Raw genomic sequence first — 57671 nt, forward strand, 5'->3', positions numbered from 1 at the left:
GGTTATTTACATGTCTAACAAGCGCGCCGAGCAGCAACTGCATAGCGGTAATGTGGATATACTGCTTAATTACGCAGGAAAGCGCGGCGCAGGTATTTACCCTAGTCAGCCAGTATTGAGTTATAAAAATGTGGCGGTATCTCTTAAAAAGCGCAACTTTACTATTGAGACGATAAATGAACTAAACAATAAAAGTGTATTAGGATTTCAAAATGCAACAGCTTATTTACCACCCCCATTTGCAAAAAGGGTTGCACAGTTTGCAAGTTATGAAGAAGTAGTCAATCAGCGTGCGCAAGTCGATAGGCTAATGAAAGACTGGGTGGATGTAATTATCCTCGATGAGCGCATATTTCATTACTATAACAATGACTATACGCACTCATTACCCGTTAATATTCACCCAATTTTTCCAAAAGCCCCACGCCCTGCTTATTTTAACAACGCAGTGCTGCAAAAAACATTTGATAAAGGCCTGCTAACTATAAAAGCAAAGGGAAAATATCAACAAATAATGAGTGGTTACCACTAAGCTCATTAGTAAGCTAAGCGGTACTTAATCGAACAAAGCAACGGTTTGACGTGTCAAAGCAATTAGCTCCCCCGATTGCGACCAAATACAGCCATCTTCTAAGCCATAACCCCCTTTAGCATGATGTGTAATTGCTTCAAAGCCTAACCATTCACCGGGTGTAAGCGTTGGCTCTTGCACAAATTCTAAATACCACGACATGCTACTTGCAGGAGCTGGCTGTTTAAACATTTGTAATAATGTAGGAGGCCACGCATCGGTAAGGGCTATTATATGTGCTTCGGTAATTGCCTCTGGGGTATGTTTAAAGCGCATCCAGCCGCCTAAATGCGAGGTCTGTGCAGCGCTAAAAGGCATAGCGCCTTGCTGCGGACATAAATCAACATGCTGAAAAAACTCAGGCATTTGCCCTTCAATAAACGGCAATGTATGACGTGCATCCACAGGCTTTAATCTCATTTCTTTACTAACCGGTACATTAACACCCGATTGCCTATCAATAGCAAAGCACGCTTGGACAATAACGCACACTTGTTCACTCTGAATCACTTTAGCTAATACCTGAGTACTGCTTTTACCTTGGCGTAAAATTTCAACTGACAATGAAAAAGGTGTGTCGGCAAGCAGCGGCCCAACAAAATTAGTGCTCAAAGACAGTAATCGTCTACTTGGGTCAATGTGTTTTCTGATTGCTTGATAAAGTAGTGCAGCAGAAAGGCCACCAAAAGCGGTTCTACCTTGGCACCAATTAGCAGGAAACTCCATTGTATTGCTGTTATTGGCAAGCGAAGCCGAAGAAGAGTTTGAAATAGCAGAGGCTTGTTTTAATAAGTCATCAAAATGCATCGTTAATATCCTTGAAATTATCATTATCAGACATATATAGCACATAACAACTGGTCAGACTAGTTGTGTTGAATAGGTGTATTTGGCGTAAAAAACATCAAACCCTACTTTTATTAAGGTTTTTTGTTAAATAAATTACAAAAAATGAATTTTTTTTCATTTTTACAGTTGAATTAACTTTGTGGCATCCCTATTTACTAGTCATCGAACGTATTAACGAATTTGAAGTTGGAGAAGATTCATGGGTAAAATTATTGGAATCGATTTAGGTACTACAAACTCTTGTGTTGCAGTACTTGATGGTGATAAAGCACGTGTTATTGAAAATGCGGAAGGCGATCGCACAACCCCGTCTATTATTGCTTACACGCAAGACGGTGAGACTCTAGTAGGTCAACCTGCTAAGCGTCAAGCGGTTACTAACCCAACTAACACGTTATTTGCAATTAAGCGTTTAATTGGTCGTCGTTTTGAAGACGAAGAAGTACAACGCGATATCGGTATTATGCCGTTCAAAATCATCAAAGCTGATAACGGCGATGCATGGGTTGAAGCGGGCGGTGAAAAACGCGCTGCACCACAAATTTCTGCAGAAGTACTTAAAAAAATGAAGAAAACGGCAGAAGACTTCTTAGGTGAAGAAGTAACTGAAGCTGTAATCACAGTACCTGCATACTTTAACGATTCACAACGTCAAGCAACAAAAGATGCTGGTCGTATTGCGGGTCTTGAAGTTAAACGTATCATCAATGAGCCAACAGCTGCTGCCCTTGCTTACGGCATGGACAAAAACAAAGGTGAAAACGTTGTTGCAGTATACGACTTAGGTGGTGGTACTTTCGATTTATCAATCATTGAAATTGATGAAGTTGAAGGCGAGCACACATTTGAAGTACTTGCTACAAACGGTGACACTCACTTAGGTGGTGAAGATTTCGATAACCGCGTAATTAACTACTTAGTAGCTGAGTTCAAGAAAGACCAAGGTATCGATTTACAAAACGATCCGCTTGCTATGCAACGTGTTAAAGAAGCGGCTGAAAAAGCGAAAATCGAACTATCATCTGCACAATCTACAGAAGTTAACCTTCCGTACGTAACTGCCGATGCATCAGGTCCTAAGCACATGAACGTTAAACTAACGCGTGCTAAACTTGAGTCATTAGTTGAAGACTTAGTAACTAAGTCAATTGAGCCACTTAAACGTGCTCTAGCGGATGCTGATTTATCTGTAAATGATATTAACGATATCATTTTAGTAGGTGGTCAAACACGTATGCCACTAGTACAAAAAACAGTTGCTGAGTTCTTTGGTAAAGAGCCACGTAAAGATGTTAACCCTGATGAAGCTGTAGCAGTAGGCGCGGCAATTCAAGGTGGTGTATTAGCAGGTGACGTTAAAGACGTACTATTACTAGACGTGTCTCCATTATCGCTAGGTATTGAGACAATGGGCTCAGTAATGACCGCGCTAATTGAGAAAAATACAACGATTCCTACTAAGAAATCGCAAACGTTCTCTACAGCAGAAGATAACCAATCTGCCGTTACGATTCACGTACTACAAGGTGAGCGTAAGCGTGCTAGCGACAACAAATCTCTAGGTCAATTTAACCTAGAAGGTATTCGTCCAGCACAACGTGGTACTCCACAAATCGAAGTAACTTTCGATGTAGATGCGGATGGTATCTTACATGTATCAGCGAAAGATAAAGATACAGGTAAAGAGCAAAAAATCACGATTCAAGCGTCTTCAGGCTTAAGCGATGAAGAAGTAGAAAAAATGGTTCGTGATGCAGAAGCTAACGCTGAAGAAGATAAAAAGTTTGAAGAGCTAGTAGCAACTCGTAACCAAGCTGATGCAATGGTACACGGTACTCGCAAGCAAATTGAAGAAGCTGGCGATGCGCTACCAAGCGAAGACAAAGATGCAATTGAAGCAGCTGTTGTTGACCTTGAAGCTGCTATTAAGAGCGATGACAAAGCAGAAATTGAAGCTAAAACGCAAGCACTTGCTGAAAAGTCTCAAAAGCTAATGGAAATCGCTCAAGCTAAAGCGCAACAAGGTGGCGCAGATGCAGGCGAGCAACCACAACAGTCTGCTAAGCAAGACGACGATGTAGTTGATGCTGAGTTTGAAGAAGTAAAAGACGACAAGTAATTGTCAGCTAAGCTTCTAACTAGCCTAAACAACATGATTTGCTCAAGTTTTTAGGGTAGGATGAACTTTTGAGGCGCGCAGGCTACAGCTTGTCGCGCCTTTTGTATGTATTTAAGGTTTAAAATTTTCATGATAAATCGATGTGATTTATCGGTTTATCCCGCAGCCTAGCTGCAAATAGAAAAGAGTAGTGTGATAGATATGTCAAAACGCGATTATTACGAAGTTCTCGGCGTAAGCAAAGATGCAAGCGAGAGAGACATAAAAAAAGCGTATAAACGCTTAGCGATGAAATATCACCCAGATCGTACCGCCGGTGATAAAGATCTCGAAACTAAATTTAAAGAAGTAAAAGAAGCTTACGAGATTTTAACCGACGATCAAAAACGTCAAATGTATGACCAATACGGCCATGCTGCCTTTGAACAAGGCGGTGGCGGCGGTCACGGTGGCTTTGGCGGTGGTGGTCAAGGCGATTTTGGTGATATTTTTGGTGATGTGTTCGGTGACATTTTTGGTGGCGGTGGTGGCCGTCGTCAATCGCGTCAACAACGTGGATCAGATTTACGTTACAACATGGACCTAAGCTTAGAAGAAGCGGTTCGTGGTAAAGAAGTAGAAATAAAAGTACCTACATGGGTTAGCTGTAAGCCATGTGATGGCAGTGGTGCAAAAGCGGGCTCTAAGCCTAAAACATGTACTACGTGTCATGGTGCTGGCCAAGTGCAGATGCGCCAAGGTTTCTTTGCTGTTCAACAAACGTGTCCAACGTGTCAGGGCCAAGGTCAGATTATTTCAGACCCATGTGATAAGTGTCACGGACAAGGGCGCGTTGAGAAAACGAAAACGTTGTCAGTTAAAATTCCAGCAGGCGTAGATACAGGCGATCGTATTCGTTTAACCGGTGAAGGCGAAGCGGGTATGCACGGAGCGCCAGCTGGCGACTTATACGTGCAAGTATCTGTACGCGAACACCCAATTTTTGTACGCGATGCGAATAACTTGTACTGCGAAGTGCCAATTAGCTTTACTACCGCAGGTTTAGGTGGCGAAATTGAAGTGCCTACGCTTGATGGCCGTGCAAAACTTAAAATACCGTCTGAAACACAAACGGGCAAAATGTTCCGTATGCGTGGCAAAGGTGTTAAATCGGTTCGTAGTGGTGCTCAAGGCGACTTAATTTGTAAAGTAGTGATTGAAACGCCAGTTAACTTAAACGAGCGTCAACGCGAGTTACTTAAAGAGTTAGACGAGAGCATGGGCAAAGATAGCTCAAAAAACCGTCCTAAAGAGCAAGGCTTTTTTGACGGCGTTAAAAAGTTTTTTGACGATTTAACTAAGTAATTAGTTATCGTAAAAACTAAAAAAACGGTGCTTGATGCACCGTTTTTTTTGGCTCAAATTCATGTGATTTAACCATTTTACTGGGCACGACTTAGCAATATTATAAATTGCGTATACTCAATCGATTAATTCACAGAGCTATTTTGTTGCCTTAGGCAATTGCCCCCACACTGCTTTACCCTTTGTACCTATACCCTCGTCAATAAAAGGCTTTTTACGTATTTGCTATTAAATTACTCTTCAAAAGGATTAACCCTTATTGTAGATTAATAAAGCGCTTAAAATAATCTGGCTAAATTGTATGACCCCTGCAATAGAATTACTGAAAAAACAAAATGTGCCTCACGATGTACTCAGTTATCAACACGATGCTAATACAACACGTTATGGTCAAGAAGCCGTTGAAAAGTTAAACCTTAACAGTGAGCAGGTATTTAAAACCCTCGTGCTTGAAACCAGTGAAGGGCAGTTAATTGTTGCCGTTACACCGGTATCCCAGCAAGTAAATTTAAAGCAATTAGCCAAACTCAGTCACGCTAAAAAGGTCGCAATGGCAAGCGCGCCAAAGGTACAAGCCGCCACGGGATACATTTTAGGAGGGGTTAGCCCACTTGGGCAAAAAAAGCGACTAACCACTTTTATTCATTCAAGCGCTAGGGCCTTTAAAACAGTGTATGTAAGTGCAGGTAAGCGAGGGCTTGAGGTGGCGCTATCGCCAACCGATTTAAAGGCACAAACGCGTGCCACCTATGGCGATTTTTAAAAGCCTCCACAAAAACCAACGCACCCTATACCATATATTTTAAAGGCGATAATTTGCTGCTTAGGGTATTTTTAACTACAGTCAAAATACCCTTGTACACTATGCATTATGGCAGTATGTATGAATTTTACTGATGTTAATTTTTTTGCCGTGCTTGTGGCGGCGCTTTCCTCTTTTATGCTTGGCGGTATTTGGTATTCAAACGCTTTTTTTAAAAATGCCTGGTTAGAGTGTACAGGCCTTACGGAGCTTGATTTACAAACAGCAAAACCGGCGTTAATTTTTGGCGGCAGTATGGTACTTGCACTTTTGTCGGCAGTGGTGCTTTCATTATTTTTAGGTAAAGAGGCCGGAATGGGAGAGGGTGCTTTTACAGGTTTTGCCATCGGTTTGTTTTGGGTAGGTAGCTCGCTGGGCCTCAGTTACATTTATGAGCAGCGGCCAATCAAGTTATTTATAATTAATGCAGGGTATTACACATTACAATTTACATTAATGGGTTTTATTATAGGTGTATGGCCCTAAGTACGCTAGATAAGGCGCCAACTTTAAGCTAAGCGCTAAAATACAATAAAGATAATTATGAAAATATTAGTCGTTGATGATATGCCACTTATGCGCCACGTATTAATTAATATGTTAAGGCAGCTTGATTACAAAAATGTTGTGGAGGCAACTGACGGCCAACAAGCGTTAAAAATACTGCGTCAGCAAAAATTTGATTTAGTAATAACCGACCTACATATGCCTAAAGTAGACGGTGTAAACTTGCTCGATAACATACGCCACGACCAAGCCTTAGTCGATTTACCTGTTATTATGGTCACCTGCGAAGATAACGCTGAAACAGTAAAACAAGTTATCAAAGCAAAAGTGTCGGGGTTTATTATTAAACCATTTAATATGAATGTGTTATCAGCGCAATTAAACCGCCTGTTTTTTAGAGATTAGCGAAACGCTTTTATGGCGTTTTATATCGTACCTCTTATTTAATCCCTTGCGTTTTTCTCCACCGCTTATTAGGCAGTTTACCTAGCTTCTGTAACGTTTTTATTTATTAACTGCTAAAATGTCTGCTTTGTATTAACGTAGGTATGTTAAGGAGTGTATGGCTAAACCAAATAAAAAAGGGCCGACTAAAACAGTCGATATTTTTTGCTCTGCTTGCAAAGCGGCGCTGTTTAAATATAGGAAAGGTGGCAAAGGCGCTTTAGTAAAGTGTTTTATAGAGCGAATAACCCAAGATTACACAACTACACCGTGTATTTGCCCTCAATGCGAGCGCCCATTTGCGCGCCCAGCAATCATACGCGGTACGCCAGCTTATAAAATAATTGGCGGTAAGGTTACCTTTAAATAACCCAATACGATTAAAATGTAATAACTACAAAAGCTTAGGGTTGCTGCTTAGTAAGGCGGACAATTGACCTTGTACCAATAAACAAGCCTGATATAATCGCCCGGTTTTGCTGTTTCAATGATTGAAAAACACCCTCCCCAAGGATAGGGCCAGTTAGTTGGGTTTTTTAAGCAAAGGATAAACGTGTGATAGCACTGTTATTTGATATTGTAGGTATGGCGGGTACTTTCTTAGTTGTTGGTGCATTCTTTTTATTACAACTTAATAAAGCATCCCCAACGGGGTTATTGTACAACATAATGAATTTAACAGGGGCAATTTTGCTGTTAATCAGTTTGTGTTACAACTTTAACCTTGCAAGCTTTGTAATTGAGATTTTCTGGATTGCAGCTTCACTGATCGGCTTATACAAGTACGCTAAAAATAAGCCTCAATTAGCCACTAACTCGTAATTTTAGTACCGCTAATGATGTTTACTGTTGCGAGTCAGTACAGACTTGCAGCAGTTTATAAATAAATTAAGATTTATTGTATTTGTTAACACAAAGTTTCTGTTGTTAGCGCCCATAACCCGTTAAACTAGCGCCCTTAAATTTTATAGCTATTTTGTTGTGAGCTAGGGCATGTTCTCCTTTTCTAAAAAACTTCTTTTATCTTTTGTTGTACTGATAGTGCTATTGTCGGTCGTGTTTTGCTATGGCCGAACTCATTATTATAATCAGGCCGAGCAAAAAGCAGCCCAGCAAGCAACTCAGTTAAAGCATTATATTGATGCTGAGCTTGCGCGTTTTTCAAAAATTCCTCAGCTTCTTACTTATAACAATGAGGTTATTGATTTTTTAGGTGCGGCGCAAAATAACGAAAAAAAAATTAATAACTACTTAGCTGATATACAACAAGCCAGTGGTGCCTCAGATATTTATATTCTTGATGAACAAGGCGCTGTGATTGCAAGCAGTAACTGGCAGGCCGATCATAACTTTTTAGGCAGCGATCTGTCGTTTAGACCGTATTTTAAGCGCGCATTTGCAGGTGAAAAAGTAGCGTATTTTGCCCTAGGCATGCGTACAAAAGAGCGAGGCATCTATTTTTCACAAGCCATTTATAACAATAATCAAGCGGTAGGGGTCGTTGTTTTAAAAGTCAATGTGAACAAATTTGAGAGTGACCGTGAGCTTTTAAATACAGCCAAAGGCAGCCACTTTTATGTGCAGCTAGAAGATAGCGTGATTGCTATTTCAGATATGGAAAATTGGCGCCTGAATACGTTTTCTACACTCGATATTACTCATCGTCGAGACATCGCTCAGCGTCGTGCGTATTTAGATTATCAACCTAAGCTGATTGCCCATTCAAATTACACATCACAAAGGTTACTGTTTAGCACAATTGATGAGCAAAACTATTTATCGGTAGAGCAAAAATTACGTTTTTTGAACGCATCGGTTACCGTATTAGTAAATGTATCTAATGCTAATATTGCCCAATTACCGGCGTTATTTGGCTTTGTGGTAATTTATGCGCTTATTATTTCCCTAGGGTATGTTGTTTTAAGGCGCTTTGTTGGCGTTAAAAAGCTGGTTTATTCCCATCACAGTGTCAGTCAGGAAATTAGTGCACGTACTAATGCTTTTAAAGCACAGCAAGATGCGCTTGTACAATCAACTAAGCTTGCAACAATTGGCCAGCTTAGCATGGGCTTTAACCACGAAATTAACCACCCGCTTAATACCATTAATACTTACTTAGCCAGTGCTAAACGCTTGCTAGCTAAAGGAAAGTTTGAAGCCCTAAACGAAAATTTACAGTTTGTTGAAGCCTTAGTAGCAAGAGTGCATAAGATAGTTGCACAGCTAAATTATTTTTCTGATTCTGCAAAAACGATTATTAGCGAAGTGCCATTAAGTGAATCAGTAGCCAAGGCACTTGAGATTAATAAAAACCAGCTAAAGCAGGACAATATAAGTGTTTTACCGCCTAAAATTGACAGCCAATTAAACGTGTTAGCAGATAAAGCGGCCCTTGAAGAAGTGTTAGTTAACTTAATATCGAATGCCAGCCAAGCAATGCAAGGGTGTATTACTCGCGAGCTGAGTATTAGGGCCAATTATCTAAATAATAGTGTGCAACTGTGTATTGAAGATACCGGTCCGGGTATAGAAGTGCACGATATAGAGACTATTTTTGAGCCTTTTTACAGTACTAAATCGGTTGATGGGCTAGGGCTTGGGTTGTGTATTTCTAAGCAAATTATTAGCGCGCTTAATGGCACGCTAAGCGCACAGAACCGCGAGCAAGGCGGCGCTAAATTTATTATTACGCTTCCTTGTGAGCCGCTAACGAGCTAAATAAAAGTAATTTAAGGGCTAAATTATTGAGCGAGTAGTGGTTAATTGTGGCTATTTGTTCCTACAAAAACGGTAATTTTTAGATAGTTAGTGTTATTGCTCGAAAATCAGAACGGCGTTATAGTCGTAGCAAAATGATACACGAGTAGCACCTTTGGATACTGATAGCACACACACACCGTCACTCAGCGATACGTTTAATGAGCTGCAAAATAGCTTTTTAGCCCAGTCGTACCTCCCGATAGATAAGCGTATTGTATTATTAAAAACGCTGCACAAACGCATTGTTAGCAATGAGCAAGCGTTTATCGATGCAGCATCAAAAGACTTTGGCTACAGAACCGCGTTCGATACGTTACTTGGCGATATTCTGCCAACGGTTCAGGGCTTAGCGCACATTATTAAAAAATTGCCAAAATGGGCAAAACCCAGTAAGCGCTCAACTAGCTTAAGTTTGTGGCCATCAAAAGTGAGTGTGACTTACCAGCCACTTGGTGTAGTTGGCGTGATTGCACCCTGGAATTACCCCATACAATTGGCATTAGTGCCTGTTATTACCGCCATTGCTGCGGGTAATAGAGTTATGCTTAAGCTCAGCGAATTTACCCCGCATACTAATGCAGTCATCGAAAAAATATTTGCAGACGAGCTACAAGCGCACTGTAAAGTGGTGTTAGGGGCAAGCGATGTAGCGAGTGAGTTTTCTGCACTGCCATTTGCACATCTGCTGTTTACTGGCTCAACGTCAGTGGGCAAGCTGGTTATGAAAGCGGCCAGCGAAAATTTAACCCCTGTTACCTTAGAGCTTGGTGGTAAGTCGCCGGTGATCATTACTGAACAAGCTAATATTAAAAAAGCAGCGCAAACATTATTGTTTGGTAAAATGGCTAATGCGGGGCAAATTTGTGTAGCCCCAGATTATGTATTTGTACCTAAGGCCCTTGAACATCAGCTGGTGCAGCAATTGTGCGAGCTTTATAAAAAGCACTTTAAAGACGGGGTTGAAGGCAAAAACTTAACGTCAATTATTAGCGATGCGCATTACACTCGCTTAGAAGGGTATTTAACACAAGCACAACAGTTAGGTGCGCAAGTTATTAAGCCGCTAGATCAAAACCAGCAAGACAAACAAAAGCATAGAATGGGTTTGCATATTGTTACCGCACCTAGCGATGATATGACGCTAATGCAAGATGAGTTATTTGGCCCCATTTTGCCTATTAAAACCTACGAAAAGCTCGATGAGGCAATTAGCTACATAAAAGCGCATAATCACCCTTTAGCGCTATATATTTTAGGCCAAGATAAGCACGCTCAAGATTACATAATGGAGCAAACATTAAGTGGTACAGTTGCTGTAAACGATGCCTTAGTGCAGGTGACAGCAGACGATGTGCCATTTGGTGGAGTTGGGCATTCAGGAATGGGGCATTATCATGGTAAAGAAGGGTTTTTAACCTTTAGTCATGCAAAAAACACCTTGGTGTCTAGCTCGTTTAACCCGCGTACCGCGCTTTTACTCAAACAGAGCAACCTTATTATTAAGCTGCTTAAATTTTTATATATTAAGCTGCTTAAATTTTTATATATTAAGTAAATTGGTATAAAAAAGGGCTAATGCGAGATGCATTTGCCCTTGTGAAACGCTTAGGTTTAGCTAGGCGCAAATTAAAATAAGCGACCTTCACCGGCGTACGTGCCTGCGAGTATTTTTTCGTAGATTTTGTCAGCTTTTTCTTTTGCTTCTTCTATTTCTTTGGGTAGCATTTTACGCTCATCTAGCTTACGGCTATGGCTTGCTTGCATGTTGCCGTTGTATTCTGCAATGGTGTTCCACACATACGACTTCTCTAAGTCTTTTGGCATGCCTAGGCCTTCAAAATACATGAGCGCCAGATTAAATTGCGCCAGTGAGTAGTTATTAGCCGCGGCTTTTTCGTACCACGTTCTGGCTTGTTTATAATCGCGCGTTACGCCCTCGCCATTTGCATACATAACACCTAAATTAAATTGTGCGGCGGGGAGGTTTTTTTTCGCTGCTTTTTCAAATAACGTAACCGCCATTTGCTTATCAAGCTTTACGCCTTTGCCTTCATCGTATAAAACCGCTAGCGCAAACATTGAGTCAGCGTGATTTTTTTTAACGCCTTCTTTATAAAGCTCTGCCGCTTTAAAGTAATCGCGTGTAACCCCATAGCCGCCCTCGTAAAGTTTACCTAGTTCGTAAATACCAGGGGCAAAGCCTTTATCAGCTAAATATTCAAATTCTTTTAGTGCCGTCGCAAACTCGCCTTCGTTGGCAGCTCTTATACCGTCTTCAAGAGTTGCATGTGCAAATGGGCTTGAAAGCAAAAAGCCAGTGAGTATTAATGCTTTTAAATTAAACTGTGACATAGCCATGTCTCCAATAGGTAATAGTTGCAATGTGTATGTATAAAAACCTGTTTTATTGCAACACTTTGTACTTACTATTTAATAGCCACGTATAAAATGGTGCAAGTGCTTGGGGTTAAGTGAAATACTAACGCTTTGGTGATTATATGCTCGTTTAACACTTAGCCAAGCTGTTGTGGTAATTATAGCTTAAATAAGCAATTATATTGCTAATAATGCGCTGTTTATAAGCGTAAGATACAGATATTACAGAAAATTTGAAGCAGTAAAAAAGCGCAAGCCAAAGCCTGCGCTTTTAATGTCATATTAACCGTCACTAATATGAGCAATGTAGCAAGTAGAGATGAACTTTTATGCTATTACTTGGGTCGAGTAAATAATAGCCATTAAGCAGTCACGCGCTTAAAACAAAGTGTCAGCATCCATGCTGTATTTCTTCCTTGGGCACTGAGGTCGTTACACTTTATTTATGCGATTAATTATTATTTAGATTTGACGGAGTGTCAACAGTAAATAATAATTATTATCAATTAAAGTAAATTAACATCTGTGCGTATTTATGTGAAAGTTTGAGAGAAAGCGTTAGTTGAGGATTTCATGTTTAAAATAAAAAATATAAAAGTTTCGCGCGTAGCCATTGCGCTCAGTCTGCTATTTTTGTGTAGTTGTTCGGCTTCGTTTACTTATAATAACTTAACGTGGCTTTCATCGTTTTGGGTAGATGACTACATTGACCTAAATAAGCAGCAAAACAAGCAACTCAAAAGTATTATTAACACAACCCAGCAGTGGCACCGCACCACGCAATTACCCGCCTACAAGCAAGATATACTAAATCTAAAAGGGTTATTTAATCAGCAGTTAGACTATCAGCAATTAAAGTCGCAAGTGGTATTGGCCAGAGCTCATTTTCAAAACATTCTTGAACATGCGCATATACCGCTCGCGCAGTTAGGGCTTACGCTTTCTTATGCGCAGCGCGAAGAGCTTATTGCTAATATCCAAACGCAAATTAACGAAGAATACGAAGAGTTTACTGAATTAACAGCGCAGGAGCGCAAAAGCGAACGCCTAGAAAGGCAGCTCGATTACTACAAACAATGGCTAGGAAAGTTAACCCCTGTGCAAACGCAGCTTATTACCCAAGCTAACAATGCTCATTATGACTCTTCATTACTTTGGCATCAGTACAAGCAAACGCGTTTAAATGCAGCGCAGCAAGTACTTTTAAATAAAGCGCTCAGTGAGGCTGAATTTGTAAAACAATTAAGCTATGTAATTACACAGCGAGAAGCGTATATGAGCGAAGAGTTATTAGCCAGTAATGATGCAAACTTAGCGCTCTATGTAAACCTACTTATTGAGCTAAATACCACATTGAGTGAGCAGCAACACGAGAGTGTAAATAATGAGTTTGATGAGCTAATTAATACGCTCACCGATTTAATTGAAGATTAATGCTTATTTAAGCTAAGGCTCACATTAGCCAAAAAGCTAACGTATTGTTTGCTAATTAAGCATGTGTAACTTTTTATAAATTTTACGCTTATTAAGGAAGTTAGCGCGAGGCGTACTGCGGTGGATGAATTTACAACAGGGCGTTTGGTTTTTAGTCAGGGCAAAGCCTTTGAAGGCGATTTAATTGCACCTAGAGTGAAAAATTTCAAACCACACAGGTCACCTCGCCCTCGATAAATGCTAAGATAATATTTCATATTTAATAACGTCCTATCTGATCGATTTTAAAATATATCACGTACGCTTCTCACTTATTTGTTGCTTGATTATCCTCGTTATATCTAACAAATGAAGCAAAGCGACACCATGGTGATAATTAAAACGCGCGCATATTAAGGTTTGTAATGGCTGCAGTTTATGGTTACTGATTTAAAAGGAATGCTCAATACGTGGTATCCGCTTCGTGATGAACAACAATGGGTGCTAGCAACCTTGTACCAAATTGAAGGGTCTAGCTATCGAAAATTGGGCGCGATGATGCTTATTTCGAGCCTTGGCCAGCGCTTAGGCATGCTTTCGGGTGGCTGTTTAGAGGCTGATATTCAGCGCCACGCCAAACAGGTTATGACCTCATTACATTCTAAAACTATTACCTACGATGCAACCGATGAAGACGACTTAACATTTCAGCTAGGAATTGGTTGTGGTGGTGTAGTGCATATTATTTTGCAAAGCGTTAATAGTGAAAACGAATACTTACAATTAGATAGCATGTTTAATGCGCTTAAAAATAAGCAATCGGGGCACTACACACAGCAAATTAAACCTTTGGTGGCAAAGGGGTCAGGCGTTTTTAAAACCGCGGCGCAGCAGCACAACTTATCTTTAAACCGCAAAGCAGCGCTTTTAGAGCAAGATAAAGTCCAACGTTTAGAAGTGGCTATTTACCCCAGCGCACATTTATTAATTGTCGGTGGTGGCGCTGATGCGATACCAGTATACGCGTTTGCTAAACAACTCGGGTGGATGGTAAGTGTATGGGATAGCCGAGCTGCAAATGCTAAAAGAGACTACTTTAAGCATGCCGATAATATTTTGCGTTGCCCAGCTACGCAGCTTAAACAATTTTGCGAACAGCACAAAGTGGATGCCGCTGTTTTAATGGCCCACAGTGTAGAGCTTGACTCACAGGCGTTAGCCGCACTTGAGCTAAGCCAACTAAAGTACATGGGATTACTGGGGCCTGCACATCGCCGAGCGCAAGTGTTTGAACATGCAAATACAACGGTAAACAAGGTAGTAGCGCCTGTATTTGGTCCTGTTGGGCTTAATTTGGGAGGCGACTCGCCAGAGAGCATAGCTTTGTCGCTCATTAGCGAAATTCATGCGGTATTTGCTAATAAAGATGCTACATCGTTAAGTAATTGGGGCAACTAAGGTGCGCGTAGCAAAGGTTATTTTGGCCGCTGGGCAATCGTCGCGCTTTAACGGCTGTAAGCTTATAGCCGATGTAGGTAATAAACCAATGATTTGCCGCGCCGTAGATACCTTACAAGGTGATGACACATTACCCATATACGTGATTAGCGGTGCTTGGCATGCGCAAATTGAACACGCGTTACGTGGCTATAACAATGTTGAAATACTGCATAACCCACACTGGCAAATAGGCTTAGGAAAATCCATTGCGCTGGCAACACACACTATAAGTAAGGCGCACTCATTAGAGGGGATTTTATTTATGCTGGCGGATCAGGTTGAGCTTAGTGCTACACACATAAATACTTTAATTACTCATTTTAACAACAACCCCTCGCGCTGGTGCGCTGATTATGGCGAGCGCCTTGGCGTACCTGCTGTATTTCCTGCCTGTGATTTTAATACACTCGCAGCGCTAAATTGCGATAAAGGCGCTCAACATTTGCTGCGCGATACACAGGTTGACGTTAATACTATTTTACTTAAGCAGGCAAGCACAGATATCGACACTCAACAGCAATTAAAGCAGTTTATTAATAATAACAACAACCTAAGTGTAAGCGAATAAACTAAAAAATATAGCCTAAACTTTAGGTTAAACGTTCAAAACGAGATTAAATTTTTAACAGTTATGCCAGTGCGCATTTTAAATGTGCGCTGCAATGCAAAGCGTAATAGTTTCAACGTACGGTGGTATAAAAAGTAACGTGTATGGGTCATGCGTTACTTTAATTTTATTTAGGCTTAATGAAGGGGCAAGCTATGGTGACGTTTACAGTTAATGGCAAAGAGGTTAAATCGCAAGCAAGTGCAGATACACCTTTGCTGTGGGTTATTCGCGATGAAATAGGGTTAAAAGGAACTAAGTTTGGTTGTGGTATTGCTATGTGCGGTGCATGTACAGTGCATTTAGATGGGCAAGCAACGCGCTCGTGTGTATTACCCGTGGGCGCAGTGGCAGGAAAAAACATTACGACCATTGAAGGACTTAACAACGCGCACCCGCTGCAAAAAGCGTGGGTCGATGAGCAAGTACCTCAGTGTGGTTACTGTCAATCGGGGCAAATTATGCAAGCTGCTACGTTATTAGCAGACAATCCAAATCCAACAGATCAAGAAATAGTAAATCATATGAATGGCAACTACTGCCGCTGTATGGCGTACAAGCGTATTAAATCGGCTATACAACGTGCAGCTGATGAATCGCAAAGTGCAGTACAAATGTTTAACCCCAAAGAGCTAGACGTGTAACTGGAGCCGACAATGAAAAAACTATTTCAAAAAAATACCGAAACCGTAGACTTAAACCGTCGCTCTTTTATGATTAGTACAGCAACTGCTGGCCTGGTTATGGCATTTGCTCCGGCTTTATTTTCAGGTGAACTTAGCGCCAAAGAGTCGATTGCACAACAATTGTTTTCACCGACAATTTGGTGGACTATGAACCAGCAAGGTGAAGTAGTCGTTAGTATTGCCAAAGCTGAAATGGGCCAACACGTAGGCACCGCCTTAGCGCGTATTGTGGCAGATGAGCTTGAGTGCGACTGGGATAAAGTGTCAATCACGTATGTAGATACGCACGAAAAGTGGGGCTACATGGTTACAGGTGGCTCGTGGTCGGTGTTTCAAAGCTTTAAGCCGCTTTCACAAGCTGGCGCCGCGGGGCGTATAGCCCTTATAGATGCAGGGGCTAATATGCTTGGGGTTAAACCGGAGCAGTGCCACGCTAGTAAAGGGCGCATAATTGCAGGCGATAAATCGCTCAGTTATGCCGATATTGTTAAAAATGGTGAGTTTAACCGTACCTTTAGCAGTGAAGAAGTTGCAAAACTGCCGTTAAAGCCTGCCAATAAACGCCACTTAACGGGTTTAAAACAAGACTTTAAAGCGCTTGATATTCCGGAAAAAACAAATGGTACTGCCGTATACGGCATAGATGTAGAGCTTGAAGGCATGGTGTATGCGCGTCCTGTGATCCCACCAACACGTTATGGTAGTGAAGTGACACAGGTGGACGATAGCGCTGCAAAAGCAATAAAAGGATATAAAGGGTTTGAGATTTTAAACGACCCGAGTAATACCGTACAAGGCTGGGTGGTGGTTTTAGCTGACAATTACCCCAGTGCTATTAAAGCGGTAGATGCGCTAAAAGTAACCTATAAAAAAGGGCAAACAGCTAATGTTACAGAGGTCGATATTCAATCCCTGGGCGAAAAATTATGTAACGATAGCAACGCTGGCACCTTATTTGTTAATGAAGGTGATACCGCTAAAATGCAGGCTGAGGCAACGCAGTCGCTTGAGTCACTGTACACCACAGCAACTGCAAGCCATTATCAATTAGAGCCGCTTAACGCGGTGGCAGAGTTTAAACAAGACAAGTGGATTATCCATACCGGTAATCAGTGGCAGTCTTTAACATTACCTGCATTGGCCAAGGCGTTAGAGGTTGAACAAAATAACGTTATTATTCGTCCTTATTATTTAGGCGGTGGATTTGGGCGTCGCTTATTTGGCGATTGGACCGTGCCTGCAGCATTAACAGCAAAAGCGATTGGCAAACCCGTAAAACTGGTATTTACGCGCGCTGACGATAGCTTATTTGATCAATCACGCTCTGCCTCTACAGCTAAATTAACAGCTTCGTTTAATGAAAATGGCGAGCTCAGTGCAATGGAGCATGCTTTTGCAGCAGGTTGGCCAACAAAAGCAATGGCACCTGGCTTTTTATCACCAGGGGTTGATGGCAAAGGTAAGTTTGATGCATTTTCAGCCTCTGGAGCCGATCACTGGTACAGCATGGATAACCACCGTGCCCGCGCAATTAATAACGAATTAGCGCAAAGCACATTTACCCCAGGTTGGCTTCGCTCGGTAGGCCCTGGCTGGATAGCATGGAGCCTAGAGTCTTTTATCGACGAAATAGCGCACAAACAAGGGATTGATCCGGTTGAGTTTCGTTTATCAATGCTCGATGGCAAAGGTAAACAAGCAGGAAAAGCTCCTGAAAGCGTGGGCGGAGCGCTGCGCTTAAATGCGGTACTTAAAAAAGTGTCAGCGAAGGTCGCAAATGTTAAGCTGGGTGAAAATGAAGGCATTGGTTTTTCAGTAAGTTCAGGCCAAGAGCGTAATATGCCAGCGTGGATTGCCACAGCAGCCCATGTGCACGTAAATAAAAGCGATGGCAAAATTACGCTTAAAAAGCTTTACGCCGTGGTAGATGCAGGTTTAATTGTTCACCCAGATGGTGCACTAGCCCAGCTTGAAGGTTCGTTATTGTGGGGCACAAGCCTTGCGTTACATGAATCAAATAATTACCAAAACGGACAAGTAGCAGCCACTAACTTTAACACTTACTTGCCACTTAGAATGCAAGATGTGCCTGATATGGACATAGAGTTTGTACAAAGTGATGAGTTTCCAATGGGCTTAGGTGAGCCTGGAGTAATTGGTGTTGCACCAGCTATTGGAAATGCGGTATTTAATGCAGTCGGGGTACGGTTACGTAATTTACCCATGAAACCCAATGAGCTTAAAGCAGGTCTTTCGGCCTAGTTAAGTGCTAACAAAGCGCGTAAGGCACAGGCTTTACGCGCTTTGAACTTAGCGATGAATTATTAAAATGTTAAAGGCTTTTTTATGCTAGTCGACCCAGCAGGGCGAAAATTTAGTTATCTACGTTTATCTATTACTGATGTATGTAATTTTAAGTGTGTGTATTGCTTACCGGATGGTTATCAATGCGATCACGACCGAGACTTTCTTTCACTTAACGAAATTAGCAACACCGTAAACGCCTTTGCTCATCATGGCATATCAAAGTTACGCATTACTGGCGGTGAGCCAACCCTCAGAAAAGATTTTATAGATGTAATTCGTGCGGCAAAAGACACCCAAGGTATTACCAAAATAGCCGCCACTACAAATGGTTACTCAATGCATAAACATGTTAAAGATTGGGCACACGCTGGGCTCAATGCAATAAATGTTAGCATCGACAGCCTAGACCCACGTATGTTTAATACCATTACCGGCAATGATAAGTTTGCCACGGTTATGAAAGGAATAGACACGGCCCTAGAGAGCGGCTTAGATTCAGTAAAAATAAACAGCGTACTAATGAAACAGTACAATGGCCGTGCCCTTGAACCTTTTTTAGCGTATTTAAAGCACAGGCCCGTAACGATGCGTTTTATTGAGCTAATGCAAACAAACGACAATAAAGCATTTTTTGATGCTAACCATATATCGGGGCAATCCATAAAAGAGCAGTTGCTTCGCGCTGGTTGGCAGCCCATTATACGCGATGTAACGGCGGGGCCTGCGCAAGAGTTTTTCCATCCTGATTATTTAGGCAAAATAGGGTTAATAATGCCTTACAGTAATGACTTTTGTGCTACCTGCAACAGGCTAAGAATTTCATCACTGGGGAAACTGCATTTATGTTTGTTTTCTGAGCAGGGTATATCACTTAGAGAATACATGAGTGATAACACTAATCAGGCATTAATTGATCAGTTAGCGCGTTATATAAAAACAAAAAAACCAACGCACTTATTGCACCAAGGTAACACCGGGGTCACTACAAACTTATCTATGTTAGGTGGGTAAAGGCGTAAATGTAGTGTAATTCGCTACTGAGTTTACTGTTTTCGCTACACAGTTTGATAAAATGACTGTTTTTACCTGTTTAGCTACTTGTTATATTTAATTTTAGCGTTACACTAAATTTTTTATTATTTTAAGTTTTTTGAATGGATATAGCAGCACTTAGTAGTGCTAAATCATTAAGAAGAAACGTTCTGAAATGGATGTGCTTGTGTTTTGGTTTTGTCTCATTGTTTTTTGCTGCGTTTAATATTTTTTTAAATAACTTTGCGTTATTAGGCTATTTAGAAATAGCGCTCACTGTATTTTGTGCCTACACCTACCACCGCTTAAACACACACGCACTCGAAGTATGGCAATCTGTTGTTATGTGCATATTTGTCACCTTTGTTATTGTATTAGGTAATTATTTAGCAAAGCCAATAAATGGTTTGTATGTGTGGTCGTTTGCGTTACCTGTGTTGTATTACCTACTGTTAGGTAAGCGCTATGGCATTGTATTATCGGCTTTGTTGTTTGTACTCCAGGGAGCCATATTATTAACCAAAGCATCGCAACTTCCTCTAACAACGCTTAACTTCAGTTTAAATCTTGCCTTTGTTTATATCAGCATTTGGGCCATTTCTCATGTATTTGAAGGCAGCCGTGCTTTATCGTCTAAACGGCTGAAAAACCTGGCCTTGTTAGACCCACTTACTGGGGCTGCAAACCGTTTATCAATGAACCATTACTTTGCAGTAGAGCTTAAAGATAAGTCGCAACTTTATTTGTTTTTACTCGACCTAGACTTTTTTAAACAGGTTAACGACACCCATGGCCACGCAGTAGGGGATGAAGTGCTAATTGAAGTCGCCACTTTATTAAGGGTTGTATTGGCAAAAGGGTATGTATTTAGAGTGGGCGGGGAAGAGTTTGCTTTACTACATTCTTTTGCGTCACAAAATGATGCATTGGCAATGGCCGAAACCATAAGAGAAAAACTCAACAATACGGCATTTGAGATTGATGGGCTAAAAATAAATGTAACTGCCAGTATAGGCGTTGTTAAGTATCGCCAAGGCGACACGCTTGAAAAGTTTGTAATTAAAGCAGATAAACAACTGTATAAAGCAAAAGAATATGGCCGCAATAAAGTGTACTTTCAATCAAATGCCAACCTGATTGAAGAGCCTCAAATAGCCTAAGTACGAGGCTAGTACATTTGCTCAAAATTTGGGATGTTGTTTTCCCAAATTGGTTTGTCTTTACCTAGGTATTCTCTCACTGCATCAAAAAATAAACGTGTTCTTACCGGTAAGTCTCTGTGTGGATACACCGCATACATATGGCTAAACTCTTTTAACTTAACATCCGTTAAAATGGGCACCAATTGACCTTGTGTAATTTCTTTATCGATAATAAATGCTGGCGCAACAAAGTAGGTAGTCCCTGAAATAGCTTTCATTAGCAGTACTTCAGCGTCGTTTGCTCTGTACACGCTTTTTATTTTTAGCTCGCACGGCTCACCTTTACTATCGTAGTAATCTATGGTTTCTACGCGCATAGCGTTACTTGCATAACTTGCAGCGGGTAACTGCACCAGCTCTTCTATGGTTTGTGGCATACCATAGGTTTTTATAAATTCAGGGGCGGCTACAATAAGCAGCCGGTTACGAGCAATTTTACGCGCAATTAATGAGGAGTCTTTAGGCTCACCAATTCTAAATGCTAAATCAAAACCTTCAGATACAATATCAACTAGCCTATCGTCGAGGCGCAGTTCTACTTCTACTTGTGGAAAACGTTTTTGAAAGTCGTTAAGCACAGGTTGTAAATAACGCCGACCAATTAATGTTGACGAGGTAACCTTTAACACACCGCGTGGCTCTAAGTGGTAGTTTTCGGCCATACGTACGGTTTCACCAAGTAGCTCTCTTAGCTCTGACGCTTTTTTAATCATTTCTGCGCCCGCCGCCGTTAACGAAAACGAACGGGTGGTGCGGTTTAATAACCTAACACCTAGCTCGTCCTCTAATCGACTGATTTGTTTAGATATAACAGAACGGTCTATGTTTCTTATTTCTGCAGCTTTGGCAAAAGAGCCTTGTTCTACCACTTCAAGCAGCATTAAAAGCCGGCTTGTTGTATCCATTATGATCACCCAATAAATGTTATTGATGCCATTTTGGCATTAATGAATTTATAAATCTATGGTTTTTGTCCGCAAGTATAGTCCGTAACATGCCAGGTAAATAAAGGAGCGTCTTCATGAATAAACATTTAATTGCTGCTGCATTAGCTGCGGCAACTCTATCCTTAGCGGGCTGTGCCGATGAGAGCGCACCTAATGCGCAGCAACAACAATTGCAACCTATCGATGTGGCACAAGTTTTAATTAAACCAGTACAAAGCTGGCACACCTACACCACGCGTTTAGAATCGCCGCAAGAAGTTGCGCTGATGCCGCGTGTATCTGGGGTGATTGATAGCATTGAATTTAAAGAAGGTGATGTTGTTAAGCAAGACGATGTGTTGTTTCAACTTGATGAGCGCCCCTTTGCAGCGGTTGTAGCAAGCCTAGAAGCGCAAATACACAGCGCAGAAGCTGCACTTGAACAAGCAAAAAGTGAAGATAAACGAGCAGTACGCTTATTAGAGCGTAAAGCTATTTCAACAGAACAGGCACAGGCGCGTACCTCAACGCTTCGCCAGCGCGAAGCACAACTTGCAGCGCTGCAAGCACAGCTTACCTCTGCAAAGCTCGATTTAGAATTTACATCAGTAGTTTCGCCGATTGATGGTGTTATCTCACGCGCAAATATTACCAAAGGTAATAACGTATTAGCGGGTCAAAGTGTATTAACATCTATTGTCTCTAACAAAGCGATGTATGCCTACTTTGATGTTGATGAGCGTACTTGGAATAGCGCCTTTAACGATGTAACCGCACAAAGCCGCCAAACAGTTGTTATGCAAAAAGTAGGGCAAAAAGAGTTTGCTTACCAAGGCTATATTAACTTTATTGATAACCAAATTAATTCAGCAACGGGCACTTTACGTGTACGTGCGGTATTTGAACAAGATAACAATCAACTACGTGCAGGTTCTTTTGCTCGCGTTAACTTGGCAGCAAACGAAGTGAGCGAAAAAGTAATTATTCCTGAGCGTGCTATTGGCACCGATTTAAAAAATCGCTTTGTGTTAACCGTTGGCGAAAACAACGTGCTTGAATACAAATTAATAGAAGTAGGCGAGCGCTATGGTGCGTTACGCGCTGTTACTGCTGGCCTAAGCGAAGGCGATATTATTGCGGTAAATGGCCCTGCACGTGTAGGCCCAGGTATGCCAATTTCGCCAAATACAGTGACAATTGATACAAGCGGCGTGGCTTTTACACTGTCAAACGACAACGCGCAGCTAATGGCTAAGCAATAAGGTTTATTGATGAAATTTTCACACTTTTTTATTCAGCGACCAATTTTTGCAGCCATGCTGTCGTTGGTTATTTTAATTGCTGGTGGTATTTCACTATTTCAACTTCCTGTAAGTGAATACCCAGAAGTTGTGCCACCTACTGTTGTGGTAACAGCAAATTACCCAGGTGCTAACCCAACCGTTATTGCGCAAACTGTGGCAACGCCCCTTGAGCAAGAAATTAATGGTACTGAAAACATGCTTTATATGTTTTCGCAAGGTACCAGCGATGGCCGCATGACATTAACGGTAACCTTTGCGTTAGGTACGGATTTAGACCGTGCACAAGTACAAGTACAAAACCGTGTAAACAGTGCATTGCCACGTTTACCCGAGGAAGTTCAACGTTTAGGTGTTGTGGCCGAAAAATCATCACCCGATTTAACCATGGTGGTGCATTTATACTCGCCTGAAAACAGCCACGACACAGCGTATTTATCTAACTATGCCGACATTCATATTAAAGATGAAATTGCCCGTTTACCGGGTGTAGGCGATATTCGTTTATTTGGCGGTGGTAAGTACTCTATGCGTGTGTGGTTAAACCCAGATGCATTAGCAGCGCGTGAGCTTACTGCAACGGATGTTGTGGCCGCTTTGCGCTCGCAAAATCAGCAAGTTGCCGCGGGTAGCTTAGGTGCACAGCCAATTTCTAACGACAGCCAATTTCAAATTTTATTAAACGTAAAAGGGCGTTTAAATAGCGTTGAAGAATTTGAAAACGTTATTATTAAAGTAGGTGACGAAGGCCAGTTAACACGTTTATCTGATGTAGCACGTGTAGATTTAGGTCTAGATACGTACGCACTTCGCGCTGAAATGGATAACCAGCCAGCACTTGCAATGCCTATTTTTCAACGCCCAGGTTCAAATGCGATTGAGCTTTCAGACCAAGTACGTGAAACAATGGCGCGTTTGTCAGAAGATTTCCCAGCGGGTGTTGAGTACGACATTGTATATGACCCTACTGTGTTTGTACGTGGTTCAATTGATGCGGTAATTGCTACATTGCTAGAGGCAATAGTATTAGTTGTTATTGTTGTAATTGTATTTTTACAAACATGGCGCGCATCTATTATTCCACTGATTGCAGTACCTGTATCATTAATTGGTACGTTTGCTGTAATGCAATGGCTAGGCGTGTCTATTAATACACTTTCGCTGTTTGGCTTGGTACTGGCAATTGGTATTGTAGTTGATGATGCGATAGTTGTTGTTGAAAATGTAGAGCGAAATATAGAACAAGGGCTTTCGCCTTTAGAGGCAACACGTGTTGCTATGAGCGAAGTAACCGGGCCAATTATTGCGATAGCGCTAGTGCTGTGTGCGGTATTTATTCCTACTGCATTTATTACCGGTTTATCGGGTCAGTTTTATAAGCAATTTGCACTAACAATTACTATTTCGACTGTTATTTCGGCGTTTAACTCGTTAACCCTGTCGCCTGCGCTATCGGCATTATTATTAAAATCGCACGATGCAAAACCAGATGCATTCACGCGTTTACTTAATAAACTGTTTGGTGCGTGGTTATTTAAACCGTTTAACCGCGTGTTTGACCATGGTGCTAAAGGCTACGAAAAGCTGGTACAAAAGCTTATACGTATGAGCGTTATTGTTATGGTGGCCTATGTTGCGCTGGTGGGCGGTACAATTAAATTGTTTGATACCGTACCGGGTGGCTTTATTCCACAGCAAGATAAGCAATATTTAGTTGCGATTGCGCAACTGCCAGATGCAGCCAGTTTAGACCGCACCGAAGATGTGCTCTCGCAAATGCAAAAAATAGCATTAGAAGTACCAGGCGTTGCACACACCGTGGCGTTTCCAGGCTTATCGGTAAACGGTTTTACTAACAGCCCAAATAGCGGCATTGTATTTACGCCACTTGAGAACTTTGATAAACGCACCGACCCTAGTCAATCAGCGATGGCAATTGCCGCACAGTTAAATCAGCGTTTTGCAGCTATTGATGAAGCGTTTGTGGCTGTATTTCCGCCGCCACCAATTCAAGGCTTAGGCACAACAGGTGGCTTTAAACTGCAAATTGAAGATAGAGCAAATAAAGGCTTTGATGCACTATTTAATAGTTTGCAAACCATTATTGGTAAGGCGCAGCAAGACCCCGCGTTAATGGGCTTATATTCAAGCTTTCGCATTCAAGTACCACAAATGGATATTGATATAGACCGCGAGCAAGCGCTTATTCAAGGTATTCCTCTTGATGAAGTATTTGACGCATTGCAAATATACCTAGGCTCTGTGTATGTGAATGACTTTAATATGTTTGGTCGTACTTATCAGGTTAATGCGCAAGCTGATGCTGATTTTCGCCTTGACCCTGAGCAAATCCTTAACCTAAAAGTACGTAACAGTGCAGGAAATATGGTGCCGCTTGGCTCGGTACTTACAGTTACACCAACAATAGGACCTGACCGTGTAATGCATTACAACGGTTACCCAAGTGCAGAACTAAACGGCAGCCCAGCACCTGGTTATAGCTCTGATCAGGCACAAACTGCTATTGAAACAATATTAGCCGACAACCTGCCAACGGGTATTGAATACGAGTGGACAGAAGTAACGTACCAACAAGTACTTGCAGGTAACACCATGGTTTATGTATTCCCATTAGTTGTGTTGCTTGTATTTATGGTGCTTGCTGCGCAGTACGAAAGTTTGCGTTTGCCACTGGCCATAATATTAATTGTACCGATGACTATTTTCTCAGCACTATTAGGTGTGTGGTTTGTAGGCTCAGACAATAATATATTTACTCAAATTGCATTAATTGTACTGGTGGCACTCGCCTCTAAAAACGCCATATTAATGGTAGAATTTGCCCGCGACCAACACGGCGGTGGGTTAACGCACTTTGAGGCAATATTAGCGGCGTGTCGTATGCGTTTACGCCCAATATTAATGACCTCAATTGCCTTTACAGCTGGGGTTGTACCTTTGGTACTTGCAACCGGTGCCGGCGCCGAAATGCGCCACGCAATGGGTAACGCGGTATTTGCAGGCATGATAGGGGTAACGGTGTTTGGCTTATTATTTACACCTGTGTTTTACATGTTAGTTGTGAAAAAGCAGCAAAAAGCAAAGGGGTTATCGCATGACTAATTTTATCGCTAAACCTATCAAAACGCGCTTAACGTTAAGTGCTGTGTTAGTGGCTGCTTTTTTATCTGGTTGCGCTAGCAAAATAGATACACAAAGCGAGCAAAACGCTATTAACGATTTTGTAGCTCAAGCAAATATTGCCAGCAATGTTGCCATTGCAGATGAAACAAATTGGTGGCACAAGTTAGAGTCAAAGCAGCTAAATGCTTTGGTTAATAGCGCACTTACCAATAACTACAATTTGCAAACAAGCCAATTAACGCTCAAAAGTACCCTTGCCCGACTTGGTGAGCAAAAAGCGCAATATTTACCCCAAGGCGGGGTAAATATTGGCGCAGCACGAAGCGATGCACCGAGTGTGTTTGACCGTCAATCGAGTGCTAACATAGCGCTTGATTGGCAGTTAGATTTATTTGGCCGTATTACTGCTTTGGTTGATGCTGCAAATGCATCGGCCATGAGCCAAGCCGAGCAAGTACGTTCACTGCAAATTGAAGTGGTATCGTCTGTTGTTAAAGGGTTTGTAAGCTATCAAGGTAATGTTGAAAAACAACACATTATAGCCATGCAAATTAACGCATTAGAGCAAAGCATTGAGGTACTTCAAGCACGTGTAGATGAAGGCGTTGCCAACGAGCTTGACCTAAACCGTACAATGGCACAGCTTAGGCAGCAAGAAGCTCTAATGCCCGCTATTGAGTATGCTAAATACAGCGACTTATCAACTTTAGCTGTGCTTACAGGTAAGCTTGCGCAAGACATTGCGATAGACAATGAGCAAAACCTGCTGGAGCAAAGCTTTAGCGTTGCGCTTAAAAATGCCAATAGCGCCATTGCCCTTCGCCCTGATATAAGCCGTGCATTGTATGATTTTAGCCAAGCTAACAGCTTAAGTGTGGCGGCAAGTAAAGCCTTACTACCTGATATTAGCTTATCAGCCTTTGCAGGCGTAGTGAGCATAGACAGCACGGGCTTAAAAAATACTGATCAGCAATGGCAAGTAGCCCCCCAAGTGCAATGGTCAATATTAAGTTACCCCGCACTCCTTGCCCAGCGCGATGCACAGCAGTTTTTAAGTGAAGCTGCCTACAGCGACTATCAGCAAATAGTATTAAATGCGGTGACTCAAAGTGAACTTTCATTGCAAATGTTGGTCAATCAACAACAGCAAGAGCGTTATGCTAAACAGCGCTATGGCTTTGCAAATAAAGCATTTTTACAAGCACAGGCGATGTACGAAGAAGGCCAAATACCGTACTTAGAGTTGTTAGATGCACGCCAGGATGTTTTAATGGCACAAGAAAATGCTGTTGACACAACTATTGCTACATTGCTTGCTAAAGTGAATGCTTATCAGGCATTTAACGGCCAATGGAGCTATGCACTGAGCAGTACAAAATAGGTAGAGTTAATTGAATGAGCAATACTGAATTATCACATCAAGGCAGCCCCTTACAAACAATGCGCGCTATTGTTTTATCACAACCAGATGAGCAAATATGCTTGCAAGATGTTGAGGTTGATATACCCGAGTGCGCCGACAACGAATTGTTGGTAAAGCTTGAGTATGTAGGCCTTAATCCTGCTGATGCCTATTTTGCTAAAACGGGCTTTTGTAAGTGGCAATACCCTCATATTTTAGGCCTAGACGCCGTTGGTGTGGTAGTTAAAGCTAACAAAGGTGTGTTTCCTGGGGTTGGCGAACGAGTAATGTGGCATGCCAATATAGGTAAGCAAGGGGTACTGAGTGAATACACCACGGTGCCTAACTTTGCTGTATCGGTTGTACCCGATGGGTTGTGCCCTGCAAAGGCTGCTACGCTACCGTGCGCTGGTATGGCCGCCCTTATTAGCTTAGATAAAATTGCCATTACGGAGGGCGACCAAATCCTAATCGAAGGTGGCTCTGGTGCGGTAGGGCAGTTTGCCATTCAATATGCTAAACAACGCGGTGCCGATGTATTTACCACCGCTTCAAAGCGTAATCACAAGCTGGTAAAGCAGCTAGGTGCCGATGTGGTATTTGATTATAACGACAAAAAGTTACGCGACAAAATTCGCCGCGAGCTTGGCCCACAAGGGTTTGATGCGGTAATTGATACCATGGGCGGTGAATCAACGCTTAGAAATATTGAATTAATGCGTTTTTGCGGGCGTATCGCGTGTTTAAACTCGCTGCCTCATTTTGATCAGGATTTAATGTACCACCGAGCGCCTAATATTAGTGTGGTGTCTATTGGTGGTGCGTGGCTTGCCAATAGTTTATGTGCACAGCAACGCTTAAGTTTTATGGGTAATTTATTGCTTGAAGGCGCGCTATCGGGCGATATTAAAACACCGGCAATCACTGCGGTTGACTTTACTGCTGACTCAGTCAGTGCTGCCTTAAATAACCAAATAGCGGGGGGCTTTACAGGCAAACACGTTGTGCAAATAAGTAGTTAACGTTGCCCACCTTATTTTAAAAACGCAGCCCAAGTGGCTGCGTTTTTTTATGCCTAAAAAAGAGCTTTTTATGAGTATGGGGCTTAATTGTTGCCAAATAGAGGTATTTCAGCGCACAAGTGTAAGCCTTTTAGTTTCAACAGTTTACGTCACCGTAAAGAAAATAAATTGAAAAAACTGTTAATTAATTGAATAGAGTAATTGATCTAAACTGATTTTTATGACGTAATGTAGGTATTATTTATCTGGTCGGATGAGTTCAATCATGAGTTTACGTACAAAATTAAAAAAAGTATTACCAAGTATTTCAATCACTGAACAAGAAGCGCTAGACGCGGGTGATGTGTGGCTAGAAGGGTCTATCTATCAAGGTAAGCCAGATTTTAGCGCACTACGCGATGTGCCGGCTGCTAAGCTAAGTGCAGACGAGCAAGCATTCTTAGATGGCCCAGTACAAGAGCTACTAGGCATGATTGACGATTCAGTTATTCAAAACGGTATTCACTTACCAGATGACATATTAGAATTTTTGAAAAAAGAGCGTTTCTTCTCGCTTATCATTCCTAAATCGTTTGGCGGTTTAGAGTTTAGCCCTTATGCAAACTCGACTATTGTTGCAACCATTGCGACAAAAAGCTCTGCAGTAGCGGTAACTGTTATGGTTCCTAACTCTTTAGGCCCAGGTGAATTATTACTGCACTTTGGTACACAAGAGCAGCAAGCGCATTACTTACCGCGTTTAGCAAACGGCAGAGACATTCCATGTTTTGCATTAACAAGCCCAGAGGCGGGCTCTGATGCAGGTGGCATTCCAGATATTGGTACTGTCACCAAAGGCATGTACAACGGCGAAGAAGTACTTGGCCTTGAGATTACATGGGATAAGCGTTACATCACACTGGCACCAATTGCTACGGTACTTGGTTTAGCATTTAAAGTAGTTGATCCAGAAGGTTTACTAGGCGGCAAAGAAAACTTAGGTATTACCTGTGCGCTTATTCCTAAAGAACACCCAGGTGTAGAGCTTGGTAACCGCCATGACCCAATGGGAATTCGTTTTTATAACGGTACTACACGTGGTAACAAAGTATTTGTACCAATGGACTTTATTATTGGCGGCCAGAAAAACATCGGTCGTGGTTGGCAAATGCTGGTTAGCTGTTTAGGCGCAGGGCGTGGTATTTCATTACCTGCACTAGGTGTAAGTACATCACAAGTGGCGTTTAAATCAGCATCTGAATACGCAGCAGTGCGTGAGCAGTTTGGTTTAGCAATTGGTCAATTTGAAGGTATTCAAGAAAAACTAGCAGACATTGCAGGTAAAACATACCTTCAAGAAGCAATGCGCGTGCTGACAACTGAAGGCCTAGGCATGGGCTTAAAACCATCGGTTGTGACAGCAATAGCTAAATATCACATGACCGAGCTTGGTCGCGACGTATTAGATTCTGCAATGGATATTCAAGCGGGTAAAGCGATTCAAAATGGTCCACAAAATACCCTTGCAAGCGGTTACGTAGCACAGCCTATTGCTATTACAGTAGAAGGCGCGAACATTCTTACACGTAACCTGATGATTTTTGGTCAAGGTGTTATGCGTTGTCACCCTTATTTACAATCTATGGTTGAATCAATCCATAGTGAAGATAAAGGTGCAGATAAAGAGTTTAACGGCATTTTGCGTAAAACAATTGGTTACAGCACAGCAAATAGCTTACGTGCGTTCCGTTTAGGTGTTTTACCTTTTACTGCAAGTGCAAACTCTGCATTACCAGAAGTACGTGAATACGAAAAAGCCGTACATAAACTATCTGCAAAATTAGCAGTGTATGCCGACTTCTCGTTACTCGTACTTGGCGGTAAATTAAAGCAGGCTGAAATGCTATCAGCACGTTTAGGCGATGTAATGAGCTTTTTATACGCGGCAATGGCGTCAATTAAGTATTACGAGCAAAAAGTAGCAAGCAGCGAGCGCGAACAAGCAGCGCCGTACTTCCACTACGCGACACGTTTTGCACTGCAAAGCGCTGAAGAAGCACTGCATAAGTTTTTAGATAACTTCCCTGCAAGTGGTACTCGTAAGTTTATTCGTTTTGTAACAATGAACTACTCAACTAAAATGCCAAAAATTAGCGACGACTTAATTCGTGAATTAGCAAAACAAGCACAGCTTGATACCGCATTTAAAGCGCAAATTACGCATTTAGTTAAGCCTGTAGAAGGCGACGGTCATCACATTAACGAGCAAGCTTATAAAGCTAAAATGGCATCACTTGTTGAGCTGGCTAAAGTTAAAAAAGCGCTGCGCGCTAAAAAGATTAAACCAGGTACACGTTTTGCCATTACGCTAGATAACGCATTAGCGGCAAATGTAATTACTGCGGATGAACATGCGCAACTAATTGATTACAACAAAAAGCGTGAAAAAGCGATTCGCGTTGATGAGTTCGACTTTGACATGAACTTATTAGATGACAACGCACAACCAGTTAACCCACTTAAAAGTGTAGTTAATCAATAAAATTCAATGATGCAAAGCGCCCGCTGTATCGGCGCTTTTATTCTTGATTAAAAAATTAGTGTGGAGCCTCGTTTGTTTAAAACCAAGCGGGGCTTTTTTATGTGTTTTATAAAGTAGAGATAGATAGCGGTATTGATTTGTAAGCGAGTATGTATGTGCAGAGGTTTAAAAGAGACACTTATAATCTTGAAAAAGAGCTGATAACTCCGTTGGCACCTTGCTGTAATACATGGGTAGGATACCCACTGAATTAAAACGTTGAACAGTTTAGCGTTCGAAATAACTCATTAGCTGCGTTAAAAACTTCCCATATAGATAAACTATATAACCAAGTTTTTGCCTTGTTATTGAGCTATTTATCTATCGCTATAATTGCTCACTAATTCAATACAGCGGGTATTATTTGTGTTTTACGTACATCACTATGACCTAGTTGTGTTTGTACTGTACGTATATCAGCGCCGCTTTGCAGCAAGTGCGTAGCAAATGAGTGGCGCAAAGTATGTGGGGTAACGTGTTTATTAATATGTGCTTTTGTCGAAGATAGTTTAACTGCCTTTCTTACCCCTAAATGATCTAAGTGGTGACATCTTATTACTCCTGTTTCAGAGTCCGTACTTAATTTATGCCATGGGAACAGAAACTGCCATTGTAAAGACTTATTAGCGCTTGGGTATTTTTTACTAAGTCGATGAGGCATCCATACACCGGTGTACGTATCATTTTTTAAATCTAACTGTAAATATTCATCAACTTGAATTATTTGATTTCTTAGCATTGGTATTAATTCTTCAGCAAGTGTCACAGTACGATTTTTATTACCTTTGCCGTTCCAAATTCGAATGAAGCTATAGTCAAAGTCAATATCGTGAACTCGTAAACGCAGTACCTCCATTAATCGCATACCACTGCCATAAAGTAATCCACAGGGTAAATAGTGCTTTGCTACACAGTGTTTAAATAGCGCTGAAACTTCTGTTTGAGTAAGCACGACGGGTAGTTTTCTTGGGCGTTCACTTTTTACAAAGTCTAATCATAATGAAAGGGGGCTCTTAATTATTTCTTTATATAGGAAACTTAGCGCATTTAGTGCCTGCGCTTGTGTGCCTTGCGCTACGTTTTGCGAGTTTACTAAATGGTTCAAATACGATTCCACTTGAGTGTCTCCCATAGAGCTTGGGCGCTGCATATTATTAAAGCGGATATAGCTAGCTATCCAAAAAAGATAAGCTTCAATGGTGCTCTTTGCATACCGTTTGCTATACATATGGTCTTTAATCATGGTTAGAAAGAGAGATTTCATAAATGATATTCAACTTTTAAAAACGCACTGTATATATAGACAGTTTTTCGTGTTTTGTCCAATAACATTATTAAAAGTCGTTTTGGTGTATTTTAACAACAATAACTTTACAAAATACGTAATTACTTGTTTACATAGAAGTTGTTTAGTGGAATTATTAAGCAATGTAATATACGCCGTTTTGGGGTGTTATAAACCCCCAAAGTGGTGTTCAATAAGCTGTTATATGCTTTCCAAGAAAGTATTCTTTAAGTTTTATGGTTTGGTGCGTGGTTATTTTTTTGCGCGTCAAACTCAATGTGTTTTAACGTGTAGTGTGTGATTCTAATTTTAGCGCATACAAGCAGGTTGTGTTTTACGCTAAATTCGGTTTGGCGCAATTCACTAATAAGTGTTGCCTTTATTACCTTTTTCAAAGGTGGCAACACTATTAATTAGTTCAACCTTTCGTGTGTAGCGTAAAAATTCACGGTTAGGTTTTTATATTACGGCAACTGCCAGTTTGTGTAGCTTTTGGTATTACTACCGCTGCATATAACAAGTTGCTCAAGCGGGACAAATAACAGTTGGCCGCGCTCGTGCCTCGCACAGTATAGCCAACCATTATTTGCCCCTTAGCAAAGCGTTATATCACATCGTGGCTAGGAAATATCATGAAGATAAAAGAAGCAGAAATAAGAGAAAACATAGCAGAATATATAAAAACCCTTGATCCCAACTTAAAAGTTGTGGCGCAGGAGCATTACATAAAAATGCCGAATGGTCGAACTGCTTATGTTGATATATTAGCGAAAGATGAGTTTGGTTGTTTTACTCTAATTGAATTGAAAAAAAGTGATCAGACGGCTAGATCTGCTATTCAACAGTTAATGAAGTATGCAAACATGCTTAAAAACAAGAATAGATTAGAAGAAAGTCAAATTCGATGTGTAGTAATCTCAACCGTTTGGCGAGAACTTGAAGAAGCATTTGATGAATACTCACGGGTTTCTCAATATGAATTTACAGGCTATAGTATAGTGTATAAGCCTAATGAAGAACCTATATTTCAACAAATTGTCCCTAAATATAATAGTGGTGATCTAAGCCCTTTAAAAAACTTTATTTTCTTTGAGTTCAGTGAACAGAATGAACGTGATAAAGCATATGCTGATTTTACGTCAACATTGGAATCATTACCTTCTTGTAATAGTGTTATTATAAAAATGGACTACACGGGGGGTGATAATAATATTATCCACCCATATGGGTTCTCATGGTCTATGTTTACGACTGATACCGATAGGTTATATAACGAAATATCTTCACTGCCAGTAAGGGAGCTAAATGACAATCACTTCGATATTGAAGGTATATTGAACTTATGGCAATTGGATGGAGCTGAGTATGAATTAAGAAGTAAAATTTTGCTCGAACAAGTTAGATTGAACTATGGTGTTGGTGAATATACAGGTCTTGCATTACATAGTTTAAATAATACCTTAAGTACATGGAGCCATGGTGAGCCTTTAGGCGTTGGAGACATGTTTTCAGATGCTTTATTTGATAGTGATGATATGCTTTCGATGGCGTGTGGTTTTACAGGTGATCACCCTTACGGGTTTAACATTAAGACTACGCCATGTAGAGAGTATCAGTTTAATATGGTTAGGAAAAAGCTTAATAAATTTTTATCTGCCAACTATCGATGGTGCAACCAAGTAGACTATATATTAAATACGTTACGAACAAAGGATGTCGCGGATATTAATGTATATAATCCTTTGAATTTTTTTGGCTTAATGTATGACCTTAAAAAACACTCATCTTCTCAAAGGATTCCATATCTTATCATCACAATCGACCGCGAAAATGCCGATAAAGAAGTTTACCAAGGCTTATTGGCTTGGACAGATAAAGAGAGAAATCCTAATAGCGCTAAAGAGGCTGTAATTACAGCCTATGATAGCATCGACAGTTTAAAAGCTCGAATGATATCTCAAGAACTAAATGATTATGATGAGAAATTATCTGAATCATATGGTTTAACGTATGAAGTGGTTACAGAAAAAAATAACACTTTATATAGAATTCAGAATGATGAAAATTCAGGTTACATGGAAATTATTGACTCTATTAGTACTTTAAATGACTTTGTTAGGGATAATGACAACCTTATTGAAGAGGTTGATTACTTACTTAATAAAGATCCCAGTTCAAATGTGAAAATTACATTTTAGTGCGTGTGATATAAAAACTAATAAACCTAACACCCATCTTAAATTTTGCACTTAATAAATAAACCTGACACCCATCTTAAATTTTGCACTTAACTCAATTAGAGGCTAGCTTTTATTTAGTGCAAAAAATAGGCAGGGTGTCTTATGGCAATTGCAAGAAAGCGACAAGTAAGTTTGGTTGATACAAAATACTATCACTGTATTTCACGGTGTGTTCGTCGTGCATTTTTATGTGGCGAAGACCGTTTCACTGGTCAATCTTACGAGCATCGACGAGGATGGGTTGAAGATAAGCTGGGTGAATTAGCTAAGGTATTTTGTATTGATGTGTGCGCTTATGCCGTAATGAGCAATCACACCCATTTAGTACTGTATGTAGATGATAAAAAGGCAAATAGGCTGAATGATAAAGCGATTGTTATTCGCTGGCATAAACTCTGTAAAGGCACATTGTTAACGCAAAAATACATACAAGGCGAGAAGCTAAGTAAAGTTGAACTCATCTTTTTCAATCAAACGGTAAAACAATACCGAGAACGTTTAGCAAGTATTAGCTGGTTTATGCGCCTGTTAAATGAAGATATAGCGCGAAGAGCAAATAAAGAAGATAATTGCACAGGGAGGTTTTGGGAGGGTAGGTTCAAATCGCAAGCTTTACTTGATGAAGCCGCAATTGCAGCGTGTATGGCCTATGTAGATTTAAACCCCATTAGAGCTAAAATAGCTAACACTCCAGAAGAGTCAGACCATACCAGCGCTCAAGTACGCTTAATATGTGCAAAAGAAGGCAAGCAGCCAAAGCAACTACTTCGCTTTGCAGGCATGTCACGTCAAGTAATGCCTAAAGGGCTGCCGTTTGAGCTTAAATCCTACCTTGAACTTGTTGAGCTAACAGGGCGAGTAATGCGAGAGGATAAGCACGGGCATATAGATAATATGACCCTTCCTTTGTTAGAAAGGCTTAATATATCATCAGAAAACTGGTTAAAACTCACCACACAATTTACGCGCGTATTTCATGGTGCAGTGGGCAGGCCAGCCTCACAAAAAGGGTATTGCGAAAACTTAAACCGAAAGCGGCGAGCGAATATCAGTAACTGCGCAAAGTTATTCGCTTAGAGCCAAATCACTTTTTGAGCACTCCAACTACATAATGTAGGGATTTTTTGTGGCTGGCATTTAAGCTTTATTTAGTAATACCTCTATTTTAAAACTCAAATTATTTTTGGACAGTTAAAAAACATAAATTCATTAGTTAACTTTAACTTGCCAGATTCAAGGTCGAAGTGCACCACCTTTACTAAACTATAAGTTCAGGAGGTGTGCCATGGGTACCCAATATTCACATTTATCTAACTTTGAACGTTGTCGTTTATTTGAGTGGTATCATTACCAAAAAAAATCAATACGTGAGGTGAGCCGATTACTAAATCGCTCACATAGCACTATTAGCCGAGAGCTAAAGCGTAATAAATATGATTATTACGTACCAACTTATTACCCTCATCCAGCTCAAATGTATTATGAAGTAAGGGTAAGGGAGAGAGCTAAGCGAGTTAAGCGAGTTAAGCTTAAGTCTGTTGAAGCTCAACGCTATGTGGCAGATAAACTCAAACTTGGGTGGAGTCCTGAGATCATAGCTGGACGAATAAAATTTGATAAAACCTTACCCAGCGTATCTCACGAGGCCATTTATCAATATATATACAAGAATGAAACATCACTTATTGTATATTTAGCTAGGCAGCATAAAAAGCGTAAGAAAAAATATCCAACCCGTAAAACGAAAACAGTTTGGGGTCAAAGATGTAGTATTTTAGACAGACCAGATGACATTAATCTCAGAAAAAACGTTGGGCATTGGGAAAGTGACTCTGTTGAATCTAGCGACAGAAAATGTGCGCTGAATGTGTTACTTGAACGAGTTTCTAGAGTGTGTCACATCACTAAATTATCATCTAAAAAAGCTCTAGCGACATCGAATGCAATATGTAAAAAACTATCTATTTACCCACCAAGCTCTTGTTTATCGATAACTTATGACAATGGCTCTGAAAATACGGAGTTTAAAAAAGTAGAAGCCATTTTGAAAAATAAATCTTATTTTTGTGAGCCTTATCACAGTTGGGAAAAAGGTGCTGTAGAGCAAATAAATGGGTTAATTAGAAGGTATTATCCGAAGAAAACAAACTTTAGCAAAGTAAGCCATCAGCAATTAAAAAAGGTAGAGGAGCAACTAAATAATCGCCCTAGAAAATGTTTAGGATTTAAAACACCAAATGAAGTCTATAATGAATTAGGTGGTGCACTTCCAATTAGAATCTAGGGTAATTTACTTTGTAGAAATTAAGGTGGATGTCACTTTAAGAAAGGCTGGAATTAAAGTGGGTGTCACGCTAAAAAGAAAGAAGTTTATGAATGCTATCGTTTTATTAAAAATACCTTCTAATGTTAAACTATAAAAAACTTAATGACTTAATATAGCTATGGCATTTTACCTTCCTCTTTTACAGCCTCATTTTAAACACATTGAAATGGGCGATACGCTAACCTCGCTTTGGAGCGGGTGTGGCAGTATTGTCGAGTGCAGGCTTGATGCCGAGCCATGTGTTATCAAAGCGATTAAAATACCAAGCCACATAAATCATCCAAAAATTAAGCAAAGCGAATTTGCATTAAAGAGAAAGCAGCAGTCTTATAAAGTTGAATATAATTTTTATAGGTTATACAGCGCGTACTTACCGACAAGCGCTAAAAGTATTACCTGTATTAATGCAATTAATGATGGTGATGATTATGCGTTAGTGTTTAAAAACTTTACGCAACATGGTTTTGCTCAAGCAAGTGCGCTTGACATAAAACCAATACTTACGTGGCTAGCCCATTTTCATGCCTTTAATTTAAATAAGCCCGCAAAGGGCTTATGGCAACAAGGGAACTATTGGCATTTGAGCACACGGCCAGATGAGTTTAATAAGTTAAAACAAAGCGCTGACGAAAAGTCCGATATTAAAAATGCGGCTCATAAAATTGATAAAATACTGCAATCATCACACTACAAAACCTTGATACATGGCGATGCTAAACTTGCCAATTTTGCTGCAAATGAGCAAAGTGAAATACTCGCTTATGACTTTCAGTATGTAGGGGCTGGGGTAGGGATTTGCGATGTAATGTATTTTATGACCAGCTGCTTAAGCGACGAGCAATTACATACCTGCGCCGATGAGTATTTACATTACTATTTTAGCCAATTAAAAAATGCGCTTTTAGTGTTTCAACCGCAAATAAATGCCGATGACGTAATTGCAAAGTGGCATGCATTATGGCCATTAGCTTGGGCCGATTTTTATCGTTTTTTAGCGGGTTGGAGCCCAACTCATTTTAAAATAAATAGCTACATGATGGCGCAAGTAAATTTAACGTTATCAGATAACAACTTATAAACATAAATTAGTGCATCGCTTGCATAAATATCAAGCAAATCAATACATTTTGGCACGATCTATGAAAACTTATTTAAAATTGCAGGTCAAATGACCTTTTTTAATATAAAATACCGCCAATTCTTGTATCAGTAGGTTTTTATCATGTCAATTCACGTAATTTCACACCCTCTAGTTCAACACAAATTAGGCTTAATGCGCGCTCACGGTATAAGTACTAAAAGCTTTCGTGAATTATGCTCTGAGGTAGGTACCTTATTAACCTACGAAGCAACTAAAAACCTACAGTTAGAAGATAACGAAATTACTGGCTGGGACGGCAACAAATTAAAAGTAGAGCACATTAAAGGCAAAAAAATTACTGTTGTGCCAATTTTACGCGCGGGCCTTGGCATGATGGATGGCGTAATGTCATTACTTCCAGCGGCTAAGGTAAGTGTAGTGGGCCTTGAGCGTAACGAAGAAACGCTTGAGCCAGTACCTTACTTTGAAAAGTTAGTAGGCAATATTGATGAGCGTTTAAGCTTAGTTATAGACCCAATGCTTGCAACTGGCGGCTCTATGATTGCTACAATTGATATGCTTAAAAAAGCAGGCTGTAAAGACATTAAAGTAATTGTACTGGTTGCTGCACCTGAGGGCGTTGAAAAAACATTAGCCGCTCACCCTGATATTGAGATTTTTACTGCCTCAGTTGATAGCCATTTAAATGAAAAGGGTTACATTATCCCAGGGCTTGGCGATGCAGGTGACAAAATTTTCGGTACGGTTTACTAAGGTTTAACAGTGCAAAATAATTCTACATTTTCTATAAAAACCATTTTAACCGGCGCCCAAATGTTGTTTGTAGCATTTGGTGCGTTAGTGTTAGTGCCTTTATTAACTGGGCTTGACCCAAGTGTCGCTTTGTTTACAGCGGGTATAGGTACTTTATTATTTCAGGTAGTGACGAAAGGCAAGGTGCCTATATTTTTAGCGTCATCATTTGCGTTTATTGCGCCTATTATTGCCTCAGTACAAATGTGGGGCGTGCCAGCCACCATGGGTGGTTTAATGGCAGCGGGCTGTGCTTATATGCTGTTAGCGCTATTGGTTAAATTTAAAGGGGTGGCAACACTTCATAAAATTTTACCGCCAGTGGTCGTCGGCCCCGTTATTATGGTGATTGGTTTAGCCCTTGCACCGGTTGCGGTAAATATGGCAATGGGTAAAAGTGGCGACGGCAGTATTGAACTTATTGCTTACGATAAAGCCATTATTATTTCGCTGTTTTCTCTTGTTGTAACACTTATTTTTGCTGTGTGGGGCAAAGGTGTATATAAGCTGATCCCTATATTAGCGGGTGTTATATCGGGTTATGTTTTATCACTGGTAATTGGTGTGGTTGAATTTGGTAGCGTAAACGAAGCCAGCTGGTTGGCTGTACCAAACTTCACATGGCCCGAATTTAAGTGGCAAGCCATTCTCTTTATGGTGCCTGTTGCCATTGCACCTGCTATTGAGCATATTGGCGATATGATGGCTATTAGCCAAGTAACCAATAAAGACTTTTTAAAAAAACCAGGCTTACATCGCACCTTATTTGGTGATGGCTTAGCCACTGCCGCTGCCTCTTTATTTGGTGGTCCGCCAAACACGACTTACTCTGAAGTAACTGGCGCAGTGATGCTGACCAAAAACTTTAACCCTAAAGTAATGATGTGGACTGCCATAATTGCTGTGGTACTGGCCTTTGTGGCAAAAATGGGCGCTGGTTTACAAACAATTCCTGTACCTGTGATGGGCGGCATAATGATTTTGTTATTTGGCTCAATTGCGGTAGTGGGCTTAAATACGTTGGTTAAATCTGGGGATGACTTAACTGCACCCCGTAATTTAAGTATTGTGGCACTTATATTAGTATGCGGTATTGGCGGTATGCACATTGGGGGCAGCCAATTTAGCTTAGAAGGGGTTAGCTTGTGCGCCATTTTAGGTATTGTGCTTAACTTAGTATTGCCAAAAGCTGAACCAGAAACTGATTAATTTTGCACTGTATGTAAAATTTACGCACCAAAATAGCGCATACTAATTGCGCTATTTTTGTAAGTTACTAATAATTAAATAAAAATAATAGTGGTCTAGTACCTGCATTTGTTACTTCATAATATAAGGAGTTACTATGTCAGAGGCCAGTATTGTGGATATAACCCCATTTTTAGCAAAGCACCAATTGCCTTTAAAGTATCAGTACCTTAGTGAGCAATTTTTTATCCCGCTTGCACACGATATTCTAGAATCAAAAAAAAATAACACCCCTATTTTTGTCGCCATAAATGGATGCCAAGGCTCAGGAAAAACCACCCTCGCAGATTTTTTAGTTACTTGGTTTAGTAACAACACGCCGTTTACCAGTGTCGCGCTTTCTATTGATGATTTTTACTTATCTAAAGCACACCGCCAAGGACTTGCCAAAGACGTACACCCATTATTTGCCACCCGCGGTGTGCCTGGCACCCACGATGTAGGGTTAATGAATACCACCATAAGCAGGTTACTTGCAAAAGAGGTTGGCGTACCTTTGCCTAAATTTGACAAGCATCACGACGATTGCAGCCCCGAGCAAACATGGCAATGTAACAATAAACCCATTGATATTATTATTTTAGAAGGCTGGTGCGTAGGTAGTGAGCCACAACCGTTATTTTCTTTAAGTGAGCCTATAAACGAGTTAGAAACACAGCACGATAAAGAAGGCGTGTGGCGTCGTTGTGTAAACAGTTGCCTAGCAAATGAATACAAAAGTGTGTTTAGTAAAATAGATTACACGGTGATGCTCAAAGCGCCGAGCTTTGAAGATGTATTTAAGTGGCGACAAGAGCAAGAGCAAAAGCTTATTGCCGCTAAAGGCGAGGGCGATGGCACCATGAGTGATGAGCAACTGGTGCACTTTATTTCTCATTTTGAGCGTATTACTCGCGAAAACTTAAACACCCTAAGCGCTAAAGCTAATGCCCTTATAGAGCTTGATAGTAATCGCGATATTAGTGCTATGAACTTAACCAGCGACGATACGCTGCAACCTATTATATTTACCGACCTAGATGGCACGTTACTCGATCACGCCGATTACAACACTAAAAATATCAGTAGCTTGCTGCAAGATTTACAAGCAGCCCACATTCCTGTGGTGTTTAATACGAGTAAAACATTTTGCGAAGTGGTTGAACTTAAAAACGAGCTTAATATTCAACAGCCTTTTATTGTTGAAAATGGCGCGGCGGCTTATTTACCCGTAGATTATTTTGAGCTTAAACCCATTGGCTGCACGCAAGTAGGGGCGTATTGGTGTTATGCATTTGCATCACCCTTATCTAACTTACTTAGTGATTTAGACTCCTTAAGCAGCGAATATAAATCGCATTATAAGTTATTTAGTGATTTGTCGAGCGAGCAAATATCATCCCTCACCGGGCTTGATGAAGCGCATGCAAGGCGCGCTCAAACACGCGATTTTTCAGACCCACTTTATTGGCACGGAAGCGATGAATTACTTAATGCGTTTGTAAACGATGTTAAAGCACTCGGCTACGAAATAAAAATAGGCGGGCGGTTTATACATATTGCTAAAAACACCGATAAAAGCGCTGCACAGCAGTGGTTAGTTAAACAAATTTCACAACATTTTAGAAAGCCTCTCACGGTAATTGCACTAGGTGATAGTGACAACGATAAGCAGATGCTAGAGCAAGCTGATATCGCCATTATCATACATAACCCAAGCAGTAAAAAGCCGGTTAAGTTAACACATAACAAGGCGCGTTATTCGCAATCGCCCGCTCCACTGGGTTGGATTGAAGAAATAACCACATTGCCTTGTATTAGCAGCATTTTAAATACTATTGAGGAGCGAAAATCACATGGCTGATTTTTATCAAAATGGCATCATCACAACCTTACATAATATCGCCGATAGACCGGTAGAAGCGCTTGAAGAAGAGCTAATTAGTTTTAGTAAGCAACGGCCAATGGGGTTAATACTCCCTTCGTTGTTTAGTGAGCTTGAAGGCCCAGCGCTGCAAAACATTGTAAAAGAACTCAGAGAGGTTCCTTATTTATCGCAAATTACCATAGGTTTAGACAGGGCAGACGAATCACAATACCGCCATGCTTTAGGCTTTTTTAAAGAGCTTAACCAAAACCACAAAGTGCTTTGGAACGATGGTCCTCGTTTGCAAGCGCTTGATAAAGAATTACAAGAGCTAGGCGTTGCACCGCGTGAGCTTGGTAAAGGCAGAAATGTGTGGTATTGCATGGGTTACAAATTGGCCACCTCAGAGGTAGAGTCGATAGCCCTGCACGACTGCGATATTTTAACTTACGACAGAGGTTTGTTAGCGCGCTTAATTTACCCTGTAGCGCACCCTCGTTTTAATTATGAATTCTGTAAAGGCTTTTACCCACGTACTGCAAACGGCAAAATTAATGGCCGAGTATCGCGCTTATTAGTAACGCCGTTATTACGCTCGTTCAAAACTATTTTAGGCAATACCGACTACCTAGAATATATGGATACCTTTAGATACCCGTTAGCAGGGGAGTTTTCGTTTAGACGTGATGTGCTAAACGATATTCGTATCCCGAGTGATTGGGGCCTTGAAATTGGCGTACTCAGTGAAATGTACCGTAATTATTCGCATAATCGCTTATGCCAAGTGGATATTGCTGATAATTACGATCATAAGCACCAGGAACTTTCTCTTGATGACCAAAACGCCGGTTTATCTAAAATGTCGATAGATATAACCAAGGCACTATTTAGAAAATTAGCCACTCAAGGGGTTACTTTTACCAGCGAAACAATTCGTTCTTTAAAAGCAACTTACTACCGTATTGGTTTAGACTTTATAGAAACGTATCATAACGATGCACTGATGAATGGTTTAACCTTAGATGTGCACCAAGAGGAAAAGGCCGTAGAAATGTTCGCCAAAAATGTTATGGAAGCAGGTCAGCACTTTTTAGAAAACCCAATGGAAGCGCCATTTGTGCCAAGTTGGAACCGTGTTGTATCAGCCATGCCAGATGTTTTTGAGCGCTTAAGAGAAGCGGTTGATCTTGATAATAAAGAATTTAGTGAATAAATAAAACAATAATAAGGGGCGCGTGTGAATACAGTAAGTGAATTATTTTTACAGCGGGTAGAGCAACATCTACATATTATTTATAAAGATGTTGAACTGCCCTTAAGTATTACAGAGCTGGCTGGGCAGCTTATAACTATAATTTTAGGCGACAGCCCGCTGCGCGACCCTACACCCCATACTAACCGTTGGGACGAGCAAGATATTATATTAATAGCCTATGGCGACTCTATTATTAAGCACGATGAGGGAGATCAAGCTGTTGCAAAACCTGTAGAAGCACCGCTTAAAACCTTGCACCGGTTTATAAAAGAGCAGTGCGATATGCAGCTTAATGCTTTGCATATATTGCCATTTTACCCGTATAGCTCTGATGAAGGCTTTGCGGTAATGAACTACGTGCAAGTAAATGAATCGCTAGGGGATTGGCAAGATATAAAAAATATTGCCAAAGATGTAAAGCTAATGGCAGATTTAGTGATTAATCACTGCTCTAGCCGAAGTGTATGGTTTGAAAACTTTTTAAACGATTTAGACCCCGGCAAAGATTACTTTAAAACGGCAAGTTTAACCGATGATTTAAGTAACGTAGTACGCCCACGTACGTCACCGCTATTAAATACGGTAACCACACCAAGCGGCGAAAAACATGTATGGTGTACGTTTAGCCACGACCAAGTTGATTTTGATTTTGGTAACCCGGAAGTTTTAAAAGAATTTATAAGCATTATTCGCCATTATTTAGATAACGGCGTACGTTTGTTTAGGCTAGATGCGGTTGCATTTTTATGGAAGCAGCTCAATACAAATTGCATTAATTTACCGCAAACGCATGAAGCAGTTAGGCTTATTCGCACCCTAATAGAGCATACTGAGCCAAGCGTTGTCATAATTACCGAAACAAACATACCAAACCAAGAAAACCTCTCTTACTTTGGTAACGCCAACGAAGCCCACAGTATTTATAACTTTGCCTTACCGCCCTTATTACTGCATACATTACTCAGTGGAGATAGCACAGCCATTAAGCATTGGATGATGAGTATGCCGCCTGCGCAAAACGGCACCACATACTTTAACTTTATTGCCTCGCACGATGGCATTGGACTTAGGCCAATAGAAGGTTTGTTACAGCCAAGCGAAGTGGCGTCATTGGTGAGTACGTCTATGCAGTTTGGCGGGCGTGTATCAATGCGCACCAGTAACGATGGTACGCACACACCGTATGAACTAAATATTGCACTTTTTGATGCATTACAAGGCACGCACAATGGGCAAGATAAGTTTGGCCTTGAGCGATTTATGTGTGCACACGCCATTATGTTTGCGCTTGAAGGGATCCCCGGGCTTTATATTCATAGCTTGCTTGGCACAACGAACGATTACGAACGCTTTGAAAACTCACAGCATAACCGTGCAATTAACCGTCATCGTTGGCAAGAGTCAAAACTATTATCGGCTTTAGGTGATAAATATAGCCATCATCACAAAGTGTTTAATGGTATTAAGCATTTATTAGGTATTCGAAAAAAACAAAGCGCATTTCATCCTAATGCCACGCAATTTACGCTGCACTTAGCGGGGGGGTTATTTGGTTTTTGGCGGCAAAGTATAGACAGGCGCCAAAGTATATTTTGCGTTTACAACATAAGTGATAAACCACAAGTACTTACCCTTGCAGATTTAAATTTAATTAACACCCAGCAGTGGTTTGATTTAGTGGCTAATGAAACAATTACCGAGGACCAACTCACTATAGAGTTAGAGCCATATCAAAGTGTATGGTTAAGTAATATTAAATAAAGTGCAGTAATACCAATTTGCAAAATAGCTCACCTAATTAAGCGCATTGGTATAAAAAGGCTCGCAGTGCGAGCCTTTAACTTAATTAATAAACGTTGTTACTAATTATAAGCTGTAGCTTAAGTTAATGTAGCCAAAGCGGCCAATGTTATCGTAACTTGCGCTGTTTTCGCCTGTCCCGCGTGTACCGTACGGAAGTTTACGATTAAATAGGTTATCAACACCTACTTTAACGCCTAAGCCGCTATCGAAGTTGTAACCCACAGTCATATCAGTAATAAAGTATTTACCGTAAGACATTTGGTTACTTGGGTTCGAGTTACTCGCAAGCTCTACATTTGTGTATAAATCAACTTCGCTGATAAAGCGTGTTTCAACCGTTGAATAAAAGTTATCCATTACCGTTTTATTATTTGTTTATTGTAAAGCCCCTTTACAGTTATCTAGCTTCCTATGCACCTTGAGTTACTTTATTACGTAAACTTGATACACTTATACTGTTTTTTATAAATAGGTTTTACCATGAAGTTTTTAGTTTTAATTTTTACTTTTGTATTTAGTACTGCGGCCATTTCAGAGCAAGAAGTTGATCTCGAAGTTAATATGAAAAATACTGGCCTTGCTTATAAAAATGCGGTGCAATCAGTAGGTATAGGTGGCTTTAATACCGCCATAGATAAGTTTATTACTTTGGTTGAAACCAGTAAAAAAGCGACCTTTCATAAAGAAGCACAAATGTCGCTACAAGGGCTAGATAAAGTTATTGCGCAAGCAAAGTTGGCAAAAAAATTAGCGAATGAGCGCGGGCTTGATGCAGCAAAGCCAGCCCTTAAAAATATAGATGATTTACGCAAGAAGTATCATGAATTGCACGAGCCTCCAGGTTTTTTTGACTTATTATTTGGTAATTAACCTCAGCTTTTTTGTAAATTAATGTCGAGCAGTTATTTCAGCGCTACCTACGCTAACTTTTTCGCAGTAGCGCATTATTGATTCGCAGGTTTGTGATGTTTTAATAAAATGTATAGCTGCAGATTAAAAATTTTGAATGCTCATTTTTCAATATTTTAGTAAAGCTCTTATCTAGGGTGCAGATTAATTAAGGAATAGTAATGGAAATTTCAGTGTCATTGTTAGAGGGTCAAAAACAAAGTGCAAAATTTGGCGACCTTGAAGTAATAAGCGATCAAAGTATTAATGCTGGTGGCGGTGCCGAACACCCAGAACCGTTTGACTACTTCTTAGTAAGCATGGTGCTATGTGCTGGGTTTTATGCACGTAAATTTTGTGAGCAACGCGATATCTCTACACAAGGGATGACGCTTACGCAAAATAATGAAAACGTAGATGAAGAAGGTAAAAAATTATTTTCTATCGAAATTAATTTACCAGATGGCTTTCCTCAAAAATATAAAAAAGCACTTATTGCTGCGGTTAATACGTGTACTGTTAAAAAAGTGATTCAGGCCCAACCTGAGTTTTCTGTAGTTGTTAAATAAAAAATACGGGTAAACATGGTTCGTTTACCCGTATACTTCACGGGATTAGTGTTACTTTTTCTTCATTCCTTGTACTGCTTTAAAACGTGGATTGTCTTTACATATTACAAAAACACGTCCTTTTCGCTTCACTATTTGACATCCTGGTCGTTGCTTAGCGCTTTTAAGCGAGCTTAATACTTTCATTACTCACCTTTTTTGGCAGTAGATAAGTTTTTAAAGCGACGGTTAAACTGCGCGACACGGCCGTCACTAGCCACTGTTTTTTGCTTACCAGTATAAAATGGGTGCGAGTCGCTAGACACATCAATAGGCACATACGGATACGTTTTCCCTTCAAGCTCAATAGTGCGGTCTGTTTTAATGGTTGAGCCAATAATGAAGTAGCTATCGGCAGCTGTATCGTGAAAAGCAACCACGTTGTAATCTGGATGGATATTTGGTTTCATAATACGCCTCAATTTGTTATGTGATAATATAACTATAGGTTATCGCGTTTACGGTATTTGTGCAAATGATTTTTACTCTCATTTACTGACGTTTTTGCTGGCTAATTGCGCAAACAATTCAAAAAATAACCACTTAAACCAAAAATACTGGCTATTAGTTTTTAGGCTGTTATAACTATATAAAAAGTGTTAACAAGAAAATTTTTACGGTTTAGAGGTAAGCTATGAGCGACGCAGCACAACAAGAACAAATAGACCAAGGGGTGATGGAAACCCTTAGAGAGCGCGATCACACAGTCTTATCTGAGCAAATTAATCCAATAGACTGTACACACAACGATATTATTGAGCTATTAGCACACTATATGGCGTTAAGTGAGCAAGATAACGACGAACTATTTGACGATTGGTTTGATAATCTAAATAAAGAACAGCACACTGTTTTAAAAGTGTTTGAGGTATACCGCGGCCAATACGAGCACCAAAATTAATACTTAGGCGCAGGTGAAACGCTCACTTAGCTGCGCCTTATTAATTAACCACCAACTTGAGCTTTGGATAATAAAATTATCTCAAGCTGCTAATTTGTTTTGTTTTCACTTAAAATTTTTAGCTAGCGAAAGCAAACTTAAATATTTTAACGCCAGCTCAGATTAATGAATGCAATTATAATCAGAGAGTTAAGGCGTTTTCATACAGTTTTTGTCTGCATAGGGCGGGGCTAAACTGACATCAGGGTTCCAAATTCTATCCCACACTTTACTTAGGCTACTTAAATTTGAGCGCTGATTTAGTTTTTCAAAGTTGCTAACCTGTACTCCTTTGTTGGTTTTTTCTCCAACTGCAAAATTAAATACGTAATAACACTCCATGCCCATACGTAAGTCGGTTAAAACAATTTTATTTTGCTGCTCTTTCACGCTATAAAAACCTTTAGTAAACCATTGTAAGCGTTGTACGCCCCATTCATTTTTAATTTCGTTTAGCAGAGCGGGGCTTGTGTTATAGTGGTTTATTGTAACCTCTTCAGGGGAGTCAAATACCGAGGCATAACTTATGTAATATTGCCCATCAGACATTGCAACAACTCGCCATAGCAAGGTTGTAAGCGGGGCGGGGGTGCTTACATAGTTATTAATGTGTATGTGTTTATGTGCAAACGCGGCGTCTATTTTATTGTTAATTATTACTTTTAAAATAAGAGAGCTACATAAATAAAGGCTACTGAGCACAAGCATAGCGGCATTAATTTTATAAATGCGCGGTGTGTGTATTTTAGGTATTAAAGTGCACAGAAAGGCCAACAATAACGGCAAGGTGTACAGGGGGTCAATTATAAATATATTTGAAATAGCAAAAGGGTGCTCGCTAAGCGGCCATATTAATTTCGTACCATATACTGTAAAGCTATCAAGTAATGCATGGGTCGATAAACATAAAAATACCAGCCAAAACCAGCGCGCCTTATGTATTTGCATGCCGGAGTGTATTTTTAAAATAAGCCAAACAATAAGGGGGCTAATTAATAAGTGCACAATAAACGAATGGCTAAAACCGGGATGATAAGTAAATGCCTCCACTGGCCCGCCATAAGGAATAAAAACATCTAAGTCGGGTAAAGTACCTAAAGCAGCACCCCATAAAGCGGCTTTTCGGCCAATTTTATTACCTAATACGGCGTAACCTACTGCGCTACCCAAAACTACCTGCGTTAACGAGTCCATTTTATTCCTTTTTATTTAGGGTGTTAGTTGTGCTGCCCTTGGGCTTAAAACCAATCCACAATAATATTTAATCATATTGCGGGGCTAAACGTGTCGCTACCTGCGTTAAAAATTTTCATTTACGACTGCATGGATGCAAAAGGTAGAGCAATGCAGGAGCAATTGCCGAGAACAACGAAATAGCCAATTTTTTGCTTAGCTATCAACACGTTTTTCCAGCCACAATATAGATTACTTAATTAAGCGTTTGGTATAAAACGTCGCTTACAATTTCAGCAGTGGTTTTATAAAATCTAAAAAAGCCATTATACGCGACGATACAGCACTGTTTTTGTAATACACCGCTTGCACAATTTCGCGGTTGTTTGGCGTGCTGATACTCCCTGGCAGTATTTCTATTAACTTGCCTGATTTTAAATCATCACCAATCATAAAGTGCGAAAGCAGCGCCACCCCTTGGTTTGCCAAGCATAGCTGGCGGACAGTTTCGCCGCTACTGGCGGTTAAGCCAAAATTTAAAGCTATGGGCGATTTTAGCGGCCAGTTATTAAGTTTGGGCGAGTCGGTAAAACCAATGAGTTTATGCTGAGTTAAGTCGCTGGTGTGCGAAATAGTCGGTGTATGTTTAAGGTAACTAGGGCTTGCAACTAAATGCAATTTACTTACGCCGAGCTTTTTTGCATGTAGGTTGGAGTCTTTTAACTCGCCTATACGAATTGCTAAGTCGGTTTTATGTTCGAGCAAATCTATAATGCTGTCGTGGGAGGTTATATCGAGCGTAATGTGGGGATATTGCGTATTAAATTCAGCAATTAAAGGTACCAATTGGTGCAGTACAAAGGGGCTTGCTGCATCAATACGTAATTTTCCACTAGGGGCTTGTTTTAAAAGCTTTATTGCTTCTTCGCCGGTTTGTAAGGTGTTTAAGCCATCGCGAGCATATTTAATAAAGGTATGGCCCTCTTCGGTTAGCTCTAATCGGCGAGTGGTCCTATTTAGTAATGTACATTGTAACGTGTTTTCAAGGCGAGACACGGCCCGCGACACTTTTGCTACTTGCTGATCAAGCAAATTAGCTGCTGCTGAAAAACTTCCGCTATCTACTACCGTTAAAAACATTTCTAAGTCTTCGGTTTTTGCATGCTGAGCCATACGTGAGCACCTTACTTTTGCATTAATTACAAAAGTATTTTGTCACTAATGCTATTTTTTGCAAACACATTTTTAGTCAAACTGTAAGTCTTAACTAATAATGAGGATTTAATTATGCCATTGGCTTTGTGGGCGCTCACCTTAAGCGCATTTGCAATAGGAACAACCGAGTTCGTAATAGTGGGATTAGTGCCTACTATTGCAAACGATTTAGGCGTAAGCCTACCTTCAGCGGGTTTGCTAGTTAGTTTATATGCAGTAGGGGTTGCCATTGGTGCACCAGTACTGACCGCACTAACTGGGCGTTGGAACCGTAAAATTGTACTAATAAGCTTAATGGGCTTATTTGTTTTAGGTAACTTACTTGCATGGCAAGCGCCTAGTTACGAAACATTAATACTAGCGCGTATTTTAACAGGCTTGGCTCACGGGGTATTTTTCTCAATTGGCTCAATGATTGCCACAAGCTTAGTAAGTAAAGATAAAGAAGCCAGTGCTATTGCTATTATGTTTACCGGACTTACTGTAGCGCTAGTGACGGGTGTGCCGCTAGGCACTTGGATTGGCCAACACTTTGGCTGGCGAGCAACGTTTTTAGTGGTGTCGGTACTGGGTTTAATCGCTTTAATTGGCAGCGCTATTTTAGTACCAAAAAACTTAAAACAGTCTATTCCGGCAACGTTTAAAGAGCAGCTTCAGGTTATTGTTAAGCCACGCTTATTACTCGTATATTTAATGACAATTTTAGGTTACGGCGGCACGTTCACTGCGTTTACTTACTTAGCACCTATTCTAGAGCAAGAAACAGGTTTTGCTCCTTCAGCGATTGGTTTAATCATGCTGGTTTACGGTGTATCGGTAGCCATTGGTAATATTTGGGGCGGAAAACTGGCTGATAAACGCGGCCCAATTAGCGCACTGAGTATTATATTTAGCGCGCTGACAATTATTTTATTGGCTTTTACTTTTACGATGGAATCAAAAGTAGCGGCCGTACTGACTATTCTAGTTTGGGGTGCATTTGCGTTTGGTAACGTACCAGGCTTACAGCTTTATGTCGTAAAACAGGCGCAAAAGCATACTCCTAATGCGGTAGATGTCGCATCGGGCTTAAACATAGCAGCGTTTAATATTGGTATCGCACTGGGCTCAATTATTGGTGGCAGTGTAGTAGAGGGCATGTCACTTCAAGATACCGCTTGGATTGGCGCAGCAATTTGTGCTCTAGCATTAGTAGTAACTCGTTACAGTGGCATGCTTGATAAGCGAGAAGTGAAACAAGCATAAAGTATTCTGTTAAGGTTGAAACTTAAATTTATGACCTCATTACCTGTATTGAGGTCATAAATTTTTAGGTGACAACACAAAAGAAGTAAAAGGTGTATTTCGTAAAACTTTAAACAGTTTGTATTTTTAACCGATTATTTTATAAGGATAGAGCCATGACACAACGTGTAATAGAAATGCCAGATTTAGGCATGGGAACATTCCGTTTAGAAGGCGATACCGCCTACAATTCAGTAAAAATGGCGTTAGAAGTGGGGTTTCGTCACATTGATACTGCGCAAATTTATGGTAACGAAGAGCAAGTAGGCCAAGCCATAAAAGATAGTAACATTCCGCGCAGCGAAATATTTTTAACCACCAAAGTGTGGAACAATAAGCTTAACAAAACTGACTTTATTGCCAGCGTTGAAAAGTCACTTGAGAAATTACAAGTAGACTCTGTCGATCTACTGCTTATTCATTGGCCAGCGCCTTCAAATGATGAACCAATGAGTGAGTACCTAACGGAGCTTTTAAAAGCTAAGCAGCTTGGTTTAACAAAACATATTGGCGTATCTAATTTTACTATTGCCAACTTAAACGAAGCAATGCAAACACTTGATTCGCGTGAAATATTTACTAACCAAGTTGAGGTGCATCCGTATTTAACCAATACTAAGCTACGCGCTTTCTGTGCCCAGCACGACATTCACGTTACAGCGTATATGCCATTTGTAGTTGGTAAAGTACTTAAAGATCAAACTATTATTGATATTGCTAATAAGCATGAGGCATCGCCAGCGCAAGTAGTTATTGCATGGATTAATGCCAACGGCATGACCACTATTCCATCGTCAACTAAGCGTAAAAACTTAGAAGATAACTTTAATGACCATGTTAAATTAGACGCTGAAGACATTGCTCGTATTGACGGACTTGATTGTGGCGACCGCCAAGCAACGCCTGATTTTGCGCCGCAGTGGGATCAGTAATAAAATACGCAAAACAACATTAGGTGTAGCAAAGCTGCACCTTTATTTTTTTAAAAGGACTCCGTATGTTAACGGTAATTGCCACTATAGCGAGCAAAAATATCGACGCAGAGGTTGTTTTAACTGCGCTCGAAAATCTGCAAAAGTATTCACGTCAAGAAGTGGGTTGTTTGCGTTACGAGTTGTCGGTTAAACGTGACTCAGACAATACCGAGTACCTTGTAAGTGAGCAGTGGGCGTCGCAAGAACACTTTGAAGCTCATAAACAAGAGCCTCACTACAAAGCATTTGGTACCCAAGTTACCGGGCTTGTAACAAGCAGTAATATTGATGTGTACAACACCATCGGCTAGTAAAAGCACTCTTAATATTAGTTAATGAGTAAAATACAGTGGCGGCGTAAACATACATCGCCATTTGCGTTGCTTAGTCTTTTAAATACCCACCTCGTATTAAAACCTCAGCCATTTTATTTAATCGATAAATCGTACTTTAAAATAAGTGCATCTATGTAACGGGCACGTAATGTGTGTTGTTTTTCGTGATCGGCGCCGTGGCCTAATGCTTTATTGAGTAATTTCATCGCGGGGTGAAGCTGCGTACGCTCTTGTTGGTTCAAACTTCCTTTAGTGCGCAATTCAGTAATATCGTCTACCAGCAAGCGGCCTATATCCACACATACTATTTCGTCAATTAAACCGTTTTGTGTCAGTACGCCGTATTTGCTGCATAAAAACTGTTGCCACACTTGCTGTAAATGCTCGTCTATTTCGCAGCCAAATAATTCTTCATTAAAACTAAAACCTTGTTGGGCAAGTTTACTCAGGCTTGCCGTGTACTGCTGCGCAAAGTAATTAAAGGCATTACTAGAGGATTCAATTTTTTGTTTTATTAGCCCTTGCCCCCAATTTACACAGCCGCGCGGGTAATAGTCATCGTACTCTTCACATTCATACAAACCAGAATACGAGCTGCAACTTAATTGGCTTTTTATACAATAACTTGGTTTAGGGAAAATACTTTGCTGCTGCCATGTATCTAGTTGCTCGGCATCAATATTTAAAGCATGGCAAAGCTCATCGGTGTTATAAAAATGAGTGGCTAAGTAGTCAGATAAACGCATAATGGCTCGCTTAAAGTTAAAAATACAAATACTGTTTAAATGTACAGTAGTTGTATTTTGTATTATCAAACTAAATAACACAAGCCATTTTACGTTTATTATTTGCTTAGGCCTGCAAAAATGCGTGCAAGTATGTTACAAATAGCGCAAGTTTTATAAATAATGAATTTTTATGCGCACCCTAGAACAAATTAAACAAGCAAGCTTAATTACCGCCATTAAAACCCCATACTTAGCGAATGGTGAAATAGATTTAGCAAAGTACGATGAACTCGTTGAAATACAAATTGCAGCGGGTGTAGATGGCATTGTGGTTGGTGGTACAACCGGCGAAGGCCAGCTAATGAACTGGGAAGAGCATTTAATGCTTATCGCGCACAGTGCAAATAAATATGGCGATAAGCTGGTGATTGTAGGGAATACGGGTAGCAATAATACCCGCGAAGCTATTAAAGCCACTAAGTATGGCTTTGCAAGTGGTATGCATGCCGCGCTGCAAATTAACCCATACTATGGCCGCACCTCTATTGCCGGTGTTAACGAGCACTTTAAACGTGTACTGGATATTGGCCCTGCGTTTATTTACAACGTAGCAGGGCGCACAGGGCAAGATTTAACCCCTGATATTATTGAGCCATTAGCAAAACACCCTAATTTAATTGGTGTAAAAGAATGTGGTGGTAACGAGCGTATTGCCCATTACGAACAGCAAGGCATTGCGTGTTGGTCAGGTAACGATGACGAAGCACACGATGCACGGCACACACACAATGCACACGGTGTTATATCGGTCACATCTAATCTTATACCAGGGTTGTTCCGCCAGTTAATGGATACTAAAAATGATGCGTTAAATACCTCATTACAACCTTTAATGAACTGGCTATTCTGCGAGCCAAACCCGATTGCAATAAACACTGCAATGATGATGACAGGCGCGGTAAATCCCGTATTTAGATTACCGTATGTGCCACTGAGCGATGAGCAACAAGCACAAGGCGAGGCCTTAATAAACGAGCTTAACGTTGATGATATTGTGGGCAATAAAGCTAAGTGTATAAAACAAAGTGATATTGCTTTGCTTTCTTAGGTTATATGAGCCAGCGCTGAACGGTTAGTAAGTGCTGGCATTTATTTAATGAATATTTTACTTTTATTGCTAATATCGGTAAAATTCTCGCCCCCTTACTTACTAAATAACGTTTATTTGTGAAATTTGTTGTTGAACAACTCGCTACATGGATTAAGCCTGAACAGCGACAAAGCCCCTCTGAGAATTGGTACGACTCATCACCAATTACATTAAGTTGGGTACCTGCAATGCAGCGCAGAAGAATGACACCATTTGTAAAAATGGTTTTACATACTGCGCACCAGGTTACAAATGATAAAGGGTATGAAAACATGCCTGTTGTTTTTTCATCACGCCATGGCGATTTCCATAAAACAGCTAATTTATTAGGAGAGCTTGGTGAGAAACAACCTCTATCTCCGACAGGCTTTGGTTTAAGTGTGCACAACGCTGCGATTGGTATGTATAGCATTATTAGCGGTAACACCCAACCTATGAACGCTATCGCAGCGGGTAAGGATAGCTTTGCTTGCGCTTTGATTGAAGCATATATAAAGTTGGTTGAGTATAAACAACCACATATATTACTTGTGCATACAGATGAGTCACTCCCAGAGCCGTACACAACATTTGTAGATGAGGCACAAATAACACATTCTATTGCGTTAGTTATACGTTTAGCTACAGAAAAAGAAGCTCATTTTAGTTTAACTAAACAAGCCACTAACAATAGCGAACAAACAACTACTCCTTTAAGTTTAGAGTTTGCTAAAGCAATGTTTAACAAACAAAGCGCCAGTGCTAATGGTTGGTTGTTAACACACTATGCTTAATACAATAATAAGAGTAATAGGCCTTGTTTGGCGCATTATAGCCACTGGCCTTTGTTTTAGTGTATTTGGTTTAGGTGGGCTATTTTTAGCCTTACTACTATTCCCCGTTCAACGTTTATTTCAACGCTGTCCTGTAAAGCAAAAAGAAAATGCGCGTACGGTAGTGCATTATAGCTTTAAATTTTTTGTCGCTTTAATGCATTACACTGGTGCTATCCGTTTTCATATTAAAGATAAAGCCCATTTAGCTAATTTGAAAGGCGAGCTTGTTTTGGCTAATCACCCATCACTTATTGATGTTGTGGTACTTATATCGGTTATTAAAAATGTTGATTGCGTTGTAAAAGCACACCTTTTTACAAACCCTTTTATGCGTGGTGTGATAAAAAGTACAGGTTATATAAGCAATGAAGCCCCTCAAGAATTATTAAAAGAATGCGAGCAAACACTAAAAAGAGGGAATAACTTAATTGTTTTTCCTGAGGGAACACGTTCAGTACCTCATAATTCGCTTAAATTTAAAAGAGGGGCTGCAAATATAGCCCTTAGATGTCATGCCCCTATAACGACCGTATTGATTAAAATGAAACCTAATACGTTAACTAAAGGGACGCCTTGGTACAAAGTAGCCCCATACCAAGCGCATTTTTCTATGCAACTAGCACCACATTCTTTCAAAAGCGATATTATTTATACAAGCGACGTACCTGCAATACAGTCCCGCCAGCTTACGAAAGGCTTACAACAATACTTTACAAAAGAGCTTAGCTATATATGAGTGAATTAAAACAACAAATTAAACAATTGATTATTTCGAGCCTAGATCTTGAAGATATGACCACTGCCGATATAAAAGACGACGAGCCTTTATTTGTAGATGGTTTAGGGCTAGATAGCATTGATGCGCTAGAGCTCGGGCTTGCTATCAAAAAAGAATTCGACGTAAAAATTGATGCAAATTCAGAACAAACTAAAGCGCATTTTGCGAGTGTTAACTCTTTAGCGCAATTTATAGAACAATCACGTACTTAATTAATACACACTAGGAATAATAATGAAAACCGCTGCTGAAATTTATGATGTATTACACGGCATTTTAGAAAATGAATTTGAAATAGATGCTGAAGATATCTCTTTAGAAGCTAACCTGTACGAAGATTTAGACTTAGACAGTATTGACGCTGTAGATTTAGTTGTTAAGTTACGTGAAATTACAGGTAAGAAAATTGAGCCTGACGCATTTAAACAAGTTCGCACTGTGCAAGATGTTGTATCTGAAATAGAAAAGCTCGTTAAATAAGTATGTTTAAGGCATTTTTAACAGCGTTAATAATGATTTTTTTAACCTGTTACCCTTTCATTGTTTATATAGGGCTGACACGTTTCAACAGTTATTTACTCACTGTGATTTTATTAACACTGTTAATAATAAGGCTTTGGTTAAGCAAGCCTTTATTAGCTAAAATGCCATGGATAAAGCCAGCCTCATTACTTGGAATTTTAGCTATTGGTTTATCAAAAACGATGGGCAGTGATTTTGGTATTCGGCTTTATCCGGTTATTGTAAATACTGTTATGTTTTTTGTTTTTGCTTACTCGCTTTATAAAGGTCCAAGCATCATAGAAACGTTTGCGCGTATCACTGAGCCAAAGCTTGATAAAAGAGCCATTTCGTACACTAAAAATGTAACTAAAATATGGTGCATTTTTTTTGTTTTTAACGCCAGTATAGCGTTATACACTAGTGTGTTTACAAGTCTTAATGTGTGGGCATTTTATAACGGTTTTATTGCATACATTATTATGGGTGTTTTATTTGCAGTAGAGTGGTTAGTAAGGAAAAAAGTAAAAAGGAATGCAGGTGTTTAATACTTTAGATAACGCAAGCATAAATATTCGATTTAATCATAACGGCTCAGCGTTATCTGAGCGTCAATTTGTTAATGATATTAATCAAGTTTTGGCTAAAATTCCGCAATCGCCTACTAAAGCATCGGCTGTGCTTTTCAAGAGTAGTAGCTATGATTTTGCTGTAAACCTTTTTGCATTGGCGCATAAAGGCTGGACTATAATTTTACCGCCTAATGGTCAAAGCGAAACACTCAATGCGCTTTTAGAGCAAACCCCTTACTATTTGGGCGATAGTGATTTGGTCGAGCATGCGACTACGCCATTTGAAAATATTGGTAATTTAACAACGACACCTAACTACACACCGTTCAATAAAATTGCTTGGCCGAGTGAAGGTAACCTTGTTTTTTATACTTCTGGCTCTTCAGGTCAAGCTAAGCCTATTTTTAAATCGTGGCGAGTGCTTAATAAAGAGATAAAAACGCTCAACAGTACGTTTGCTTTAAAACGTAACCCTGTATTTATTGCCAGTGTTTCGCACCAGCATATTTACGGTTTGTTATTTAGAGTGTTATGGCCGCTTAGCAATAACCACATAATTGATACAGACTTGCTTAACTACCCCGAGCATATTGCTACTAAACTTAAAACAAATACACAGGCCGTGTTTATATCCAGTCCGGCACAGCTAAAGCGGCTGCATCAAGATAACGTTTTAATAGAAGAAAAGTCACATTTACAGTGGGTTTTCTCATCCGGTGGGCCGCTTCAAAATGAAGACGCTGTCACTTTAAATAAACAGCTAAATAAACCCATTACTCAAGTATTTGGCAGCACCGAAACTGGCGGAATTGCATATCGTCAGGTTGTGTCTTTAGAGAACGTTAGTCATTGGCAGCCATTTTTAGGGATCACATTACACAGTACCTCTGAACAACGATTAGTGTTGAATTCGCCTTTAGTTGAGCAAGCAAACTATTT

General features: G+C 40.3%; 52 protein-coding genes and 2 pseudogenes (2 of these 54 running past the window's edge). 44 read left to right on the forward strand and 10 right to left on the reverse strand.

Translation table 11 applies throughout. The annotated features are described in order from the left end of the window. Positions 1 to 532: the 3' portion of a transporter substrate-binding domain-containing protein gene (locus VOI46_RS17705; protein ID WP_004588724.1), read on the forward strand. It extends 194 nt beyond the left edge of the window; 532 of the gene's 726 nt are visible here — the last part of the coding sequence; its start codon lies beyond the left edge, outside the window; its stop codon occupies positions 530 to 532. A gap of 24 nt (positions 533 to 556) precedes the next feature. Here VOI46_RS17705 and VOI46_RS17710 read toward each other — a convergent pair whose 3' ends face one another. Continuing rightward, positions 557 to 1378 carry a thioesterase family protein gene (locus tag VOI46_RS17710; protein WP_004588723.1) on the reverse strand — a complete coding sequence of 274 codons (822 nt, stop codon included), beginning with the start codon at positions 1376 to 1378 and terminating at the stop codon, positions 557 to 559. 241 nt (positions 1379 to 1619) lie between these two features. On the opposite strand from VOI46_RS17710, the gene dnaK reads away from it, so the two are divergent. The 9 genes from dnaK to VOI46_RS17755 all read left to right on the forward strand — a co-directional run bounded on the left by dnaK (position 1620) and on the right by VOI46_RS17755 (position 10951). Beyond that, positions 1620 to 3539: a molecular chaperone DnaK gene (gene dnaK, locus VOI46_RS17715; protein WP_024031902.1), complete on the forward strand. Its 1920-nt coding sequence runs from the start codon at positions 1620 to 1622 to the stop codon at positions 3537 to 3539. Between the two features lie 201 nt (positions 3540 to 3740). Further along, entirely contained in the window at positions 3741 to 4883 is a 1143-nt protein-coding gene (gene dnaJ / locus VOI46_RS17720; RefSeq protein WP_024031901.1) for a molecular chaperone DnaJ, read from the forward strand. 301 nt (positions 4884 to 5184) lie between these two features. Further along, a complete protein-coding gene (ybaK, locus tag VOI46_RS17725; RefSeq protein ID WP_004588720.1) occupies positions 5185 to 5646 on the forward strand; it encodes a Cys-tRNA(Pro) deacylase in 462 nt (153 codons plus the stop codon). Between the two features lie 120 nt (positions 5647 to 5766). Continuing rightward, positions 5767 to 6171, forward strand: coding sequence for a DUF1761 domain-containing protein (locus VOI46_RS17730; protein WP_004588719.1), 405 nt, complete (start codon positions 5767 to 5769; stop codon positions 6169 to 6171). Positions 6172 to 6228: 57 nt separating this feature from the next. Next, positions 6229 to 6597 carry a response regulator gene (locus VOI46_RS17735; protein WP_004588718.1) on the forward strand — a complete coding sequence of 123 codons (369 nt, stop codon included), beginning with the start codon at positions 6229 to 6231 and terminating at the stop codon, positions 6595 to 6597. Positions 6598 to 6754: 157 nt separating this feature from the next. Then, on the forward strand, positions 6755 to 7006 hold the full coding sequence (locus VOI46_RS17740) for a hypothetical protein (RefSeq protein WP_004588717.1): 252 nt from the start codon (positions 6755 to 6757) through the stop codon (positions 7004 to 7006). A 185-nt stretch (positions 7007 to 7191) separates the two neighbouring features. After that, positions 7192 to 7458 (forward strand): hypothetical protein, encoded by a 267-nt coding sequence (locus VOI46_RS17745; protein ID WP_004588716.1) that lies wholly within the window; start codon positions 7192 to 7194, stop codon positions 7456 to 7458. 171 nt (positions 7459 to 7629) lie between these two features. After that, the gene (locus VOI46_RS17750) at positions 7630 to 9354 is read left to right on the forward strand and encodes an ATP-binding protein (protein ID WP_282337945.1); all 1725 of its coding nucleotides are present in this window, start codon (positions 7630 to 7632) and stop codon (positions 9352 to 9354) included. Positions 9355 to 9508: 154 nt separating this feature from the next. Then, positions 9509 to 10951 carry a coniferyl aldehyde dehydrogenase gene (locus tag VOI46_RS17755; RefSeq protein ID WP_282337944.1) on the forward strand — a complete coding sequence of 481 codons (1443 nt, stop codon included), beginning with the start codon at positions 9509 to 9511 and terminating at the stop codon, positions 10949 to 10951. Positions 10952 to 11022: 71 nt separating this feature from the next. Here the strand turns inward: VOI46_RS17755 and VOI46_RS17760 are convergent, their stop codons facing one another. Then, entirely contained in the window at positions 11023 to 11748 is a 726-nt protein-coding gene (locus VOI46_RS17760) for a tetratricopeptide repeat protein (protein ID WP_004588713.1), read from the reverse strand. A 597-nt stretch (positions 11749 to 12345) separates the two neighbouring features. Here VOI46_RS17760 and VOI46_RS17765 point away from each other — a divergent pair. The 7 genes from VOI46_RS17765 to VOI46_RS17795 all read left to right on the forward strand — a co-directional run bounded on the left by VOI46_RS17765 (position 12346) and on the right by VOI46_RS17795 (position 20477). Then, positions 12346 to 13206: a DUF6279 family lipoprotein gene (locus VOI46_RS17765; RefSeq protein WP_004588712.1), complete on the forward strand. Its 861-nt coding sequence runs from the start codon at positions 12346 to 12348 to the stop codon at positions 13204 to 13206. Between the two features lie 417 nt (positions 13207 to 13623). After that, positions 13624 to 14643, forward strand: a complete 1020-nt coding sequence (locus tag VOI46_RS17770) for an XdhC/CoxI family protein (protein ID WP_282337943.1) — start codon at positions 13624 to 13626, stop codon at positions 14641 to 14643. 1 nt (position 14644) lies between these two features. After that, positions 14645 to 15253: a nucleotidyltransferase family protein gene (locus VOI46_RS17775; protein ID WP_282337942.1), complete on the forward strand. Its 609-nt coding sequence runs from the start codon at positions 14645 to 14647 to the stop codon at positions 15251 to 15253. Positions 15254 to 15447: 194 nt separating this feature from the next. Beyond that, entirely contained in the window at positions 15448 to 15936 is a 489-nt protein-coding gene (locus VOI46_RS17780) for a (2Fe-2S)-binding protein (RefSeq protein ID WP_029771953.1), read from the forward strand. Between the two features lie 12 nt (positions 15937 to 15948). After that, positions 15949 to 18240 carry a molybdopterin cofactor-binding domain-containing protein gene (locus tag VOI46_RS17785; protein ID WP_282337941.1) on the forward strand — a complete coding sequence of 764 codons (2292 nt, stop codon included), beginning with the start codon at positions 15949 to 15951 and terminating at the stop codon, positions 18238 to 18240. Positions 18241 to 18324: 84 nt separating this feature from the next. Beyond that, complete coding sequence (gene moaA / locus VOI46_RS17790) at positions 18325 to 19296, forward strand: GTP 3',8-cyclase MoaA (protein WP_004588707.1); 972 nt, start codon at positions 18325 to 18327, stop codon at positions 19294 to 19296. A 143-nt stretch (positions 19297 to 19439) separates the two neighbouring features. After that, the gene (locus VOI46_RS17795) at positions 19440 to 20477 is read left to right on the forward strand and encodes a GGDEF domain-containing protein (RefSeq protein WP_324738332.1); all 1038 of its coding nucleotides are present in this window, start codon (positions 19440 to 19442) and stop codon (positions 20475 to 20477) included. A gap of 8 nt (positions 20478 to 20485) precedes the next feature. Here VOI46_RS17795 and VOI46_RS17800 read toward each other — a convergent pair whose 3' ends face one another. Then, a complete protein-coding gene (locus tag VOI46_RS17800; RefSeq protein ID WP_004588705.1) occupies positions 20486 to 21424 on the reverse strand; it encodes a LysR substrate-binding domain-containing protein in 939 nt (312 codons plus the stop codon). 116 nt (positions 21425 to 21540) lie between these two features. Between VOI46_RS17800 and VOI46_RS17805 the strand changes: the two genes are divergently transcribed. From VOI46_RS17805 to VOI46_RS17825, 5 genes are all read left to right on the forward strand, one after another. Further along, positions 21541 to 22707: an efflux RND transporter periplasmic adaptor subunit gene (locus tag VOI46_RS17805; protein WP_004588704.1), complete on the forward strand. Its 1167-nt coding sequence runs from the start codon at positions 21541 to 21543 to the stop codon at positions 22705 to 22707. Positions 22708 to 22716: 9 nt separating this feature from the next. Continuing rightward, positions 22717 to 25869 (forward strand): multidrug efflux RND transporter permease subunit, encoded by a 3153-nt coding sequence (locus VOI46_RS17810; protein WP_324738334.1) that lies wholly within the window; start codon positions 22717 to 22719, stop codon positions 25867 to 25869. Next, positions 25862 to 27271: a TolC family protein gene (locus VOI46_RS17815; protein WP_282337938.1), complete on the forward strand. Its 1410-nt coding sequence runs from the start codon at positions 25862 to 25864 to the stop codon at positions 27269 to 27271. The genes VOI46_RS17810 and VOI46_RS17815 overlap by 8 nt, the downstream gene beginning before the upstream one ends. Before the next feature lie 14 nt (positions 27272 to 27285). Further along, a complete protein-coding gene (locus VOI46_RS17820; protein ID WP_282337937.1) occupies positions 27286 to 28314 on the forward strand; it encodes a zinc-binding dehydrogenase in 1029 nt (342 codons plus the stop codon). Between the two features lie 265 nt (positions 28315 to 28579). Then, positions 28580 to 30835, forward strand: a complete 2256-nt coding sequence (locus VOI46_RS17825) for an acyl-CoA dehydrogenase (RefSeq protein ID WP_282337936.1) — start codon at positions 28580 to 28582, stop codon at positions 30833 to 30835. 379 nt (positions 30836 to 31214) lie between these two features. Here the strand turns inward: VOI46_RS17825 and VOI46_RS17830 are convergent. Beyond that, positions 31215 to 32138, reverse strand: a pseudogene (locus VOI46_RS17830) (integron integrase). 653 nt (positions 32139 to 32791) lie between these two features. Here VOI46_RS17830 and VOI46_RS17835 point away from each other — a divergent pair. The 9 genes from VOI46_RS17835 to VOI46_RS17875 all read left to right on the forward strand — a co-directional run bounded on the left by VOI46_RS17835 (position 32792) and on the right by VOI46_RS17875 (position 44729). Further along, positions 32792 to 34357 (forward strand): endonuclease NucS domain-containing protein, encoded by a 1566-nt coding sequence (locus tag VOI46_RS17835; RefSeq protein WP_282337935.1) that lies wholly within the window; start codon positions 32792 to 32794, stop codon positions 34355 to 34357. A gap of 144 nt (positions 34358 to 34501) precedes the next feature. Then, positions 34502 to 35476, forward strand: coding sequence for a transposase (locus VOI46_RS17840; protein ID WP_282338772.1), 975 nt, complete (start codon positions 34502 to 34504; stop codon positions 35474 to 35476). A gap of 208 nt (positions 35477 to 35684) precedes the next feature. Continuing rightward, on the forward strand, positions 35685 to 36683 hold the full coding sequence (locus tag VOI46_RS17845) for an IS30 family transposase (protein ID WP_324738298.1): 999 nt from the start codon (positions 35685 to 35687) through the stop codon (positions 36681 to 36683). A 160-nt stretch (positions 36684 to 36843) separates the two neighbouring features. Then, on the forward strand, positions 36844 to 37803 hold the full coding sequence (locus VOI46_RS17850; protein ID WP_282337362.1) for an oxidoreductase family protein: 960 nt from the start codon (positions 36844 to 36846) through the stop codon (positions 37801 to 37803). A gap of 144 nt (positions 37804 to 37947) precedes the next feature. After that, entirely contained in the window at positions 37948 to 38580 is a 633-nt protein-coding gene (gene upp, locus VOI46_RS17855) for a uracil phosphoribosyltransferase (protein WP_004586497.1), read from the forward strand. Between the two features lie 9 nt (positions 38581 to 38589). Continuing rightward, the gene (locus VOI46_RS17860; RefSeq protein ID WP_282337363.1) at positions 38590 to 39828 is read left to right on the forward strand and encodes a uracil-xanthine permease family protein; all 1239 of its coding nucleotides are present in this window, start codon (positions 38590 to 38592) and stop codon (positions 39826 to 39828) included. A gap of 136 nt (positions 39829 to 39964) precedes the next feature. After that, the gene (locus tag VOI46_RS17865) at positions 39965 to 41710 is read left to right on the forward strand and encodes an HAD-IIB family hydrolase (RefSeq protein ID WP_282337364.1); all 1746 of its coding nucleotides are present in this window, start codon (positions 39965 to 39967) and stop codon (positions 41708 to 41710) included. Beyond that, positions 41703 to 42926 carry a glycosyl transferase gene (locus VOI46_RS17870; protein ID WP_248450319.1) on the forward strand — a complete coding sequence of 408 codons (1224 nt, stop codon included), beginning with the start codon at positions 41703 to 41705 and terminating at the stop codon, positions 42924 to 42926. The genes VOI46_RS17865 and VOI46_RS17870 overlap by 8 nt, the downstream gene beginning before the upstream one ends. Before the next feature lie 24 nt (positions 42927 to 42950). Next, positions 42951 to 44729 carry a sugar phosphorylase gene (locus tag VOI46_RS17875; protein WP_282337365.1) on the forward strand — a complete coding sequence of 593 codons (1779 nt, stop codon included), beginning with the start codon at positions 42951 to 42953 and terminating at the stop codon, positions 44727 to 44729. Between the two features lie 105 nt (positions 44730 to 44834). Here VOI46_RS17875 and VOI46_RS17880 read toward each other — a convergent pair. Continuing rightward, positions 44835 to 45128: pseudogene (locus VOI46_RS17880) on the reverse strand (TonB-dependent receptor); the annotation flags it as partial. 123 nt (positions 45129 to 45251) lie between these two features. Here VOI46_RS17880 and VOI46_RS17885 point away from each other — a divergent pair. Both VOI46_RS17885 and VOI46_RS17890 read left to right on the forward strand, forming a co-directional pair. Then, entirely contained in the window at positions 45252 to 45641 is a 390-nt protein-coding gene (locus VOI46_RS17885; protein WP_004586491.1) for a cytochrome b562, read from the forward strand. Positions 45642 to 45841: 200 nt separating this feature from the next. Further along, positions 45842 to 46228, forward strand: coding sequence for an OsmC family protein (locus tag VOI46_RS17890; RefSeq protein WP_004586490.1), 387 nt, complete (start codon positions 45842 to 45844; stop codon positions 46226 to 46228). Positions 46229 to 46279: 51 nt separating this feature from the next. Here the strand turns inward: VOI46_RS17890 and ykgO are convergent, their stop codons facing one another. Both ykgO and VOI46_RS17900 read right to left on the reverse strand, forming a co-directional pair. Further along, on the reverse strand, positions 46280 to 46414 hold the full coding sequence (ykgO, locus tag VOI46_RS17895; RefSeq protein ID WP_004586489.1) for a type B 50S ribosomal protein L36: 135 nt from the start codon (positions 46412 to 46414) through the stop codon (positions 46280 to 46282). Further along, positions 46414 to 46677, reverse strand: a complete 264-nt coding sequence (locus VOI46_RS17900) for a type B 50S ribosomal protein L31 (RefSeq protein WP_004586488.1) — start codon at positions 46675 to 46677, stop codon at positions 46414 to 46416. The genes ykgO and VOI46_RS17900 overlap by 1 nt, the downstream gene beginning before the upstream one ends. Before the next feature lie 224 nt (positions 46678 to 46901). Here VOI46_RS17900 and VOI46_RS17905 point away from each other — a divergent pair, with 224 nt between their 5' ends. Then, the gene (locus tag VOI46_RS17905) at positions 46902 to 47168 is read left to right on the forward strand and encodes a hypothetical protein (RefSeq protein WP_004586487.1); all 267 of its coding nucleotides are present in this window, start codon (positions 46902 to 46904) and stop codon (positions 47166 to 47168) included. A 189-nt stretch (positions 47169 to 47357) separates the two neighbouring features. Here the strand turns inward: VOI46_RS17905 and VOI46_RS17910 are convergent, their stop codons facing one another. Further along, positions 47358 to 48401 (reverse strand): metal-dependent hydrolase, encoded by a 1044-nt coding sequence (locus VOI46_RS17910; protein ID WP_282337366.1) that lies wholly within the window; start codon positions 48399 to 48401, stop codon positions 47358 to 47360. Between the two features lie 264 nt (positions 48402 to 48665). Then, the gene (locus VOI46_RS17915) at positions 48666 to 49553 is read right to left on the reverse strand and encodes a LysR family transcriptional regulator (protein ID WP_282337367.1); all 888 of its coding nucleotides are present in this window, start codon (positions 49551 to 49553) and stop codon (positions 48666 to 48668) included. Positions 49554 to 49667: 114 nt separating this feature from the next. On the opposite strand from VOI46_RS17915, the gene VOI46_RS17920 reads away from it, so the two are divergent. From VOI46_RS17920 to VOI46_RS17930, 3 genes are all read left to right on the forward strand, one after another. Then, positions 49668 to 50840, forward strand: a complete 1173-nt coding sequence (locus VOI46_RS17920; RefSeq protein WP_004586485.1) for an MFS transporter — start codon at positions 49668 to 49670, stop codon at positions 50838 to 50840. Positions 50841 to 50995: 155 nt separating this feature from the next. After that, a complete protein-coding gene (dkgB, locus tag VOI46_RS17925) occupies positions 50996 to 51811 on the forward strand; it encodes a 2,5-didehydrogluconate reductase DkgB (protein ID WP_004586484.1) in 816 nt (271 codons plus the stop codon). 65 nt (positions 51812 to 51876) lie between these two features. Next, positions 51877 to 52164 carry a putative quinol monooxygenase gene (locus VOI46_RS17930; RefSeq protein WP_004586483.1) on the forward strand — a complete coding sequence of 96 codons (288 nt, stop codon included), beginning with the start codon at positions 51877 to 51879 and terminating at the stop codon, positions 52162 to 52164. A 116-nt stretch (positions 52165 to 52280) separates the two neighbouring features. Here VOI46_RS17930 and VOI46_RS17935 read toward each other — a convergent pair whose 3' ends face one another. After that, positions 52281 to 52934 carry a DUF6058 family natural product biosynthesis protein gene (locus VOI46_RS17935; protein WP_064387197.1) on the reverse strand — a complete coding sequence of 218 codons (654 nt, stop codon included), beginning with the start codon at positions 52932 to 52934 and terminating at the stop codon, positions 52281 to 52283. Between the two features lie 172 nt (positions 52935 to 53106). Here VOI46_RS17935 and dapA point away from each other — a divergent pair, with 172 nt between their 5' ends. The 7 genes from dapA to VOI46_RS17970 all read left to right on the forward strand — a co-directional run. Further along, the gene (dapA, locus tag VOI46_RS17940; RefSeq protein ID WP_004586481.1) at positions 53107 to 54024 is read left to right on the forward strand and encodes a 4-hydroxy-tetrahydrodipicolinate synthase; all 918 of its coding nucleotides are present in this window, start codon (positions 53107 to 53109) and stop codon (positions 54022 to 54024) included. 119 nt (positions 54025 to 54143) lie between these two features. After that, positions 54144 to 54839: a beta-ketoacyl synthase chain length factor gene (locus VOI46_RS17945; RefSeq protein WP_004586480.1), complete on the forward strand. Its 696-nt coding sequence runs from the start codon at positions 54144 to 54146 to the stop codon at positions 54837 to 54839. Further along, on the forward strand, positions 54832 to 55617 hold the full coding sequence (locus VOI46_RS17950) for a lysophospholipid acyltransferase family protein (protein WP_004586479.1): 786 nt from the start codon (positions 54832 to 54834) through the stop codon (positions 55615 to 55617). Before VOI46_RS17945 ends, VOI46_RS17950 begins: the two co-directional genes overlap by 8 nt. Beyond that, positions 55614 to 55871: a phosphopantetheine-binding protein gene (locus VOI46_RS17955; RefSeq protein ID WP_004586478.1), complete on the forward strand. Its 258-nt coding sequence runs from the start codon at positions 55614 to 55616 to the stop codon at positions 55869 to 55871. The genes VOI46_RS17950 and VOI46_RS17955 overlap by 4 nt, the downstream gene beginning before the upstream one ends. A 22-nt stretch (positions 55872 to 55893) precedes the next feature. Then, the gene (locus tag VOI46_RS17960) at positions 55894 to 56139 is read left to right on the forward strand and encodes an acyl carrier protein (RefSeq protein WP_004586477.1); all 246 of its coding nucleotides are present in this window, start codon (positions 55894 to 55896) and stop codon (positions 56137 to 56139) included. Between the two features lie 164 nt (positions 56140 to 56303). Beyond that, a complete protein-coding gene (locus VOI46_RS17965) occupies positions 56304 to 56708 on the forward strand; it encodes a hypothetical protein (protein ID WP_232423971.1) in 405 nt (134 codons plus the stop codon). Further along, positions 56701 to 57671, forward strand: the 5' portion of a protein-coding gene (locus tag VOI46_RS17970; RefSeq protein WP_004586475.1) for an AMP-binding protein. 394 nt of this gene lie beyond the right edge of the window; the window shows 971 of its 1365 coding nt (coding positions 1-971); it begins with the start codon at positions 56701 to 56703; its stop codon lies off the right edge, out of view. Before VOI46_RS17965 ends, VOI46_RS17970 begins: the two co-directional genes overlap by 8 nt.

The organism is Pseudoalteromonas sp. CuT4-3 (assembly GCF_035666335.1).
In the GTDB taxonomy this organism is placed as follows: Bacteria; Pseudomonadota; Gammaproteobacteria; order Enterobacterales; family Alteromonadaceae; genus Pseudoalteromonas; species Pseudoalteromonas atlantica.

Coding starts and splice junctions, on each gene's coding strand:
- VOI46_RS17905 (WP_004586487.1), top strand. CDS start 46,902: ATGAGCGACGCAGCACAACAAGAACAAATAGACCAAGGGGTGATGGAA.
- ykgO (WP_004586489.1), bottom strand. CDS start 46,414: ATGAAAGTATTAAGCTCGCTTAAAAGCGCTAAGCAACGACCAGGATGT.
- dapA (WP_004586481.1), top strand. CDS start 53,107: ATGCGCACCCTAGAACAAATTAAACAAGCAAGCTTAATTACCGCCATT.
- VOI46_RS17900 (WP_004586488.1), bottom strand. CDS start 46,677: ATGAAACCAAATATCCATCCAGATTACAACGTGGTTGCTTTTCACGAT.
- VOI46_RS17965 (WP_232423971.1), top strand. CDS start 56,304: ATGCCATGGATAAAGCCAGCCTCATTACTTGGAATTTTAGCTATTGGT.
- moaA (WP_004588707.1), top strand. CDS start 18,325: ATGCTAGTCGACCCAGCAGGGCGAAAATTTAGTTATCTACGTTTATCT.
- VOI46_RS17785 (WP_282337941.1), top strand. CDS start 15,949: ATGAAAAAACTATTTCAAAAAAATACCGAAACCGTAGACTTAAACCGT.
- VOI46_RS17960 (WP_004586477.1), top strand. CDS start 55,894: ATGAAAACCGCTGCTGAAATTTATGATGTATTACACGGCATTTTAGAA.
- dnaJ (WP_024031901.1), top strand. CDS start 3,741: ATGTCAAAACGCGATTATTACGAAGTTCTCGGCGTAAGCAAAGATGCA.
- VOI46_RS17765 (WP_004588712.1), top strand. CDS start 12,346: ATGTTTAAAATAAAAAATATAAAAGTTTCGCGCGTAGCCATTGCGCTC.
- VOI46_RS17820 (WP_282337937.1), top strand. CDS start 27,286: ATGAGCAATACTGAATTATCACATCAAGGCAGCCCCTTACAAACAATG.
- VOI46_RS17840 (WP_282338772.1), top strand. CDS start 34,502: ATGGCAATTGCAAGAAAGCGACAAGTAAGTTTGGTTGATACAAAATAC.
- VOI46_RS17760 (WP_004588713.1), bottom strand. CDS start 11,748: ATGTCACAGTTTAATTTAAAAGCATTAATACTCACTGGCTTTTTGCTT.
- VOI46_RS17835 (WP_282337935.1), top strand. CDS start 32,792: ATGAAGATAAAAGAAGCAGAAATAAGAGAAAACATAGCAGAATATATA.
- VOI46_RS17850 (WP_282337362.1), top strand. CDS start 36,844: ATGGCATTTTACCTTCCTCTTTTACAGCCTCATTTTAAACACATTGAA.
- VOI46_RS17770 (WP_282337943.1), top strand. CDS start 13,624: ATGGTTACTGATTTAAAAGGAATGCTCAATACGTGGTATCCGCTTCGT.
- VOI46_RS17910 (WP_282337366.1), bottom strand. CDS start 48,401: ATGGACTCGTTAACGCAGGTAGTTTTGGGTAGCGCAGTAGGTTACGCC.
- VOI46_RS17950 (WP_004586479.1), top strand. CDS start 54,832: ATGCTTAATACAATAATAAGAGTAATAGGCCTTGTTTGGCGCATTATA.
- VOI46_RS17810 (WP_324738334.1), top strand. CDS start 22,717: ATGAAATTTTCACACTTTTTTATTCAGCGACCAATTTTTGCAGCCATG.
- ybaK (WP_004588720.1), top strand. CDS start 5,185: ATGACCCCTGCAATAGAATTACTGAAAAAACAAAATGTGCCTCACGAT.
- VOI46_RS17730 (WP_004588719.1), top strand. CDS start 5,767: ATGAATTTTACTGATGTTAATTTTTTTGCCGTGCTTGTGGCGGCGCTT.
- VOI46_RS17825 (WP_282337936.1), top strand. CDS start 28,580: ATGAGTTTACGTACAAAATTAAAAAAAGTATTACCAAGTATTTCAATC.
- upp (WP_004586497.1), top strand. CDS start 37,948: ATGTCAATTCACGTAATTTCACACCCTCTAGTTCAACACAAATTAGGC.
- VOI46_RS17885 (WP_004586491.1), top strand. CDS start 45,252: ATGAAGTTTTTAGTTTTAATTTTTACTTTTGTATTTAGTACTGCGGCC.
- VOI46_RS17805 (WP_004588704.1), top strand. CDS start 21,541: ATGAATAAACATTTAATTGCTGCTGCATTAGCTGCGGCAACTCTATCC.
- VOI46_RS17845 (WP_324738298.1), top strand. CDS start 35,685: ATGGGTACCCAATATTCACATTTATCTAACTTTGAACGTTGTCGTTTA.
- VOI46_RS17870 (WP_248450319.1), top strand. CDS start 41,703: ATGGCTGATTTTTATCAAAATGGCATCATCACAACCTTACATAATATC.
- VOI46_RS17750 (WP_282337945.1), top strand. CDS start 7,630: ATGTTCTCCTTTTCTAAAAAACTTCTTTTATCTTTTGTTGTACTGATA.
- VOI46_RS17930 (WP_004586483.1), top strand. CDS start 51,877: ATGTTAACGGTAATTGCCACTATAGCGAGCAAAAATATCGACGCAGAG.
- VOI46_RS17710 (WP_004588723.1), bottom strand. CDS start 1,378: ATGCATTTTGATGACTTATTAAAACAAGCCTCTGCTATTTCAAACTCT.
- VOI46_RS17780 (WP_029771953.1), top strand. CDS start 15,448: ATGGTGACGTTTACAGTTAATGGCAAAGAGGTTAAATCGCAAGCAAGT.
- VOI46_RS17920 (WP_004586485.1), top strand. CDS start 49,668: ATGCCATTGGCTTTGTGGGCGCTCACCTTAAGCGCATTTGCAATAGGA.
- dkgB (WP_004586484.1), top strand. CDS start 50,996: ATGACACAACGTGTAATAGAAATGCCAGATTTAGGCATGGGAACATTC.
- VOI46_RS17955 (WP_004586478.1), top strand. CDS start 55,614: ATGAGTGAATTAAAACAACAAATTAAACAATTGATTATTTCGAGCCTA.
- VOI46_RS17815 (WP_282337938.1), top strand. CDS start 25,862: ATGACTAATTTTATCGCTAAACCTATCAAAACGCGCTTAACGTTAAGT.
- VOI46_RS17735 (WP_004588718.1), top strand. CDS start 6,229: ATGAAAATATTAGTCGTTGATGATATGCCACTTATGCGCCACGTATTA.
- dnaK (WP_024031902.1), top strand. CDS start 1,620: ATGGGTAAAATTATTGGAATCGATTTAGGTACTACAAACTCTTGTGTT.
- VOI46_RS17865 (WP_282337364.1), top strand. CDS start 39,965: ATGTCAGAGGCCAGTATTGTGGATATAACCCCATTTTTAGCAAAGCAC.
- VOI46_RS17890 (WP_004586490.1), top strand. CDS start 45,842: ATGGAAATTTCAGTGTCATTGTTAGAGGGTCAAAAACAAAGTGCAAAA.
- VOI46_RS17800 (WP_004588705.1), bottom strand. CDS start 21,424: ATGGATACAACAAGCCGGCTTTTAATGCTGCTTGAAGTGGTAGAACAA.
- VOI46_RS17935 (WP_064387197.1), bottom strand. CDS start 52,934: ATGCGTTTATCTGACTACTTAGCCACTCATTTTTATAACACCGATGAG.
- VOI46_RS17740 (WP_004588717.1), top strand. CDS start 6,755: ATGGCTAAACCAAATAAAAAAGGGCCGACTAAAACAGTCGATATTTTT.
- VOI46_RS17795 (WP_324738332.1), top strand. CDS start 19,440: ATGGATATAGCAGCACTTAGTAGTGCTAAATCATTAAGAAGAAACGTT.
- VOI46_RS17915 (WP_282337367.1), bottom strand. CDS start 49,553: ATGGCTCAGCATGCAAAAACCGAAGACTTAGAAATGTTTTTAACGGTA.